The organism is Kribbella sp. NPDC054772 (assembly GCF_053611945.1).
Window position 1 is genome coordinate 420,721 of the sequence record NZ_JBSHBJ010000003.1, and the last position, 56,208, is coordinate 476,928.

At 66.6% G+C, this 56,208-nt stretch carries 44 protein-coding genes, 1 tRNA gene and 2 pseudogenes; 22 read left to right on the forward strand and 25 right to left on the reverse strand.

What is annotated here, in order from left to right:
- Nucleotides 1-112: 112 nt before the first annotated feature.
- A complete protein-coding gene (locus tag ACWGID_RS07540) occupies nt 113-3,955 on the reverse strand; it encodes a discoidin domain-containing protein (RefSeq protein ID WP_452195422.1) in 3,843 nt (1,280 codons plus the stop codon).
- A 242-nt stretch (nt 3,956-4,197) separates the two neighbouring features.
- Between ACWGID_RS07540 and ACWGID_RS07545 the strand changes: the two genes are divergently transcribed.
- Both ACWGID_RS07545 and ACWGID_RS07550 read left to right on the forward strand, forming a co-directional pair.
- Nucleotides 4,198-5,244, forward strand: a complete 1,047-nt coding sequence (locus tag ACWGID_RS07545) for an enolase C-terminal domain-like protein (RefSeq protein WP_452195423.1) — start codon at nt 4,198-4,200, stop codon at nt 5,242-5,244.
- A 187-nt stretch (nt 5,245-5,431) separates the two neighbouring features.
- Nucleotides 5,432-10,222 carry a DUF7402 domain-containing protein gene (locus ACWGID_RS07550; RefSeq protein WP_452195425.1) on the forward strand — a complete coding sequence of 1,597 codons (4,791 nt, stop codon included), beginning with the start codon at nt 5,432-5,434 and terminating at the stop codon, nt 10,220-10,222.
- Between the two features lie 188 nt (nt 10,223-10,410).
- Here the strand turns inward: ACWGID_RS07550 and ACWGID_RS07555 are convergent, their stop codons facing one another.
- The 5 genes from ACWGID_RS07555 to ACWGID_RS07575 form a co-directional block, all read right to left on the reverse strand.
- Nucleotides 10,411-10,668, reverse strand: a complete 258-nt coding sequence (locus ACWGID_RS07555; protein ID WP_452195427.1) for a hypothetical protein — start codon at nt 10,666-10,668, stop codon at nt 10,411-10,413.
- Between the two features lie 139 nt (nt 10,669-10,807).
- Entirely contained in the window at nt 10,808-12,100 is a 1,293-nt protein-coding gene (locus ACWGID_RS07560) for a Gfo/Idh/MocA family protein (protein ID WP_452195429.1), read from the reverse strand.
- Nucleotides 12,081-13,013: a carbohydrate ABC transporter permease gene (locus ACWGID_RS07565; protein ID WP_452195430.1), complete on the reverse strand. Its 933-nt coding sequence runs from the start codon at nt 13,011-13,013 to the stop codon at nt 12,081-12,083. The genes ACWGID_RS07560 and ACWGID_RS07565 overlap by 20 nt, the downstream gene beginning before the upstream one ends.
- Nucleotides 13,010-13,906: a carbohydrate ABC transporter permease gene (locus ACWGID_RS07570; protein WP_452195432.1), complete on the reverse strand. Its 897-nt coding sequence runs from the start codon at nt 13,904-13,906 to the stop codon at nt 13,010-13,012. Before ACWGID_RS07570 ends, ACWGID_RS07565 begins: the two co-directional genes overlap by 4 nt.
- A gap of 86 nt (nt 13,907-13,992) precedes the next feature.
- Nucleotides 13,993-15,294 (reverse strand): ABC transporter substrate-binding protein, encoded by a 1,302-nt coding sequence (locus ACWGID_RS07575; protein ID WP_452195434.1) that lies wholly within the window; start codon nt 15,292-15,294, stop codon nt 13,993-13,995.
- 193 nt (nt 15,295-15,487) lie between these two features.
- On the opposite strand from ACWGID_RS07575, the gene ACWGID_RS07580 reads away from it, so the two are divergent.
- Nucleotides 15,488-16,735 (forward strand): ROK family protein, encoded by a 1,248-nt coding sequence (locus ACWGID_RS07580; protein WP_452195436.1) that lies wholly within the window; start codon nt 15,488-15,490, stop codon nt 16,733-16,735.
- Between the two features lie 79 nt (nt 16,736-16,814).
- Nucleotides 16,815-17,111, forward strand: a complete 297-nt coding sequence (locus tag ACWGID_RS07585) for a hypothetical protein (RefSeq protein ID WP_452195438.1) — start codon at nt 16,815-16,817, stop codon at nt 17,109-17,111.
- A gap of 259 nt (nt 17,112-17,370) precedes the next feature.
- Here ACWGID_RS07585 and ACWGID_RS07590 read toward each other — a convergent pair.
- The 6 genes from ACWGID_RS07590 to ACWGID_RS07615 all read right to left on the reverse strand — a co-directional run bounded on the left by ACWGID_RS07590 (nt 17,371) and on the right by ACWGID_RS07615 (nt 26,576).
- Nucleotides 17,371-17,449: transfer RNA gene (locus tag ACWGID_RS07590), tRNA-OTHER, on the reverse strand.
- Nucleotides 17,450-17,689: 240 nt separating this feature from the next.
- Nucleotides 17,690-18,922 (reverse strand): DUF2399 domain-containing protein, encoded by a 1,233-nt coding sequence (locus tag ACWGID_RS07595; protein WP_452195440.1) that lies wholly within the window; start codon nt 18,920-18,922, stop codon nt 17,690-17,692.
- Nucleotides 18,922-23,094 carry a TIGR02680 family protein gene (locus ACWGID_RS07600; protein ID WP_452195441.1) on the reverse strand — a complete coding sequence of 1,391 codons (4,173 nt, stop codon included), beginning with the start codon at nt 23,092-23,094 and terminating at the stop codon, nt 18,922-18,924. Before ACWGID_RS07600 ends, ACWGID_RS07595 begins: the two co-directional genes overlap by 1 nt.
- On the reverse strand, nt 23,091-24,224 hold the full coding sequence (locus tag ACWGID_RS07605) for a DUF2398 family protein (protein ID WP_452195443.1): 1,134 nt from the start codon (nt 24,222-24,224) through the stop codon (nt 23,091-23,093). Before ACWGID_RS07605 ends, ACWGID_RS07600 begins: the two co-directional genes overlap by 4 nt.
- On the reverse strand, nt 24,221-25,753 hold the full coding sequence (locus tag ACWGID_RS07610; protein WP_452195445.1) for a DUF2397 domain-containing protein: 1,533 nt from the start codon (nt 25,751-25,753) through the stop codon (nt 24,221-24,223). The genes ACWGID_RS07605 and ACWGID_RS07610 overlap by 4 nt, the downstream gene beginning before the upstream one ends.
- A 637-nt stretch (nt 25,754-26,390) precedes the next feature.
- On the reverse strand, nt 26,391-26,576 hold the full coding sequence (locus ACWGID_RS07615) for a hypothetical protein (RefSeq protein WP_452195447.1): 186 nt from the start codon (nt 26,574-26,576) through the stop codon (nt 26,391-26,393).
- Nucleotides 26,577-26,966: 390 nt separating this feature from the next.
- Here ACWGID_RS07615 and ACWGID_RS07620 point away from each other — a divergent pair, with 390 nt between their 5' ends.
- A complete protein-coding gene (locus ACWGID_RS07620) occupies nt 26,967-28,253 on the forward strand; it encodes an ATP-binding protein (RefSeq protein ID WP_452195449.1) in 1,287 nt (428 codons plus the stop codon).
- Nucleotides 28,254-29,136: 883 nt separating this feature from the next.
- Here the strand turns inward: ACWGID_RS07620 and ACWGID_RS07625 are convergent.
- Nucleotides 29,137-29,871, reverse strand: coding sequence for an SDR family NAD(P)-dependent oxidoreductase (locus ACWGID_RS07625; RefSeq protein ID WP_452195451.1), 735 nt, complete (start codon nt 29,869-29,871; stop codon nt 29,137-29,139).
- 111 nt (nt 29,872-29,982) lie between these two features.
- Nucleotides 29,983-30,573: a TetR/AcrR family transcriptional regulator gene (locus tag ACWGID_RS07630; RefSeq protein WP_452195453.1), complete on the reverse strand. Its 591-nt coding sequence runs from the start codon at nt 30,571-30,573 to the stop codon at nt 29,983-29,985.
- A 484-nt stretch (nt 30,574-31,057) separates the two neighbouring features.
- Between ACWGID_RS07630 and ACWGID_RS07635 the strand changes: the two are divergent.
- Nucleotides 31,058-31,204, forward strand: a pseudogene (locus tag ACWGID_RS07635) (IS3 family transposase); the annotation flags it as partial.
- 66 nt (nt 31,205-31,270) lie between these two features.
- Here ACWGID_RS07635 and ACWGID_RS07640 read toward each other — a convergent pair.
- Nucleotides 31,271-32,104 (reverse strand): ZIP family metal transporter, encoded by an 834-nt coding sequence (locus ACWGID_RS07640; protein WP_452195454.1) that lies wholly within the window; start codon nt 32,102-32,104, stop codon nt 31,271-31,273.
- A 456-nt stretch (nt 32,105-32,560) separates the two neighbouring features.
- Between ACWGID_RS07640 and ACWGID_RS07645 the strand changes: the two genes are divergently transcribed.
- From ACWGID_RS07645 to ACWGID_RS07655, 3 genes and pseudogenes are all read left to right on the forward strand, one after another.
- Nucleotides 32,561-32,713, forward strand: a complete 153-nt coding sequence (locus tag ACWGID_RS07645; RefSeq protein ID WP_452195456.1) for a hypothetical protein — start codon at nt 32,561-32,563, stop codon at nt 32,711-32,713.
- 125 nt (nt 32,714-32,838) lie between these two features.
- Nucleotides 32,839-33,170 (forward strand): annotated as a pseudogene (locus ACWGID_RS07650) (hypothetical protein); the annotation flags it as partial.
- Between the two features lie 216 nt (nt 33,171-33,386).
- On the forward strand, nt 33,387-34,205 hold the full coding sequence (locus tag ACWGID_RS07655; RefSeq protein ID WP_452195457.1) for a hypothetical protein: 819 nt from the start codon (nt 33,387-33,389) through the stop codon (nt 34,203-34,205).
- Nucleotides 34,206-34,336: 131 nt separating this feature from the next.
- On the opposite strand, the gene ACWGID_RS07660 is transcribed toward ACWGID_RS07655, so the two are convergent.
- Nucleotides 34,337-34,927, reverse strand: a complete 591-nt coding sequence (locus tag ACWGID_RS07660; RefSeq protein ID WP_452195459.1) for a helix-turn-helix domain-containing protein — start codon at nt 34,925-34,927, stop codon at nt 34,337-34,339.
- A 363-nt stretch (nt 34,928-35,290) separates the two neighbouring features.
- Here ACWGID_RS07660 and ACWGID_RS07665 point away from each other — a divergent pair, with 363 nt between their 5' ends.
- Nucleotides 35,291-35,749, forward strand: coding sequence for a hypothetical protein (locus ACWGID_RS07665; RefSeq protein WP_452195461.1), 459 nt, complete (start codon nt 35,291-35,293; stop codon nt 35,747-35,749).
- Nucleotides 35,750-35,764: 15 nt separating this feature from the next.
- Nucleotides 35,765-35,914 carry a hypothetical protein gene (locus tag ACWGID_RS07670; RefSeq protein ID WP_452195462.1) on the forward strand — a complete coding sequence of 50 codons (150 nt, stop codon included), beginning with the start codon at nt 35,765-35,767 and terminating at the stop codon, nt 35,912-35,914.
- A gap of 393 nt (nt 35,915-36,307) precedes the next feature.
- On the opposite strand, the gene ACWGID_RS07675 is transcribed toward ACWGID_RS07670, so the two are convergent.
- The gene (locus tag ACWGID_RS07675; protein WP_452195464.1) at nt 36,308-37,240 is read right to left on the reverse strand and encodes an SDR family NAD(P)-dependent oxidoreductase; all 933 of its coding nucleotides are present in this window, start codon (nt 37,238-37,240) and stop codon (nt 36,308-36,310) included.
- A 103-nt stretch (nt 37,241-37,343) separates the two neighbouring features.
- Here ACWGID_RS07675 and ACWGID_RS07680 point away from each other — a divergent pair, with 103 nt between their 5' ends.
- The 5 genes from ACWGID_RS07680 (at nt 37,344) to ACWGID_RS07700 (ending at nt 41,779) form a co-directional block, all read left to right on the forward strand.
- A complete protein-coding gene (locus ACWGID_RS07680) occupies nt 37,344-38,189 on the forward strand; it encodes a helix-turn-helix transcriptional regulator (RefSeq protein WP_452195465.1) in 846 nt (281 codons plus the stop codon).
- A gap of 561 nt (nt 38,190-38,750) precedes the next feature.
- Nucleotides 38,751-39,371, forward strand: coding sequence for an NADPH-dependent F420 reductase (locus ACWGID_RS07685; RefSeq protein WP_452195467.1), 621 nt, complete (start codon nt 38,751-38,753; stop codon nt 39,369-39,371).
- A gap of 86 nt (nt 39,372-39,457) precedes the next feature.
- A complete protein-coding gene (locus tag ACWGID_RS07690; protein ID WP_452195469.1) occupies nt 39,458-40,393 on the forward strand; it encodes an SDR family oxidoreductase in 936 nt (311 codons plus the stop codon).
- Nucleotides 40,394-40,466: 73 nt separating this feature from the next.
- Nucleotides 40,467-41,135, forward strand: coding sequence for an NADPH-dependent F420 reductase (locus tag ACWGID_RS07695; RefSeq protein ID WP_452195470.1), 669 nt, complete (start codon nt 40,467-40,469; stop codon nt 41,133-41,135).
- A gap of 62 nt (nt 41,136-41,197) precedes the next feature.
- Nucleotides 41,198-41,779 carry a TetR/AcrR family transcriptional regulator gene (locus ACWGID_RS07700; protein ID WP_452195471.1) on the forward strand — a complete coding sequence of 194 codons (582 nt, stop codon included), beginning with the start codon at nt 41,198-41,200 and terminating at the stop codon, nt 41,777-41,779.
- Nucleotides 41,780-41,970: 191 nt separating this feature from the next.
- Here ACWGID_RS07700 and ACWGID_RS07705 read toward each other — a convergent pair whose 3' ends face one another.
- Nucleotides 41,971-45,273, reverse strand: coding sequence for a S8 family peptidase (locus tag ACWGID_RS07705; RefSeq protein ID WP_452195473.1), 3,303 nt, complete (start codon nt 45,271-45,273; stop codon nt 41,971-41,973).
- A gap of 83 nt (nt 45,274-45,356) precedes the next feature.
- On the opposite strand from ACWGID_RS07705, the gene ACWGID_RS07710 reads away from it, so the two are divergent.
- A complete protein-coding gene (locus ACWGID_RS07710) occupies nt 45,357-46,304 on the forward strand; it encodes a LysR family transcriptional regulator (protein ID WP_452195475.1) in 948 nt (315 codons plus the stop codon).
- Nucleotides 46,305-46,454: 150 nt separating this feature from the next.
- On the opposite strand, the gene ACWGID_RS07715 is transcribed toward ACWGID_RS07710, so the two are convergent.
- From ACWGID_RS07715 to ACWGID_RS07745, 7 genes are all read right to left on the reverse strand, one after another.
- Entirely contained in the window at nt 46,455-47,105 is a 651-nt protein-coding gene (locus tag ACWGID_RS07715; protein WP_452195477.1) for a TetR/AcrR family transcriptional regulator, read from the reverse strand.
- Between the two features lie 13 nt (nt 47,106-47,118).
- Nucleotides 47,119-47,835, reverse strand: coding sequence for an SDR family oxidoreductase (locus ACWGID_RS07720; protein ID WP_452195479.1), 717 nt, complete (start codon nt 47,833-47,835; stop codon nt 47,119-47,121).
- A 23-nt stretch (nt 47,836-47,858) separates the two neighbouring features.
- Entirely contained in the window at nt 47,859-48,665 is an 807-nt protein-coding gene (locus ACWGID_RS07725) for a hypothetical protein (RefSeq protein ID WP_452195481.1), read from the reverse strand.
- 37 nt (nt 48,666-48,702) lie between these two features.
- Entirely contained in the window at nt 48,703-49,557 is an 855-nt protein-coding gene (locus ACWGID_RS07730; RefSeq protein ID WP_452195483.1) for an alpha/beta fold hydrolase, read from the reverse strand.
- 56 nt (nt 49,558-49,613) lie between these two features.
- A complete protein-coding gene (locus ACWGID_RS07735) occupies nt 49,614-50,609 on the reverse strand; it encodes an NADP-dependent oxidoreductase (RefSeq protein ID WP_452195484.1) in 996 nt (331 codons plus the stop codon).
- A 189-nt stretch (nt 50,610-50,798) separates the two neighbouring features.
- The gene (locus tag ACWGID_RS07740) at nt 50,799-51,290 is read right to left on the reverse strand and encodes an SDR family NAD(P)-dependent oxidoreductase (protein ID WP_452195486.1); all 492 of its coding nucleotides are present in this window, start codon (nt 51,288-51,290) and stop codon (nt 50,799-50,801) included.
- Nucleotides 51,291-51,476: 186 nt separating this feature from the next.
- Nucleotides 51,477-51,875, reverse strand: coding sequence for an ATP-binding cassette domain-containing protein (locus ACWGID_RS07745; RefSeq protein ID WP_452195488.1), 399 nt, complete (start codon nt 51,873-51,875; stop codon nt 51,477-51,479).
- 159 nt (nt 51,876-52,034) lie between these two features.
- Here ACWGID_RS07745 and ACWGID_RS07750 point away from each other — a divergent pair, with 159 nt between their 5' ends.
- The 5 genes from ACWGID_RS07750 (at nt 52,035) to ACWGID_RS07770 (ending at nt 55,734) form a co-directional block, all read left to right on the forward strand.
- Entirely contained in the window at nt 52,035-52,562 is a 528-nt protein-coding gene (locus ACWGID_RS07750) for an SDR family NAD(P)-dependent oxidoreductase (RefSeq protein ID WP_452195490.1), read from the forward strand.
- A gap of 51 nt (nt 52,563-52,613) precedes the next feature.
- Complete coding sequence (locus tag ACWGID_RS07755) at nt 52,614-53,573, forward strand: enoyl-CoA hydratase/isomerase family protein (RefSeq protein WP_452195492.1); 960 nt, start codon at nt 52,614-52,616, stop codon at nt 53,571-53,573.
- Between the two features lie 68 nt (nt 53,574-53,641).
- On the forward strand, nt 53,642-54,262 hold the full coding sequence (locus ACWGID_RS07760; RefSeq protein WP_452195494.1) for a TetR/AcrR family transcriptional regulator: 621 nt from the start codon (nt 53,642-53,644) through the stop codon (nt 54,260-54,262).
- A gap of 8 nt (nt 54,263-54,270) precedes the next feature.
- Nucleotides 54,271-55,101, forward strand: coding sequence for an enoyl-CoA hydratase/isomerase family protein (locus ACWGID_RS07765; protein WP_452195496.1), 831 nt, complete (start codon nt 54,271-54,273; stop codon nt 55,099-55,101).
- Between the two features lie 153 nt (nt 55,102-55,254).
- Nucleotides 55,255-55,734, forward strand: a complete 480-nt coding sequence (locus tag ACWGID_RS07770) for a nuclear transport factor 2 family protein (RefSeq protein WP_452195497.1) — start codon at nt 55,255-55,257, stop codon at nt 55,732-55,734.
- Nucleotides 55,735-56,208: the final 474 nt, after the last annotated feature.

Consider the following 56,208-nt stretch of genomic DNA (forward strand, 5'->3'; position numbering starts at 1 on the left):
GCGGGGGGCGCTTTCCCGGGCCCACACCCCCCCCCGCTTGCCCCCCCCCCACCGCCCCTGGTGACTGGGGGGGGGGGGGGGCCCCCCCCCCCCCCCCCCCCCCGACGCAAACCTACTTACCGTTGATGGACGCCTCGAGCAGGTCGATCGCCGTACCGTTCGCGGCTCCGTCGAACGTCAGCCGGACATACTTGCCCCGCACGTTCAACGGGTACTGGTTGTAGACACCGAAGTAGGCCTTGCCGGTCGGCCCGTTGACGGTGCTGACGTCGTTCCAGGTCACGCCGTCGACGCTGGTCTGGATCGTCATCGTTTTCGGCGTGTTCAGGTATCGCTGATCCTGCGTGTTGAAGGTCAGTTGGAGATTCGACAGCTCGGACGTCGCCGGTAGTTCGAACTGGATCCAGGTGGGTGTGCCGGTCGGAGCGGACCATTTGAGGCTGTCGAAATGCGTCGCATCGATGGTCTTTCCGTCGATCAGCGTGTCCACACCGGTCTGGTCGGTGCCTGCAGTGATCTGTGCCGTCTTCGCGAGGTTTCGGTACGGCTGCAGGTCGAGGAAGACCCGGTTGGTGGTGACGGTCTTGCCATTGAGCGTGACCTCTGCCCACACGACTCCTCTGGTGAGGCTGTCGACCGGAGGTGTGACGATCTTGTTCTTCGTGAACGTGAAGCCGCCTTCCTTGATCGCGACGGGTGTGTAGTTGTTGCCGCCGGCAAGATCGACGATCCCACCGCGCCAGGTGATCCGAGCAGCGTCGAGCCCGATCGCGCCGCCCTTCGCGGAACGGCCCTCGAGCTGGTACGAGAGCCCGCCGTTCAGGCCGAACTCGCCGTACGCCTCCTTGCCGCCGACCAGCAGGGACGCGCCGATCATGTCCTCGCCGACCGAGGCCACGCCGTCCTTGACCGACACCTTCAAGGTGTCCGACTTGGTGACGCCCTCGTGAGTACCTGTGACCGTGATCGTGGTGGTGCCGTTCGAGACACCGGTCACGACTCCGGAGGGCTCCACCTTCGCGATGCCGGGAGCCGCACTCGTGTAGCGGACCGCTGAGAGGTTGGCCTTCAGGGCCGGGTACGTCATGTAACCCTTGGGGAGGATCCGCAGGACCCGTGGTGAGAGTCGTTCGCCGGTGGCGACGACGTTCGTGAGCTTGTACGTCCGCGCCGGGTTGTCGGTGACGATCTTGACGATCGTGTCGATCGGGTCCTCCTGGACTCCGGCGAGGTTGATCGTCAGGCTGTCGCCGGTCTGGCTGAACGAGGTGACCGGGATATTCCGGTTGAGCCAGATCACCGACGTCACCCGGTCCTTGACCGGGCTGATGGTGAGTGTCCGGCCGGGGATCGCGTCGAAGCCCACCTTGTTGTCCGGTCCCTTGAGGACATGGAGGTAGATGTCGTTGTCGCGCGCGGTCGCGTATCCCCACCGTGGCCCGGTCGTGCTGTTCGGGAAGGCGAACTTGTCGTAGTTGCCGCGACCGTCGTCCGGATAGCCGTAGCCCGCCAGGAAGTACGGCGTCGTACCGGTGGTGGCTTCGTGCCGCTCCGGGAGGCCGGCAGGCGCGAACCAATCGGCCAGGTTCTCCCGGACGTCGATGAACTCCTGCACGCCCTTCGGGTATCTGGTGGCGATCTCGGTGGGGGAGTCCCAGTTGGGGCCGCGACTGTCGATCACGGTCTGGTCGTTGTTGTCGACGTACCCGCGCCCCGCGTTCATGATCATCTCTTGGGCGACCTGCCGGAAGTCGTCGCGCTGGCCGTAGTACGGCGACACTTGATTCTTCGTGCGAATCATCTTCCACGGCTCCATCGGGGTCCGCTTCACCAGGTGATTCGGGGCGGCGTTGGAGTAGATGCCGGACGCCTCACCGGTACGCAGGTCGGGGTCGCCGTACTCCTCGCCCCAGGCGTTCGAGTCGATGACGATGTCGTTGCTGTGGTCGCGGACGGCGCTGTACATGACGTCGTAGTTCGCGTTGGGCATCGCCTGCGGACCGTCGAAGTACAGGTATGCCGGGTCGTAGCGACCGATCAAGTCTTCGACGTTCTGCACGAACACATCGGTCGAGTAGTGCTGCAGGCCGCCGCCCTCGGTCGCGTAGTACAACCCGAACTTCATCCCGTACCGCTTCACAGCTTGCTCGTACTGCTTCAAGCCGTCGACCACCTGACCGTTGGCGTCCTTGGGCAGGTAGAGCTGCCTGATGTGCTTCGGGTCGGCGAACTTCGACGGCCAGAAGTAGTTCTGTTGCAGTGCCTCGACCGAAACCAGGGAGTGTCCTTCGCGTTTCGCTCTCGCGGCCCAGAGATCGACCGAGTAGTTGGGGTCGACGAAGTAGTTGTACGTCGGCGTGGCGTGCGTCAGGGCGCTGACCCGGCCCTGCTCGAACCACTTGTTCGGGCGTTCCTGCACCGCGGTGGTGAACGTCTTCGTCGCCGTCGCGCCGGCGCTGTCGGTGACCTGGACGGTGAAGTCGTAGTCGCCCGTCGGCGCGGTACCGCTGATGATGCCCTTCGTGCTGTTGAGGTCGGCCTTTCCGTTGACGAGGCCGTCCGCGATCGTGCCGTCAGGGTTGAGTTCCAGTCCGTCCGGCAGCTGGCCGTCGACGATCTTCCAGCTGTAACCCGGGGCGCCCCCGCCGGCCATGAACTGGAACGCCGACGCTGCGACCCCGTGGTTCGCCGTCGACGTGGACTTGTTCCACACGTACGGCCATTCCCGGTAACCGGTCGGCATGTTGTTCCGTGGGAACGGGATCTTGAGTGGGTCGCCGGTCGACAGGCTGCCCGAGACGATCTGGAGCGTGGATGCCGGCCCGGCGACCGAGCTCGTCAGTCCGCCGACCGCGTTGCCGTTCTGATCGGCGACCCTTCCGTAGAACCCGAGGTAGGCGACGTTCTGATCCTTGGCGATCGGCACGCCGTTCGCGTTCACGTCTTCGGTGTAGGTGTGCTTGATCTGGAGCAGCAGCTTGTTCCAGCCTTGTTGCAGGTGGACCGCTTGTTTGGTGAGGTCCTTCTGTACTTCGACCGGGGTGCTCGGCGGCGTCATGCAGCGGTCGTTCACGTAGACCCGATACGACCCGCTGGCGCCGACGTCGAAGTACGCGTCCTCGGCCGCCGGGCTGTAGACGTAGGTACTCGCGTAGACGTACTTGTTCCGGGTGTCGACGCCCTTCTTGACCGCGTAGTACCCGTACAGGTCCTGGTAGTCGTCGTAGTTGCGGTTGTAGAGCCGATCGTCGAAGTACTCCCAGTTGTGGTGCTCACTCCGGGCGCCGAAGGCCGCGCCCAACTGAGGCGTGATCGGCGTCTTCCCGTCGACCGGCACCGGCCGGTTGTAGACCTCGACCTCGGAGATCCCGGTGATCGACGGGTACGGCGTACGTCCCTTGTCGATCTCGATCTTCATCCCGACCACGTCCGTGAGCCCGGGATCGGCGGAGTACATCGTCGGCGATGACGGGCTGGACGAGGTGCTGTTCAGCCGACCCGATTCGATGGAGCTTCCATCCGCGAGGGTGAACGTGAGTTGGTACCAGTTGTTCACGTGCCGGCCGTCGCCCCACTGCGCGATGCGTACTTCGTTCAGCGAGATCGGGGTGTTCCAACTGAAGTTCACCCACGGACTCGAGTCGTTCTCCGTCACCCACTGCTTGCTGGTGCTTCCGTCGACCAGATTGGACACGGGGTTCACTGTCAGCGTTGACGAAGACGCCGTGATCGACGATGCACGCTGGGCGTAGTTGACCTGCTCCGGGACCTCGCACTCGTACACCTTGTCGGCCACCGGCGCGTCGAACGGACCCGACACCAGCCACGAGTTGATGAACGGAGCGCCGCCGGTCGCCTGCTGCGCATACGCCGTCAATTTGGGCGGTACGACGAGGAATGAGGCGGCGAGTATCGCCGCGAGGGCTGCCAGCGCGGTGGTTCTTCTACGTCTCACTATCGATCTCCTAGACAGAATAGATCTGATTCTTTGTGAGGTGATTGGGGTCCCGGTCTAGCGATGGACTTCTTGATCAGCCGTCGCATCGTCGCTGCAGTAGGCGTTCGAAGTGGACTGAGTATGTCCACGGCGATGCGTTGCGTCAACCCTATGGATCTGCTCTAATGACCGAGCGCTGACCAAATAGATCAGAAGCATCCAGCGTGGCGGGTACCGCTCTTCCCGATCTGAAGGACGACATGCGAATCACAGACGTGACCCTGGACCTGGTCGACCTGCCGGCGCAGCCGCCGTTCCGGTGGCGTGCCGGGCTGCCGGGATCGGAGGGACCGGTCGTCGGCGGCATCCTGCGGATCCACACCGACGAGGGACTGACGGGCGAGGCGCGGACTCGCCGCGGGCGCATCGTCGCCGACCTCGTCGAGCGCCGGATCCGGGCGGACCTGATCGGCGGCGACCCCCTCTGGCGGGAGCTGTTGTGGCATCGCCTGTGGGAGCTGGACCGGATCGAGGAGCTTCCGATCTACGCGCTCGGCCTGGTCGATATCGCGTTGTGGGACCTCGCCGGAAAGGCGGCAGGCCTCCCGGTTCACCAGCTCCTCGGTACCTTCCGGGACGCGATCCCGGCATACGCGAGCACGGTGACGTTCGGGTCGGTGGAGGAGTATCTCGACATCGCCGACCAGTGCCTCGAGGCCGGGTACAAGGCGATCAAGCTGCATGCCTGGGGCGACGCGCGCGCCGACGCGGACCTGTGCCACAAACTGCGCGCCCATGTCGGCGACGACGTCCCGCTGATGTACGACGGCTCCGCAGGCTTCGATCTCACTGACGCCGTGTACGTCGGAAGGGCCCTGTCCGAGGTCGGATATACCTGGTACGAGGAGCCGATGCGTGAGTTCGGCGTCACCGCGTATCGCCGCCTCGCCGAGCGCGTCGACGTACCGCTGCTGGTCGCCGAGACCTCCGACGGCGCGCACATGAACGTCGCGGACTTCATCACCGCCGGTACGGCGGGCTACGTCCGGACCAGCGCACAGTACAAGGGCGGCATTACCGGCGCGATGCGGATCGCGCACCTCGCCGACAGCTTCCAGCTCCGCGCCGAGGTGCACGGATCCGACATCGTCAACGCCCACCTCTGCATGGCCATTCCGAACACCTCGTACTACGAGTCCCTCGTCCACACCAACCCGATCGTTCGCGAACCGGCCGTCGGACCGGACGGCCTGGTGCGCGCTCCTACAGAGCCCGGTATCGGCTACCAGAGGGAGGACCGATGGTGAGGGCTTCCACGGCTGGCCATCGACGGGGCCGGTCGCTGCCCGAGGCCGGTCCGCGTCGTCGAACCGGACGACGGCATCTGTATCGGCTCTGCACAACACCGTGGGGAACACGAACTTCCCGATGTGGTTCGACGACGACACCAGGTTCCGGTTCCTAGTCACGACCGATTCGAAGGTGGAGGCACCCATGAAGGGGTTACGGAGGATCCGGTACGGCGTACTCGCGGCCCTGACCGCGGTTGCGCTGGCGGCCGGTGCGAGCGTGCTCGCCCAACCGCAAGCACAGGCGGCGCAGACGGGAGGAACCGCGCCCTACCTGAACCAATGGGTGGTGTCCGGGCCCTACGCCGATTCGGACGCGATCGGCAAGGACACGTCCGGCTGGCAGTACTTCGACGACCGGATCTTCAACCGGAACTACGACGACTACAACGACCTGATGGGCTACTTCGACGTCAAGCAAGGGCAGTCGACGCTCGACAAGTGGGTGGCGGCCGCGACCTACGTCTACAGCCCCACCGCGCAGAGCGTGCAGTGGCAGGTCGGGGGATCTGGCCTCTACCGGCTGCTGGCCAACGATGCCGCGGTCGGGCAGCAGGCGCAGGTCGCGAGCCGGATCAGCAAGGACGGCACGAAGTACCCGATTCAGCTGAACCAGGGATGGAACAAGCTGGTCATCGAGATCCAGCACAAGAACCCCGGTAAGAACAAGAACTTCCTTGGCTTCTACACGCGGATCAGCGACGGCGGCGGCAACGTCGTAGCCGGCCTCACCTACTCCGTCACCGGGCCGAATACCGCGGACAACCGGCTCAGCATCGTGACCGAAGGCCTGGACGTCGACCGGAAGGCATTCGCCATGCGGAACGCGGATGTTCCGGCCAACGACTATCCGTCGAACACGCTGCCGTACGCGTACGACGAGAACCCGTATGTGGGCATGGTCGCCACGATCGACGGGAACCGGAACACATCGAGTATCGCCCCGCAAGCGGCGCCGTTCACCTTCCAAGCGGGCGGCGGAAGCCCTGGCTACACCTGGACCGTCGCGGACGGTCAGTTGCCGCCCGGTCTGACGCTGGCGTCGGACGGCCACATCGAGGGCACGGTTGCCAAGGGTGCCGATGGTGGCTCTCGCAAGGACTACACCTTCACGGTGAAGGCGACCGACGCGAACGGCGCCACGACGACGAAGCTGTACACCATCACCGTCAAGACGAACCCGGTCAACTGGTTCATCGACGGCAAGATGGCCGCGCTGTCCCACACGACCGGAACGATGCCGAACCTGTACGACCCGAACTTCAACTACGACGAGTGGGCGCAGACCGCCAAAGAGATGGGCATGACCATGCTCTCGACCGAGAGCCTGCAGAACACCATCTACTTCTGGCCCTCGCCGAACGCGAACCTGACCCCGGACAACTCCAACAAACTCTACAAGTACAACGCCCTGTACCAGTCCGCGGACGGCAGTTGGCACGTCAAAGACCGTGTCGAGCAGGCCAAGCAAGCCGCCGAGCGTTACGGCCTGAAGTTCGGCGTCTACGTTTCCTCACTGTACGAAGGCTCCCAGATCCTCGAGAGCGATATCCAGAACCTGGTGGCGCGGTACAACCCCTGGTACGTCTTCGCCGACGGCGGACCCGAGAGCTACTCGAACCCGGACGTCGCCTGGAGCTCCGCGCGGAACTACAACGACCGGGTGCTGGTCGACGCCAACCCGAACGCGCAGACCGGCGACCAGGACATCACACTGCACGAGCGCCCGTTCTGGAACAGCGAGCCGTACACCGACGGTGGCTGGATCACCGGAATCAAGCCGCAAGGCCGGAAGGTCGCCCACGAGGAGTGGAACGACCCGTACACGACCGCACTCGACGTCTGGACGCAGTACGCCAAGGGTAACGAACGCGACGACTGGGCCGAGGCGACCAAAGAACTGATCAACCAGTACGGCCACGGTTATGTGATGAACTACGACTCCTCCATCACCGTGAGCCGCGGCATGGACAACCTGAGCAGCAACCTGGACAACACCAACATCTTCTCGATGGTCCCGATCTCCTCGCAGCAACTCTCGGACATGCGCTCGTCGATTGTGAAGTGGATCGACAATGGGGGTGGGCCCGATCTGCGGGAGTCGCTGTACGGTACGACGCCGTACACCATGGACTACACACTGCAGCCCGGCTGGTACACCGACCCGCAGAAGGCGATCGCCCACGGCCAGGGTCCCGAGTGGGGTTACGCGATGTCCCGCGACCAGTACGTGTACATGCACATGGTGAGGAACCAGATCGGGGGCACTGCAAAGGTCGGCTTCACCGGGCAGACCACGATGAGCCACATCGGCCCGTTCGACTACCCGGTCCAGAAGGTCCAGTGGCTGAACCATGGCAGCTCGCTCCCGTTCACCACGGAGACGTCGAACGGCAGGTACTACGTCACGATCGACACCTCCGATGTAACGACCGATCCCATCGACACCATCATCAAGATCCAGACCGCCAGCCCGGTCCGGAAGTACAAGATGACGAGCGTCAAGCTCTTCAGCAGTCAGACCGAGCCGGACAGCCTCCAGTTGCGGGCTGAGAGCTACATGAACAACTACACCAACGTGTTCGCGCCTGCGAAGCTCAAGTACACGACCAGTAACCCGCGCGTGGCAACGGTCAGCGCGTCGACCGGCGTGGTCCGGGCTCATCGCGACGGTTCGACGGCCATCACCGTGACCGCGACGTACGACGACGGCGTCAACCGCCCGCAGGTGATGACGGACAGCTACCCGGTCGAGGTCCGGAACCGGGCGATCTCCGCGGCGCTTCCGCTGGTTGGCGTGAACCTGCTGACGGACGGCGCGCAGTTCTGGGGGCAGTTCGGCACCGACAGGGACATCCCGGTGGCGTTCAAGGGCTACACCCGCAAGGGGGGCGACGTCGACATCCTCGACGCGTCGAACGTCAAGTTCCACTACGCGACCGTGGACGGCCGTCGGGACAACTCCGCGGGCAAGATCACGGTCACGGAGATCCCGGCCGACCAGTCACCGTTCGTTGTTGCTGGCAAGGAGATGCGGTTCACCGGCAAGGTGTCGGCGCCGACGATGTACAGCTACTGGGCCGACGTCATCGTAGACGGGAAGACGTACACCTCGACGCGGAACTATCTCACGTTGCTCCCCGACGCCGACGTTGCCGCGGGCATCACGCCGAAGGTGACCGCCGACAGTGCGCACGCCAAGCTCTTGTCCGACGGGGTGATCAACGACCGGACTGGCGGGAACCTGGCCAAGTGGTCGGCGCCGGCGGGTGACGACAACGCGGCCATCACCTACGACCTCGGCAAGATGCAGGACCTGTCACGGGTGAACGTCTACTTCAACCACCACATGCCGAACGCGGACAACGTCACGTACTACAACGTGCCGAAGAAGGTGAAGATCGAGTACAGCGAGGACGGCGAGCACTGGACCGCCGGCAACGAGACGAACACCGTGTCCGGCGGCGGCCTGCCGACCGCCCGGAACACACTGGCCGTACCCGGAAGCGACACGACGCTTTACGGCTGGGAGCAGGACGGCCTTTACTACAACTACCCGGTCGATCCCACCAGGCCGAGCGTGCGTGCCCGCTATGTCCGGGTCTCGTTCCCCGGCGGCGGGCAAGGTGGCAGTCCGGTCGACGTACTGGATGTCCGGGTGTACTCACTGCGGGACCTGACCGCCCTCGGCAGCATCAAGCTTCAGCCTCAGGCCGGAACGGACGGCCGTACGGCGACGGTCGATGTCAAGGGCTCGTCCTTCCTAGGAGCACCTCTCGACCTGCGGGGCGCGGACCTGAGGGTCACCAGCGACAACCCTGCCGTCGTGGCTGTGGGCGCCGATCGGGTCCTGTCGTCCGGCACGGCCGGGAAGGCACGGGTCACTGTGGCGGCGGAGCTGGGCGGGTACCGGGCCGAGGACTACTTCTACGCAGCTGTGGATGCGTCGGGACGGATGTCCTTCCCGACGTTCCTGAAGCAGGTGAAGCTTGCGCTGAGCAACAGTTCGGTGAAGGTGAACGAGCCGACGATCGGCACGATCGGGGGAACGCTCAACACCGGCGAGAAGGCGAACCTGTCGCAGGCCAAGACCGAGTACGTCCTCAGCGACAGCCGGCTCCAAGCGGTGCCGGGCAGTAACACGATCGTGCTGAAGGATCCGATCGCCAGCGCGTTCCAGGCCACTGCGAAGGCGGTCGTGACTCTGGACGGCGTACCGGTCGAATCGAACCCGGTCGCACTCACCGCGCTCGGCGACAACATCGCGAGTACGGCAAGCGTCACCGTTTCCTCGGTCCGCGACCGGAGCGGCGTACCGGACGGCAACGATCAGGACGACCGTTACCTGGGGCCGAAGGCGACGGACGGCAGCAAGGCGACGTCCTGGGCAGCCAAGCAGACCGACCGCAGCCCGTGGATCAAGCTGCAGTTCCCGGCTCCGGTCACGATCGACCATGTGAACCTCGTAGACCGTGGCCACGAGGTCAACCAGATCGTGGCCGGCCTCCTGGAATGGGACGGCGGCAGCAAGCGGGTGACCGGCATCCAGTGGGACGGACAGCCGGACAACATCGTGAAGCTCGACGCTCCGGTGACGACCAGTTGGGTGAAGTTCACGATCGATCCCGACAACGTCTACTACAACCCGAGCGGAGCGGAATGCGGGCTGGCCGAGTTCGGTGTGTACACGGCGCCGAAGGCGAAGGCGATCGTGGACTTCAAGCCGGTTGCGGTCGATACCAAGCCCGGCGTGCTCCCGGTGCTGCCGGTACAGACCAACGCGGTCTACAGCGACGGCACTTCCACCCCGGTCGACGTGACCTGGGACCCGGTCGCCCCGGACCAGGTCGCGAAGCCAGGGTGGTTCACAGTGACCGGCACGGTCGCGGGAACGCCGGTCAAGCCGCTCGCCGTCATCAACGTCGTGGACCGCTGACGATCGCAAGGTAACACCGGGGATTGGGCGCGTGTACTGCCGGCCGCGGCAGTACACGCGCCTCGGCCCGCAGCGCGTCACGCTCAACTCCTGAGGTTCGGAGAGCTCGACCTGACGCCGACCTACCCCGATGCGGCGACTGCTCCCGCCACCGCAGACGCCTCTGTTGGCGTCCGCGGACGATCGAGCTACCCGGCCGACCCAAAGACCAGACGCTCATCGGACAGCTCTGCGAACCTCCTCGCGCGCCGAGCCTGCGCTGCGGATTCCAGCCGCACCGACGTCCGCCGATCACGTAAGCCGTGGCTGTGCGTCGCACCGATCGACAACTGGGTGGCCTTGTCGCGGCGGCCGTGGTCGACAAGGCCACCCGGCGACGCACCACCGGGGTGGATGATTGCTGCGACCAGCACCCGCCGGCGGCTGACCGGCGATCCGGCAGTCAACCTGGGTGGCCGGTCCTCGTGACGCAGCAGCCTGGCATCGGCAGCCTGAGGGCAGATGCCAGGCTCCGTCTACAGGCCGGCTGGGGGCGTCCGGTTGCGATCATTGCTCCCCCCGAATGCCCGGGGCGACAGGAGCTGGTCACGCGAGGGTAGGAGCCAGGGATACGACGCTGCCTGTGCGGCGGGCGTGCTCGGCGGCGAACACCACGCGGTGACTGGCCATGCTCTCGGCAATACTCGTGCTGAGACGATCGGGGGAGTCGTCGCGGAGCGCTGCGACGAACGTCTCGACCAGTTGCCGGTCGCCGCCGCCGTGACCCGCTGCGGCATCGAAGCCGAGTTCGTCGGTGTCGTACACGGTCGTCCGGAGCGTGCGGAAGTCATAGACGCTGATCGTCCGCCCGTCGCCGGTGATCTGTCCGGCAGTGCCGAACAGGCGGGTCCTGCGGTTGCTGCCTTCGGTGAAGGCCGCGAGGCTGAAGCTCGCGAGGCGCCCGTCGCTGAACTCGAGCTGCACAGTCTGGTGGTCGACCACGTCGTTGTCGCAGAGGTACGCGCACCGGCCCCACGGACCGGTCTCCAGAGCACGGTCGATGGCCTCCGGTGTTACCTCACCAGCCATGACCAGAGCGTTGTACTCCTCCGCGGAGCCGGGGTTGTTCAGGCCGCTGCGATAGAACCGCACCGCGGAGTACGCGCACGAGGACTCCACCGCACAGGTCACGCAGCGCTCGGACGCACCGGACGGCTGCGATTCGGGGCGGAAGTACCCAAGCGAGCCGAAGGACGTGACCCGTTGCACCGGACGTCCCATGATGTACAGCAGCCAGTCGATGTCGTGGCACGACTTCGCGAGCAGCAGGCTGTGGCTGGTGGCGGAACTCGCCCAGTTCCCGCGGACGAACGAGTGCGCGAAGTGGAGGTGGCCGATCGGCTCGAGGTGCTCGATCTGCATGACCTCGCCGATGGCGCCGGCATCGAGGAGCCTGCGCAACTGCTTCGTGTACGCCGTGTACCGCAGGACATGGCACACGGTGATGCTGACGCCGTTCGCCTTCGCTGCGTTCTCGATGTCGTCGCAGTCCTCCGGACTGGTCGCGATCGGCTTCTCCAGGAGGATGTGGTAGCCCGCCTCGGCGAAGGCTACGCTCGCGTCGCGGTGATGCTCGTCGGGCAGCGCCACGATGACCGCATCGGCGAGCCGCGGTAGCGCGGCGAGGTCGCGCCAGTCGTCGAACGTCTGCGCGTCCGGGAAGCGGCCGGCGAAGCGGTCGAGCGTCGTCGGGTTCCGGTCGGCGACCGCGACGACCTCGACGCCCGGAAGCCCGGCGGCCTCCGTCGCGTACGCATGCCCGCGCATTCCGGCGCCGACCACGGCCAGCCGAATGTCCCGCGTGCTGCCGGCAACGGTGTCATCCCTTTGCTGCACCACTGAGCAGACCTTTCACGAAGTACTTCTGCAAGAAGACGAACAGGATGACGATCGGGATCGTCGCGAGCACCATGTAGGCGAACACGGCTCCGTAGTTGGACACGTGCTCGCTGATCTGGCGGTACATGCCGACCGTGACCGTGCTTCCGCTGGCCGGTCCGAGGATGATCAGTGGAGTGATGAAGTCGTTCCACAGCCCGACCGCGAGGAAGATGACGACGCTTGCTCCTGCCGGCCGCAGCAGCGGGAACACTATCGCCCAGAACGTGCGGACGGGACCCGCGCCGTCGATTGCGGCAGCCTCCTCGATCCCCTTCGGGATGGTCCGCATGAACCCCGTGAAGACCAGCACCCCGAAGGGCAGGTTCCCCGCGACGTACACGATGATCAGGCCGAACACCGAGCCGATCAGCCCGAAGTCCCGCAGCATGTGCAGCAGCGGCAACAGGGTCGTCGCCTGAGGGATCATCAGCCCGAGTGGGATGGTGATCCACATCAGCTTCGCGAACCAGCTGGACGACCGCACCATGTAGTGCGCCATCATGGCGGCGACGACGGTGGAGACGACGGTGCCGATCAGGGTGATCTGGACGCTGTTGATCAGGCCGGTCCAGAACAGCGCGTCGGGACGCGTGAACACGTCGATGAAGTTCTGCACCGTGAGCGGTAGCACCGGAAGCCCGGGATACTTGTAGATGTCGTCCTGCGTCTTGAACGCGTTCAGCACGACCAGGTATATGGGGTAGATGAAGATCGCGGTCACGACCAGCGCGACACCTGTGCGAACCGGTCCGGCACCGCTTGTCTGCACACCGCGCCGACGATTCCTGCGGCGGCGAGCGTGGTCCGGGGTGCCTTTCGCCGTGCCCTTCGCCGTGCCTTCGACGACATCGGGCGACTCTTCGATGATCACAGGTCCACCTCCCGCTTGCGCATCAGCCGGATCGAGAACAGCGAGATCACGGCGATGATGAGGAACATCACGGCGGCTTTGGCGGCGGCGTACCCCACAGCGCCTGCGTCGAGGCCGGTGTGGACGACGTCGAACGCGAGGGTCGATGTCGTGCCGACGCCGGGTCCGCCGTTGGTCATCACCTTCACCTGGTCGTAGATCTTGAAGCCACCGATCATCGACAGCACGGTCATGATGGTGACCGAAGGCGCCAGCAGCGGCCAGGTCACTGCCCTGAACTGACGCACGGGACCGGCGCCGTCGATGGCTGCCGCTTCCAGGAGCTCCTTGGGAACGCTCTGCAGGCCCGCGAGGTACAACACCACGCACACACCGACGGACTGCCACGCGACGATCGCACCGACGCTGTAGAGAGCGAGAGAGGGATCGGACAGCCAGCCCGGTGGATGGGGCATGAAGGAGTGCAGGGCCGAGTTGATCAGGCCGTCGTCCTTCAGCATCAGCTGCCAGATCACCGCCACGACGACGGACGAGAGGATGACCGGCACGAAGAACACCGCTCGCATCGCGTTGAAGACCCATCCGCTCCGGTCGAGGAGGATCGCGATCCCGAGCCCGATCGCGTTCGGCACGACGATGCAGATGATCGTGAGGATCACGGTGTTGCCCAAGGTCTGCAGGTAGGCCGGATCGGAGAGCAGCCGCGCGTAGTTGTCGAGCCACACGAACGAGGTGGTGACCCGGTAGGTGTCTTCGTTCGTGAGGCTCGACCCGAACGCGACCAGCAGCGGCCAGAGCACGAACACCGCGTAGAGCGCGGCGCCGGGCAGCGCGAACAAGAGGAAGTGGAGCGGATCGCGCATGATCTTCCTGCGCTTCGGATGTGTGTTCATGGCGGTCCTCGCCTCTCGATGATCTCGTTCGGGACGGGACGGGACGGCTCCGGTCGGAGTCCGTCCCGTCCCGAGGCGGGCTGCGCCTACTTCTGGGCGGCGGCGTACTGGTCGTCGAGGTACTTCGCGAACTTCTCGGGCGTTGTCTTGCCCGTGAGAAGGTCGACGTTCGCCGCGATCATCTTGTCGCTGAAGCCCGGCGGGAGCGCGCCGTCGCCGGTGATGTTCCCCCACGCGGGGACGGTCGCCTTCGCGGCGACGGCCGCGTCGTAGCCGGTTGCCATCTCCTTGTAGAGCGCCCCCACGCCGGCGGGGATCGTGTAGTCCTTCACCGTCACGATCGCGCCGTCGGTCGTCACCGAGGAGTCCAGGTTCTGCTTGTCGGTCGCGAACGCCAGTGCCCATTTCTTGGCGAGATCGACGTTCTTCGAACTCGCGTTCACGTTCATGCCCGCGCCCGTCACGACCGGGTACGCCAGCTTGCCGTTGTCGCCTGGCCAGCCGAACACGCCGATGTTGGTCTGCTTCTTGCCGTCAGCCGCGGCGGTGAACCACGATCCCATCGGATACATCGCCGCCTTGCCGGCGAGGAAAGCCTGCTCGAGGTCGGCGTAGGTGCGGGTCATGCCGTCCGGGTCGGTGAAACCGTTCTTCATGAGCTTCGCGACCTTCTCCGCGGCGCCGACGAACGCCGGATCGCTGAACTTCACCTCGTCCTTCTCGCGCTTGAGGAACCAGGCCGGATCGGCGACGAGGACATCGGCCGAGACGGTGGCGTTGAGCGCGAACGACGTCGCCCAGGTGTCCTTGCCGCCACCCCCGATCTCGAACGGGGAGATGCCGGCGGCCTTCAGCTTCGTGCAGTCCTCGAGCAGCTCCGCGTAGGTCTTCGGCGGTCCGCTGATACCGGCCTTCGTGAAGAGGTCCTTGTTGTAGTAGACGAGCGGAATCGCCTGCGCGCCGGTGGGGATGCCGTAGAACTTGCCGTTGATGGTGCCCGAGCTGAAGTCGGTGATGCCGGCGGCTTCCAGCTCGTCGCGCTTGTACTCGGCGAGTTTGCCCTTCTGCGCAAGGCCATTCGCGATGCCGGCGGCAAAGATGTCGGGTGCTTGCCCGGACGCGAACAGTTGCTGTGCGTACGCCGGGGTGTTCTCGCCGACGACCTTCTTGATCTTGACGCCGGGGACTGCCTTCGACGCCCGGGCGATGGCGGCGTCCCAGTACTGCGGGGTCAGGTTCGGTGACTCCGAGACGAGGAACGTCAGCGTGACGTCGCCGCCGGAATCGGACGAGGCAGGTGCGCCGGCCGTGCAGCCGGTGAGTGCGATGGCAGCCGCGGCAAGGGTGCCCAGGACCAGGTACCGCGTTCTACGCCGTTGTGTACGCACGGATGTCTCATTTCTTGAGTGGGGTTGCGGCGTGCCCGTCGGCGCGACACATTGCGCGACGATTATCCAAAAAAGTTTAATAATGGGCGGTTGAAGTAGTCTGGCAACGGCCTGAGGTGCTGTCAACCCTTCGCTCTTTCCTCTATCCTTGGGCGATCGTGAGCGCTTGGGCGATTCAGAAATGAGATTGGTTATGTCGATCAAACGTGTCGGTGGCGGGCACGCGGGGGACCCCTCCGCGCTGCGGAAGCTGAACGTCGCCGCCGTGCTGCGGCTGCTCTACGCCGCGCAGGCGAGCGGTGCGGCCGGATCTGGCGAGGTCACCGCGGGCGACCGGTACACGGTGACCGAGATCGCGCAGACGGTAGGTATCTCGCGTCCGACCGCCGAGGACGTGGTGGACGCTCTGGTCGAGCACGGGTGGCTGGTTGCCGCGGCACCGAAGCCGGCGGCGCCCGGCCGTCGTTCGGCCGGCCGTCCCGCTCGGACGATAACGTTCGACTCCCAGGCCGGATGTGTGGTCGGGGTCGATCTCGCCCGGCATTGGGTGCGAGCGCTCGTGTCGGATCTGGCGGGACGAGTGATCGGGCGCGCGGACTATCCCGTGGCTGACGGCGCGAGCGCGGCGGAGCGCAGCGCTGGGGCACGCACCACGATCACCGAAGCGCTACGCCTTGCCGATCGGGGTCCTGCACAGATCCTCGCCGCGGCCGCTGCGACGGTCGGCATCGCGCGCGCCGACGGTCAGGTGGTGCGCTCCACCATCCCGCAGATGGAGGGGCGCAGTATCGCCGAGATGCTGGGAGCGTTCGTCCCCGTCCCGGTCCGTGTCGCGAACGACATGCGCGCTGCTGTCCTCGCCGAGTACTGGACCGGCGCAGCTGTGGGCTGCAGCAGTGCCGTGTACCTCCACGTGGGGCGACGCATCGGATCGTCGTACCTCATCGATGGGGTCTCACCGCTGGGGCATCACGGGGCCGCGGGGGAGATTCCGCCGGAGTCCGGGCGCCGGCTGGTCGATGCCTACCGCAAGCTCGTGAGCTTCACCGGGGTACGAGTCGACAAACTCCCGCGCGACGAAATGCTCGGGATCGATCCGCTGACAGTCTTCGAGTCGGCACAGCGAGGAGAGGCCGACGCCCGCAAGGCGGTCGTCGACTTCGCGGACGAGTTCGCCGAGGCCATCGAAGGCCTCGTGATCACCGTCGATCCCGAGGTGGTGGTCGTCGGCGGTGGCGTGGTCGTCGCCGGTGACATCGCGGCGGAGGCGATCCGCTCGAGACTCGCCCGCGTGTGCATGTTCGAACCGCGCGTCGTCGTCTCACCTCTGGGCGAGAGCGCGGCCGCCGTGGGAGCGGTGCGTCTCGCCCTCAACGAGTTCGAGGAGATGCTGTTCTCGAATCCCTTCACCCGTGGACGAACTGCTGAAGAGGCCGGATGATCTGTGCGCCACCCGAGGAGTTCACCAAAGCCCGCAACCGGGTCGCCAACAGGCCAAAGACGCCGGTGACGGCCGCACGGTGCGGGAGCTCACCAGCGCCCTGCGGCACGTCGGATTCGGGGTCGTCGACGAGTACGGCGAACCCGCCCAACTCGCACCCGTCAAACCCCGCGTCGTACGCAGCACCCAACCCGCCACCCCACAAGCCATCACCCCACGAGCACGTAAGGCCACCACGCGCCCGCAGACCGCAGCCGCCGCCAAGCGGCGCCGTACCGAGCTCCGGACCCGCACCGACCAGGCCGGCCGCGAGTACGCCGCGGCCGAAGCCGCTCGCCGGACTGACTGGTCCTGGTCCGGTCCCGAAACTTCTTGAGCAAGGCTTGCTCGGCGGCCGTAGTGGCGGTCTGGACATCTATGCCTCCAACCGGGATGACGGTTGGCTGCTCAACGGTGCACACCGCGGAGAACTTGGGATCTCGGGAACGATGCGAACAGATGTGATGTGACGCACAGTCACGATCAGATGAAGGTCGCAGGTTGGCGGTCCGGATTCGCCTTGACGATCGGTTCTGGCAAAAGGTCGACCTACAGACATGAAGAAGCCCAGGACACCTTGGTGACCTGGGCTGTTGTGCGCCGCCAGGGACTCGAACCCCGAACCCGCTGAATTCCAGCTGAGGCTGATCACCGTTTGCCGATGATGCGCGACGCCCCTTGCTGGTAATGGATTCATGGGTGGTGTCGTGCGCACCGGTGCTCACCGCTTACCATCTTCTCGCGCTGATTGAGGTGCGTAGGGAGGTGCGTTGAGTGCCCGTACGATGCGACTGGGGGGCCGGCGTCGAACGCGCGTAGGGTCCTCCAGATCACCCGCAGGCAGGGTGCTGCACGGCTCTGGGCGAGATCGAGCGCACCCCGCGATCGCCGTGCGTAGTACGTCGCGCGACCGCCTCAGCTTTGAGCTGACTTGGCCGCGGCGAGGTCCGTCAACAGGCCGGACAGCAGGCGTTCCTCGTGGATCTTGATTCGGAGCTCGTCGTAGCGGGCGCGGAGTCCGGGCAGTGTCGCGGCGAGATCTTGGGCTGTCGACGGCTGCTGGGGGTGGCCGCAGGCAGTTGCGTACGTCTCGGCGTCGTACCTCCAGGACTGTGCCTTGGGGGCGACGGACAGGACTTGGTCGGCGATCGTGAAGCCGGCTTGGTCGAAGTCGGCTCGGGCTTTGATGATGCAGCCGCACGTGGAGAGGCCGGCGAGGAGGTCGAGGGCGGCTCCGGAGGCGATTCCGTCGGTGCAGACCAGGGGTGGGCAGTTGCGGCCGAGTTCGTCGGCGGCGGCTTGGGCGATGGTGACGTTCTCGCAGACGAAGACGGTTGGTGTACGTCGTACGCGCCAGTCGCTTGTCAGTGCGCGAAGCGTCAGCCAGCTCGGCTCGCCGGCGGCGAGCTGCGCCGCGGAGGAATCGCCCTCGAGGGGCAAATTGAGTACCAGCACCCGGGAGGAGATCGCGTCGCACGTCACTCCGATGCTCGCCCAGGCGGCACGCCAGTCGCGGCCCGCGCGTTGGGGACGGGGAAGCTCGTGGATGATGGCGGCGAGGCGTGCGACAGCTCGGCCGATGGGTTCGTCGGCGTCGAGTTTGTGCGCATTGTTGAAGACATCCGCTGCCAGTTGCGCCAGCCAGACTCGGCGGCCGGAACGCCGGATCTGCGCAAGGACGGCGACAACCTGTTCTGCGAGGGCGAGCAGATCGCCGGTCCCCGGTCTCGGCAGGCCTCGGTCGTCCAGCCACTGGTCGATGATCGATGGATCGACTCCGGCGTCCGCCAGGATCGACGTGGCCGCTGAGCGTTCCCGCCGCGCCGCGGAGGCTGCACGCTCCCGTCCCGCACTGTCCGGCTCGATGGCCCCGCCTTGGGATGCCTCCGCGAGCTCACGCACCGACAGACCGTGCTCGCCCAGCCGCGCCGCCAGATCCTGAAGGCGGACCGGTCGTCCCGACACCTCCCATGGCGTGCCGAGGAGAAGAGCGACGTCGCGGCGTTCCGTCTCGGTCAGGACGACGGTGCCGAGAGAGCCTTCCTCGGTTTTGAAACCGCGTCGGGCCCTGACGACGATCGCGCTCAGTACGGCGGCCGGTCCGGGACGGCGTACCCAGTCGGCGAGCGCGGCAGGTAGCGGTTTCATCAATCGTCCACGTCCGCGAACAGCCCGTCCTCGACCAACAGCTCGTCCGCGGCAGGATCGGCCGTACCGACGTCGACAGCTGTCCACTCGCCACCGCACCACAGATACGGGATCGCGTCGACGCCAGGCAGTCCCTTGTGACGCGCGAGGTCGTAGACGGCGACCGCGGGTACGGTCGGGTACTTGCACCACTCGTCGTGCGCCGTGAGCATCACGTCCAGGTCGAAGCTCACCGTCAGCCCCATGAACGAGGCCTTGATCTCCTCGTCGACGCCGGTCATCGCCTCGTCCAGCCAGACGGAGCGTGGCGCGTGATCTGCTGCGGCGTTGTAGGCGACGACTGCCGCTGCGAACAACGGCTGGGAAAGGAGTACGACCTTCTCACCACCGGACTTCGCTCCGTGCTTGGCTGCATCGAACGGCATCCACTTGCTGGTCACGCCAGGTCTGTACTGCAACGAGATCCGCAGCCAGCTCCGATAGTCCAGCGCGGCAGACAGTTGCTCCCGCCAGTCCGCCGTACCGTCGGCTGACGCGTCGTCCCGGGCCTCGTCGATCTTCCGTGCGAGGAACGCCCGTACGTCGTTTTGCTTCTCGGGGGTCAAAAGGTGGTACCCCTGGGTGAGCGCCTCCACCACCTTCCCGGTGTCCTGGTCACTCGGGTCCGGATCCCACTTGAGCTGTACGGCGTTGCCATGCCGGGTCGGGTGGCTCGCGAGCTGTCTGTTGATGCTGGTGAAGGTCCGCGCGGTGTAGTCGAGCCGGTCCTTGAGGTGCTCGATGAACGTCGAGCCGAGCAGCGTAGCGAGTACGCGCTGCTGTTCGGCGTCGAAGGACTCCTCCTGCCGCCGTACCTGGTCTGCCAGCAGATCCGCGGCCGCGAATGGTTCCTGCCAGCTCGAGCTGCTGTCGGCCAGGATCATGACCCGCGGTAGAGCGCCGTCGACGTCGGACTCCATCACCCGCGCGTCACGGTTGGGGAGCAGGTCCTGCCGAAGCGCGTCGAGTGCACGGTCGCACGAACGCCAGGCTCGGTCCGGGTCGCCGGCGACGCTCAGCTCGCGCACCGCTGCTCTGGTGGATTCACGCGCAGATTCGACGGTTCGGCGTTCGGGTTCGGGCAACCCGGCAGGGCCCGCGAGGCCGGCGTCGTACGTCTCCCACCACGCCGCCATGCCGGCGTCGCGCACCTGTTCCGCGGCCTGCCGGTTCTCCTCATGCCGATTGAGGGTCTCTTCGGCTTGGGTTGCCTCGACCCGCGCGTCCGCGACCCGGGTGTTGATCTCGTCGACCAGGTTTTCGGCCTTGGTCAGCAACTCGTCGAGCTCGTCCCGGCGGGCGAGCTGCGCTCTTGCGTCGAGTCCCAACGCCTCCTCTGCGGTGCGCAGCCTGACCTCTATCTGTCTCAGCCGGTCGCGCAAACCGTTAAGTTCCTTCTGGGTTCCTTCGAGCCGCCGCTGCGCTGTGCCGACAGCTGCGTCGGCACGATTCCGCTGCTCCTGCAGGACACCTAGAACCTCGACCTTCGCGGCCAGGCTGTCCACAGCGGTGCGGTAGCCGCTCAGATGCTCGGCGAAGCTGTCCAGGTGGTGCACCGGAAACGCGTGGTCTCCGGCGTACCTGGTGAACTCCGCCCAGGCACCGTCACGATCGACTTGCTTCTTCTCGTGCTGGCGTCGGGCTCCGTCTGCCTTCTGATCGCAGTCAGCGACCCGCCGCTCGCGCTCACGGACCCGTTCAGCTGCGTTGGTGACTGGAAGCTCTGGCGGAATCCGGTCCGCCTCGGCCTGCAAGGTCGACAGCTCTGTGGCGATTGTTCCAAGCTGCTCGTCGATCGCGGTCAGAAGTACGTCGAGCTCACCCAGCCGTGCCTCGACCCGGGCGATCTCACGCTGCCGGGCGGCTTCGCGGGCCGTGGCTCCGAGATAGGACGCCGGTTGGATCGGCTCGGCGCGGCCGGCGAGCGATGCCCAGCGCCAGGTGCCGTCCGCAGCGAGCCAGGTCCGCGTCACATCTTCATCAGAGGGGGCCGTTGGCAACCAACCGATACCTGCCAGCACCTTGTTGACAGCTGATTCCGTCACGCCGCCCGTTGGTGTGGGTTCGAGGATCTGGCCGAGGTTGGAAGTGTCCGGCTCTGGACCGGCGAGCAGCACGGTGTCCGTCGGGATGCCGTCGGGGGACAGCAGACTTCCATCGGGCAGCAGCCAGGCGTCGAGCAAACCAGCCGCGGCGAGCGTTGCTTCCAGCCGGTCGAGTTGATGGGAATCGAAGTCGGCTCGAGGCTGTACGCACTTCCAGAGCGGAGCGCCTTGCTGGGTGTCGGGGCGCTCGCGTCGTTGCCAGAGCGCGGGCGGGTTCGGCGGATTTTCGACGTTCTCGAGTGCCTTCGAGAGGTCGCTGTTCAGTTTGGCCTGTTCGTCGACGAGACCGGTGCGCTGGTGCAGGAGGCTTGTCCGTCGCCCACGGATTGTCTCCCTGGCCTCGTCGAGATGCCGCCTGATGGCGGTCGCCGGTGTCACCTTGTCGCCGGAGTCGACCAGTTGGGACACCAGATCGCACCAATCCTCGGCCTCTTCGTCGGTTGCTGTGCTGATGGTGGTGCCGAGATTCCAGTCCCGGATCTGCGTGCGGAGCGCGTCCACAGCGTTGTCCAGCTCTTGTTGCGCCTCCACTAGTGCGTCGTTGGCCTCGCCAACGTCTTTCAGTCGGCTCTCCAGCAGCTCGGCGGCCTGATCGACATCGCTCTCGGCCTTGGCATGTTTGTTGCCCAAGGCTCGCAGTCTGCCGAACCGTTCGGATCGAACCGTCAGATCCGAACGCAGTCCGGCCAGGTCACGGGCGGGCAGATGGCGTCCGGCGGAGTCCTGCAGCCCGATCGGCCGGCCCAGGGCCGCGACCCCGGCGGCTGCCTCGTCGACCGCGCCCTCGGCCTTCTCGGCCTTACCGGTTGCCTCCGCCGCAACCTCCGCCTGCTCGGCCAGCTCACCCTCTTCGTCCTCCCGACGGCTGTCGACGACGGTCTGTTGCTCGTTGATCGAACCGAGGCTCGAGCGGAGTGAGCGCACCCGATCGGCTGCGCTGACCGCGTCCTGATAGGCCTGGCTGTCCTGCAGTTCGCGAAGCTCCGTCGACAGGTCCGTCCGTCGGCGCTTCGTCTTGTCGAGCTCCTCGTTCAGGTCACCTACGAGCTTCCGCGCCTCCTCGAGTGCTTGCTCGGCTGAACGTCGCGCTCTTGTCGTGTTGTCCAGCTTGGTGGTGGCCGATGTGAACGCATCCGCGCGGAGCCGCACCACCGTACGCGCCCACGGGAGCCAACCGGTGCGGGTGAACGTTGCGACCCGGGTGGCCGCCGTACGGATCTCCTCGACTGACTTCCGCAGCTTCTCGAGGTTGTCCCAGCCGTCGGCGAGCTGGGTGATCTCGGTGTTCGCCAACGGCGGCAACGCGGCCCGCAGCGTCTCGGCCAGGCTTACCGGGTTCAGCCTCTCGCCGAGCTTCGGCCGACGGAGCTGCTTGAGCAGTTCGGTGAGGTTGTCGAAGCCGTCGGGGCCGAGACCGAACAGCTCGGTGGCAAGCTTGGCCCGGTACTTCGTCGCGCTGTCGAGATACTCGATGCCGCGGATCTTGAGTAGATCCTTCCTGTCCAGCGGCCGCTGCCCGGTGACGAACCGGAAGTCCTGACCCGGGCGCAGTTCGGTGGCGAAGTGCCAGCGGGCAGGGGACGACGTACCGCTCCCGCGCCGAAGGCTCAGACCGAGTCCGCAGACGAAGTACGCCTGCTGGCCGGACTCGTCGATGCGGCCGTACTCGACCCACGCGTATCCGAGACCTGCGTCGGAGGGCGGTCGCGGATCGTCGTCGTCATCGCTGGGCAGCAGGTTGAACCGCATCGTGCGGTGTTGCGAGCCGAACGGATCGAGGACAGACGGCTGGATCTCGCCGCGCAAGAGCATGAGAGTCGTGAGTTCGAGCACCTTGGTCTTGCCGGCGCCGTTGCCACCGCGCAGCACCAGCCGCCCGTCGGCGAACCAGAACTCCGCATCGTCGTACTCCCACAGGTTGACGATTCCGACGCGCAGCGGTTGCCAGCGCTCTCGCGTTGGGCTGGGCAGGTCGCCGGACAATGCGGCACTGAGCCAACGCGCGCCGCTCTGGCCGTCGAACGTCACTCCGTACCTCCATCGTCGAGCCGCGCTGTCACTGCGACGATCGTCGGATCGCGGAACCTCGCGGCGGGTGGTGCCAAGAACCAAGATGTCTCCGCGCTGCGGACCAGATCCAGGGCGAGGAGGATCTCCAAGGTTGTCGCCTCGACCGCGCCGGGCGGCTTGAGCTCGTTCGTGAGGGCTTTGGGGAAACGCGTCCTGACATCTTCGGCGGCCGTCGTGAGGTCGCCCTCATCGAACCGCGTGCCGATGCCGTGCCGCCGGACGAGCTCGTCGAGCACCACGAGCGCGAAGAAGTCTGTTGCGCGCAGTCCCGGAAACGCAAGATCGGTCTCGTCCTCGCCGGCCGCCACGAGCGCAATGCCTTCGGCTCGCTGTTCCGCGGTCCAACCGGTCATCTCCGTACACCACGCCAGCACTCGATGGCGTTGACTGTTCAGGTAGATGCGCTCCGCCTCGGTCAGGTCGTCGTACAGCAGAACCGGGAGCTCGACCAGTCTGCGCATCAGACCGAATCGCGCACCGGATTCGCTGGGTACTCCAATCTCATTACCGAGTGCTGCTCGCAGGGACTCAGGATCAACCATGCGGAGCAGGAGTTCGCGCCGTACTTCGTACGCGCCGCCGACCGAGTTCTTGTGGTGTGCCCAGCCCTCGCGCTGCTCCTCGTCATCGCGGTTGGTCGGCCGCAGGGCGCCCGCGTCTACCAGGATGTGTACGGCCTTGATGAACAGCATCCGTTCGGCGAACCGGTCCGGATCGTACGGCTGGAGCGCCACGTCGTCGTGGGCGGCGAGTGCGCGCGCTCGATCGGACAGGTCCTGGGTGGTGGTGATGTCCTCGGCGTCCTCCGCGGCGGCCGCGGCGAGGATCGCCAGTACGAGTACTCGGCGTGGTGGCGGCCGGAAGCGGTTGGGGGCGAGCACGCTTCCGTCCAGCGGCAGGCGGAACAGCCGGGCGGCGGAGTCGGTCACCACGAGTCGGTAGCCGAGCCGGTGTGCGAACCATTCGGTCAGAGTGTTCCGGTTCGCGCGGACAAGTGGCCAGATCTCCGGGTGCGTACGCCGGTCGAGCACCGGGGAACGGAGCAATGACGTGAAGGCGGCCTGTCTCGCCGTACTGTCGCGGATCATGCCGGGTCCATCTCGAAGTGCCAGTCGAGCGTGGCGAGGCGGCCGCTCGCCGACAGGATCACCGTGGTGTCCGCGGGCTCTGGTGGTTTGCGCAGGCTGATCCGCCAGCGGCCGTCACCGGTTATTGAGACGTTCGCCGGAGATCGCCGCGCGACACCGACGTACTCCAGCAGCAGATCGAGTTCCGCTTCGCTGATCTCGCCCCACGTCGACAAGCTCGTTCCGGAACGCTGCCGCAGTGAGGCTTCGGCCGCGCTGCGAGCGGCCAGAGCCGCGAGCCGCGCACGCCGGGCAGCCTTCTTGCCCAACTCGTAGTTCGGGACCTTCGTGCGTTGTCCCACCGCGGCTCGCTGTCCGTGCTCGCGGAACCGCGCGGTGACCGGCGCGGCTGGAGCGTCGAGCCAGCTCAGGCCGTGGTCATCGGCGGACTCGGGCATCAGGAGCAGGTGCCGAGCAGAGAAGAGCCCGGTCGCGGTGTCCCAGATCTGCCAGGCGGCCTCGTCGTCCGGCGCTCGCTCGATCGCTGCCGCGAGTTGCAGCAGCTCGGCCCGGCGGGTTACCGCGCCACCGGTGTCGAGGAGGATGTTCATGTTCCGCGCCCAGGGGGCAACCAGGTTGCGGAGCTGCCGGCGGAGGCGGCGGGCCTGGCTGTGCTCGCCGCTGAACCATACCGAGAGTGCGTCCCAGGTGTGCGCCCACCGCTGCGCCTGATCCGCGACGACCTGATCGTCGACGTCGGTGTCGATGGCCGCGCGGACGCAGGCTCGCCAAACCTCGGGTGTGAGCAGCGGACGAACCTGGTGCATCTGCTCCGCGATGCCCGGGCTGTGGACGTCGACCTGCTCGCCCCACATGCCGACGTACGCGCGCAACGTGTTCCACAGCAGATCCTGCTTGGCCGGATCAGGTCCACCGGACAGGGCGTGGGCGAGCGTGCGTTGCCAGCTGCGAGCTGCCGTTGCCATCGCGAGGTGCAGCGCGGAGATCTGCTGGAACTCGGTGGCCGCCTCTGTGTAGACCTCACGCCGCACTGCACCGGCGAACGCGATCAGCCGGTCGTGGATCGCCCGCGGCGCGAGCGTCAGATCGCCGGCCGCCTCTTCGACGTCATCGGCCGAGGCCCAGAACGTGTGCAGGCTCGCCGCTCGGGGCGTGAGCTGGTATCGGTCGCGTCGCCGCAGGAAATCCTCACCGCTGCGGGCCGGCTCCTGCCAGCGGGTGATGACCTGCCACTGTTCCAGCCGCTCGAGGCGGGCATCGAGGTGCAGTATGGCGGGATCCAGCAGCCGGCCGGCAACGTCAGCGGCAACTCGCTCGGCAAGGTAGGCACGTACTCCCGCATCTACCATGTCGTACGACAAGCCCGTCAAGCTGGTGTCCTGCTCCGTGAGGAGAACCTCGACGATCGCCCGGTACTGCGCGGCGAGTGGAGACGTAAGGTACGCCGGCACCAGCTCCTGCCCGGGCAGAACAGCCGACCACGGATCGGCCCCCTCGGCGGCCTCCGGCAACTCATGACCCTCAGCCATCCCGTCGAGCATACGGTCCGCGACCACTCCACGTCACTCCAGCCAGCTTGCGGCCTCGTCCGGTCGTGTCGTCGGCGTGCGCTGAGGATGGACGACGAGTGTGGGCATCGGCTGGACGAGCGGTGGGTGCATCGATTGCTGACGAGCTAGCCGGAGGCCGGTGGGGGCCGCCGCGGTGGACGGAGGCTTCAGCGCCATACTGCAACTGGCGGAGACCTCAGTCCTTGCTCGAACCTTAGACCGGGCCAACGGGTGACAAGCGGTCGTCAGCGTCGAGCAGTTGACTCAGTTCGTGAGTCGGAGGCGCGGAGATCGTGACGAGAGGGAGGGTGGGATCGAGCTCTCGCGGGTCGTCCGGATCGGACGTCACCACGGGCAGTGGTCGAGGTGCGGGTGCAGATCGCGACACAGGCATCGACCGCGTTCGCGGTGCCGCTCCGGCCGAGCAGGGCTCCGATCTCGAGGCCAATGGAGCAGGTACGAGTCGGCCAGGAAGCGCCGACGGTCGGGTTGCCGTCCGCCCTACCGGACAATCTGCGCGATGACCGGTGTGGGGATGACGATGGAGACCTCGCGTGCACGCGGTCCGCGCAGCAGCTCCTGGATCTTCGGCGACCGTCGTTCGACGGCGGAACGGTCATCGGTGTCGTCCGGCAGGCGTACTCGAGATCATCGTCGTGCCTTCCGGCGAGACGAGCTGATCCGCGTCGAGCTCGAACCACTCGGTCTGCGCGAGAGGATCGGCCACGGGCAGACCGATGATCTGTTCGAGACCCGCTGGGTCGTGGATGCTGGTCGCCCATTGCGCCCGCTGCCATTCCACTCAGCGACCCCCACACGAATGAGGAGCTGGAACACGATCGCGGCCGCCGACTCTTCGTGATCGGTCTGCTAGTAGGCGCCCAGCCGCTTCCAATTGGCCATGCGCTCGTCGTACCCGCGGCTCCGGACCGGGCCACGTCCCCGATATCCATTGCCGCTCCTCCAGGAGGCATCGCGTCCCCCGCATCCGCTGCCGAGAGTCTCACACAGTTCGTCGGATCCGGGGCGACACCTGCCCCGGAAGTGGCGTGACTCGCGTCTTGCCTCCCCGGCACGCTGGGGCCCAGGAGCGGCAGATCTGCAGCCAGGCTGTCGGCATATTTGCAACCAGCCATCGGCAGATTTGCAGATGAGGTGGCGGCAGATTTGCAGTCAGTGGCATACTCGCAGGGTGAGCGATGATCTGGAACCCCGGGCCGAGCCCGAGTCGCCGTTGGGGCGCGTCCTGCCACGCCATGCGCGTGCGCTGATAGACGAGGCGATGGCCGATACCCGGGTTGTTCTGGTGAATGGTGCGCGGCAGAGCGGCAAGAGCACGCTCGTGCGGCTGGTCGGGGCCGCGGTGGACGCGGAGTGGTACACCTTCGATGAGACCGATATTCGTGAGGCGGCCCGCGAGGATCCCCGGGAGTTCGTGGCGGGCTCGAAGCCGATGATCATTGACGAGATCCAGCGCCTGCCGGAGCTGCTTCTTTCGATCAAGGCGCGGGTTGACGAGCGGCCGGTGCCTGGTCAGTTTCTGTTGACGGGGTCGGCGCGGGTTCTGGGTCTGCGGACGTTGCCGGATGCGCTGCCTGGGCGGATGGAGACGATCGAGTTGTGGCCGTTCGCGCAAGGTGAGATCGACGGCAGACCGGATCGGTTCATCGACGCGATCTTCACCCACGGCCCGGACCTGCGGCACGCGTCTGATCTCGAGCGTGCCGATTATGCCGATCGTGTGGTGCGGGGTGGTTTTCCGGAGGCGGTGGCGCGTGATCAGCCGCGCCGGCGGCAGAGGTTCTTCGACTCCTATGTCAGCAATCTCATCACGCGCGATGTCAGCCAGGTCGGCGAGATTGAGAAGGTCGGCGAGATGCAGAAGCTCGTCCGGTTGATCGCCGCACGTTCCGGCGGACAGTTGGTGATCAATGAGCTGGCCGGCAAGGCGGGCCTGGCGAATCACACCGTCGCGCGCTATGTGAGCCTGCTGCAGGAGATCTTCTTGATCAAGCTGATCCCTGCCTGGTCGCGCAACCTCAGCACCAGAGTCACCGGCACTCCGAAGGTCGCCATGACCGACTCGGGGATCGCGGCGAACCTAGTGGGAGCCGACACAGCCCAGTTCAAGCGGCCGGGGAGCGCGTTTGGGCCGCTGCTCGAAGGCTTTGTGTTGATGGAACTCGCCAGGCAGCAGGGCTGGAACGACACGCGTGTTGACCTGTATCACTACCGCACCCGCGACCAGGTCGAGGTCGACGCCGTCCTGGAGAACCGCCGCGGCCGGGTGGTGGGAATCGAAATCAAGGCGTCATCGACCCCACGCTCCGACGACTTCCGCGGCCTGCGGCATCTCCAGGATCGACTTGGCGATGACTTCATCGCCGGTCTGGTCCTGCACACGGGCCAGCACACTCTCCCGTTCGGGCCCAAACTGCGCGCCATGCCGATCAGCGCGCTCTGGGACTTGGAGCCCTGACTGGTGACCCGATTCGTTGCCGAGGAGCACCAGCAGCGGCGTTCCAACGCCGCGTTCGGTGTGGATCCGTGACGAGGTTGACCACCGTGGCGACCTGGGGCTCGTGCGTTCGAGGAGCCCGCTCAGGCGACCTAGTGCCTCATCAAGCGACGTTGGGGACGTCACTACGGAGATCGAGAGTCAGGACGTTCACTTTGCTCTCCGGGCCGACCCGCGAGCGCGGCTGGAGCTCACGCCGCGCGATCGACGAAGCCCGCTGGACAAGATCAGGCAGCTGATCGCGAATCGTCCGCCGTGCCAGGCTCTGCAAGCGCTCACCCCGCAGACTATCGGTCACGCCCTGACCGATTCGCCGGTCGGCCAGCTGGTCTGGCTCGCCGAGCGTTTCGCACACTGGACGCCATTGGGCTCCTCGCCTCCCGAACGTCGGCCATCTCGAGCGTCTAGGGTGGGCGCCTTCCCGGTCGTGTCGCCGATCAAGATGGCGGGTCTCAACGCCTGAACGTCGTACGCCAACTCCTCGCCCTCTGTGCTCATGCTCCCGAAGGTCTGGCTGCTGGAGAGCACTGTCGCCCTTCGTGGTCCTGATGCAGCGGCCTCGGGTCACCGCCGTCGAGAAGCTGCCGGTCGATGCGTGTCGCGACTTGACGTCCTACAGGTAGGCGGATTCCAGGCCGGTCAGGTACGAGCAGATCACAGCCATTGCCTCCGATGTCCCGCAGTGGCCGTCCCGCGGTGTCCGTTCAGAACCTGACACTCAGCGCCACCGGAATCGGGCAATGCTTCTGTCTCGGACCCGCTCCTTCCGGCTCGTTGGCGAGCAGTGCCGTTCACTCGGGCATTCCACAGCTCCTGCCGGCCGGGCGGGATGCGCCTGCACGGCTCAGATCTGGGCGGCGCCGCCGTCCACAGCAAGCTCGGAACCGTTGACGTAGCTGGACGCATCCGAGGCGAGGAAGACGGCCGCCGCGGCAATCTCTTCGGGCTCGGCCAACCGACCCAGTGGAACCGACGCCCCAGCGGTGGCGACCGTCTCAGCTGAGATCAGGTCGACCAAACCCTGTGTGTGAGTGCCGCCCGGGGAGAGCATGTTGATCCGGTACTGACGTTCCCCCGCATCGTGGGCGAACCCGCGCACCAGATTACGGAGGGCGGCCTTGGTGGCCCCGTACACGGGCAGGTACGGCTCGGGCCGCGAGGCCGCCGTCGATCCGGTGAGGATGATCGACGCCCTCGACGAAAGCAGCGGGAGCGCCTTCTGCACAGTGAACAGCGAGCCCTTGACGTTGGTGGTGAACATGGCGTCGAACTGCTCCTCGGTGATCTCGCCCAAATGCGCCACGATCCCGATCCCGGCGTTGGCGACCAGGACATCGATCCGACCCGCCTGCTCGGCGACCGTCGCATAGAGCACGTCGAGGTCCTCGAGCCTGCCCACGTCACAGCGGACCCCGGTCACCCCGGGACCGAGTTCGGCCTCGACCTCGTCGAGCTGCGCCTGGCGACGGCCGGCGACGAACACCCGGGCACCCTCGTCGAGATAAGCCCGCGCGATCGCCAGTCCGATGCCCGCGTTACCTCCGGTCACGACCGCGACTTTGTCTTCCAGAACCTTCATGGTGGCTTCCCATCTCCCTAGATTCTTGACCGATTAGTCCATATCACCCGATATGGACTAATCGGTCAAGAACTTGGTCGGTGATCTACCTCATGCCCCCTCCGGAAACGCTCAAGACTTGGGCAATAGACCATCGAGCAGGGTCTCGGCCATGATCAACAGGGCAGCCGGATCCTGGCCGACCCGACCGAGGACGATCAGTCCGAGTTGACCCGCCAGCACCGCATGGGCGGCGCCGTCCGGGTCGACATGGGGCGCGATGTCTCCCTCGCGCTGCGCTCGCTGTATCGCGTCCACCAGCACAGAAGTGGTCGCGGCGTAGCTGCGCCGAGCCTCAGCCGCCACCTCGGAGGTGCTCACGGAGAGCTCCATCGCTGTATTGGCGAGCAAGCAACCCCGACGGGCCTGTTCGCCGCCAGGATCGCTGACGGGTCCGGTCACGAAACCGCGAATCACATCGATAGCGTGGTCGGCCTGCTCCAGCCACGTGCGCAGCATCCGATCGTTGGCCTCGTCGTACTCCCGCAGCACGCGCAGGAACAAGGTCCGCTTGTCCCCGAACGCCCCGTACAGACTTCCTTTGCCCAGCCCGCTGGCTGCCAGGAGGTCTTCGAGTGATGTGCCCGCGTACCCGTTGTCCCAGAACGCCGCCTGCACGGCCGCCAGGACGCGCTGTTCATCGAACTGACGTGGACGCGACACACACTCAGAGTACCTATACTGGACTGACCGGTCCATGATTGCCAGTCGTAGGACCTCAGAAGCGGAATGGGTTGTCCTGCTGCTGGAGTACGACACGGCAGCCACGCCGTTTTGGCAAGAATGGAGGTAGCGCCATGCCCCACAGTAAGCGTGCGGACGCTCGACGCAGCTGCGCTCGCGTCCTCGCCGTTGCAGAGGACGAGGTTGCCGCGCACGTCGCTGACCGTCCTCTCGCGCCGATTGGGGTGCGTAAAAAGGTGTAAACAATTCTGGTGCCGGCCTCGATAGAGCGGCCCAAGTAGTCTCGCCACCTGGAGTGAGACTGCTCGGGCAGTCTCGGGTCTCGATCGCCTCCTGGCCACAGGGCGATGCGGATCGCGGCCGTCCATGAGGAGTGCACAACTGGGTTGCATGGAGCCACGACGCCAGCGAGGCCGGAGGCGCTGCGGGAGCCGATGAGGCGCCTGGGTTTCGGCATTAGCCCTGGAATACCCGCGAACAGCTCCGGATCGCGATCGTGGGCTGGATCGAACGGACCTACCACCGCCGCAGGCGACAAGCCGCACTCGGCCGATTGACCCCCGTCGAATACGAAGCAATCATGACCACGCTGGCCAGTCAGATCGCGTGACCGAAACTGTCACCTACTCGTGCAGCAGACCCAAGTCACTTCGGGAGTAGCAGGCTGGTCGCTGTTCTACGCGCCGGCTGCCGTCACAACCGCGTCCGTCGCGAAACCAGCCAGCAGGCCGCACAGGACGCACCAGGTGGTGAGCTCCTTGAATCCGGCCTTGCGAGCCACGGCGAGCAGCTCGATCACGACGTACAGGATCGAGCCCGCGGCCAGGCCGAGGAACGCCACTGACACCGTCTCATTGACAAACCGCTGCCCGACCAGTGTTCCGACGAACGTCGGACCGCCGCCGAGCAGCCCTAGCAATGCGAGCGCCGACCAGGATGGCCGCACGCCTGCGGCGGCCAGCGGCGCGACGATGCCGAATCCCTCGGTGGCGTTGTGCAGCCCGAAGCCGATGATCAAGAGCACGGCCAGTGACATCTCACCCGCGGCAGCCGAGTTGCCGATCGCCAGCCCTTCTGCGAAGTTGTGCAAACCGATACCGGTCGCGATCATCACCGCAAGGCCCCCGGCCGCGGACGATGTCATCCGCGGGGCCAGCGCGGGATCGGTCTTCGCGGCGGCTCCCGGCCCGAGGCTGGCTCGGACCGTACGGCGGCGGGCGATCCAGCGGTCGTAGTACACCAGCCCGAGCAGCCCGACAGCCAGGCCCGCGCTGAGCACCACGCCGTTGCCCAGCGTCGCCCCCCAGCGCTTGTCGGCCAGCGATCCGTCGATCGGCTCCCATGCGTGCTGGAGGATGTCCCAGAACAGGAAGATCAGGACGCCGACAGCGACCGCGTTCAGACCTGCCCTCAGCCGGGGCGCGGGACTACGCAACCGCCCGATCGGCAGGCCGAGATAGATGGTGAATCCGGCAATAGCGCCGAGCAGGGCGATCTGCGGGCTGGACATTGCGCACTCCGATGGGTGACAGGAAAGAAGCGTGCGAAGCATAAATGAGGCAAGCCTGACCTAACAAGGGCCCCGACCCTGGTTCTTGGACACGTTTCGAGCTTCGCGGTGCCTGCCACGCCGGTGACCTCGGCTCCGACAGCCTTGGCCAGTTGCACGGCGTAGCTGCCGACCCCTCCGGACGCCCCGAGGATCAGCACCTTCTGCCCGGGCTGGACCTGGCCGGCGTCGCACAGGGCCTGGATGGCGGTAGCTGCTGAGATCGGAACGACGGCAGCCTGCTCGAACGACAGCCCGGCCGGTTTGTGGGCAGGTTTGTCTTGTAGCACCGCCGCGTACTCAGCGAACGAACCCGGGACATGCCGTAGACCTCATCCCCGACCGCGAACCTCGTCACCGCCGAACCAACGGCGGCCCATCAACGGCCCAGACACCATCCCCGAGGTCGCTGAGCAGATGATGGCGCAGTACGCCGCCGACGACTACCCACACCTCGTCGAGTTCTCCGTCGAGCACATCATGCAACCCGGCTACGACTTCGGCGGAGAGTTCGAGTTCGGGCTCGGCATCGTCCTCGACGGTCTCGCGAGCTCGCTCACCAGCGGTTAGTTGCACCCTCAGCCGAATCAGTCGGCTCTCGACGCGCAACTCCCCGGGGGCGAGCGATTCTGGCACAAAGAGCGGCGCCGAGGGTGCGCTAGTGCTGTCTACATCGTGGCCGACAACTACGGCACCACAAAACCCCCGCGATCAAGGCCTGGCTGCCCAAACACCCCCGCTTCCACATGCACTTGACCCCGACCGGCTCGTCGTGGCTGAACCAGGTCGAACGCTGGTCGCCTACCTCACCGATCAGAAGATCCGCCGCGGAGCCCACAAGAGCGTCCAGGCACTGGAAGCCGACATCCGCGCCTGGGTGAAATCCTGGAACGACGACCCGAAACCGTTCATCTGGAAGAAGACCGCCGAGGAAATCCTGGACTCCCTCAGCCGCTACCTCCAACGCATCACCGGGCAAACCGCCCGCGATCAACTTATGTCACGGATTTCAGAAGCAGGACACTAGCCGAGCTCAACGCAGAACCGACGAAGAGCGCACACTTCGAATATGTACTCCTTTCCAGTCAAACGGGAGGAATTGCATCAAATGCAACACTGCGCAGGGTAAGCGGAACCTTCTCTGCGCTGTCGCGCGTGGACCGGTCAGAACGTGGGAACGTGTCGGCGCGAAGACCGGGCCGCTCGTCGCGCCGGCTGGGCGTATCCGGCGTACCGTCAAGGAATGGAGTGGTTGTTGTTCGCGGCGATCGGCGGCGGTATCGCGCTCGCCGCCCGACGGGTGTGGGATCGTCGCGCGGCACGCCGTGAGGATGTTGTCGATCTGCGCCAGATCAAGAAGGTCGCCGACGAGGACATCACGCTGCTCGGGGAGGAGTTGTCGCGGCTCGGTGTGGACGTGTCGGGCCACGAGCTCGACGCCGCGACCCGACGCGATTATCAGTCCGCGCTCGATGCTTACGACTCCGCCCAGCTGACCGTCAAGAGCCTGCGGTCCGCCGAGGCGATCAGCATGATCACCGACACGTTGGCGACCGGCCGCTATGCCGTGACCTGTGTTCGCGCCCGGGTCGCGGGCGTTGCCGTCCCCGTGCGGCGAGTGCCTTGCTTCTTCAATCCTCAGCACGGTCCGTCGACCAGCGACGTTATGTGGACCCGGCCCCGGCACGGCACCCGCACAGTTCCGGCCTGTGCTCAGGACGCCGCCCGCGTCGGTGCGGGTGAGCAGCCCGAGATCCGCTATGTGCAGCTCGGCTCGCGTCGGGTGCCGTACTGGGAAGCCGGCCGGGCCTTCGCCCCGTACGGTCAGGGCTACTTCGCCAGCGGCGGGGATGGCGCGAGTTTCATTCCGCTGTCCGGCTTTGATGGCCAGTCGGGCGGCCATGGCGCCTGGGGCGACAGCTGGGGCGGGGGCCACGGAGGCGGCGGCCACGACGGCGGCGGCGGACACGGGCAGGGTGGACACGGCGCGGGCGGTCACGAGGGCGGCGGGCACGGCTCGGATGGTGGCGGTCATGGTGGCGGGCACGGCGGCGGCCACTGACCTCGAGGTGCGCGGCGAGATTGGTCCCGTGACGTCCGGACACTTCGAATTCGAGCCCGTTACCAATCCCCGCTGCGCGATCCCGGCGACAAGGTCTTCGACCAGGTCCTCTTCATGCGCCCCGACCTTCGCTACGCATGCGGAGTCGTTCCTCGGACATTCATCCGTTCGCCGGGGCGGCTGAAGATGCTGAGGATCTCGGCGGGCTCGCTGCCGGTGCTGCCGAACCAGTGCGGCTTGTCGGTGCTGAACTCGGCGACCTCGCCGGGACCGAGCACCCAGTCCTCGTCGCCGAAGACGAGCCGCAGGTGGCCGGACAGCACGTAGATCCATTCGTGGCCGTCGTGCGCCCTCAGCTCCGGGGTGATTTTGTTGGTCGGAATGACGATCTTCCACGCCTGCGTGCCATCTGGCTGCTGCGTCAGCGGGATCACCATCCGGCCCTTGACGCGACTGGGCTTGAGCCGGATGCGTGGATCGCCTTGCACCGGCGCGGCGACGAGGTCGTCGAGCGGCACCCGATACACATGCGACAACGCCAGCAGCAGTTCCAGGGTCGGCCGCCGCTGTCCGGTCTCGAGCCGCGACATCGTGCTCTTCGAGATCCCCGTAGCCGTCGCAACAGCCGTGAGCGTCATTCGGCGCTGCGCGCGCACTCGCTTGAGCCGTCCTCCGACCCCTTCGAGCACTGCGGCAATCTCCGCCGCTGAGGCGTCTTCCACCAGCTCATCTGACGCTCATTTCCCACAAACCGCAACCTTCGTGGCCGAACGCCCCACCTGCCGCCAGCCTTGGTACATGACCACAACAGTGTCGGACTCCAAGCCCGTCCCGACGTCGCGGCCGGCTGTACTTGGACCGCCGACCAAGCACCAGTTGGCCCTGATGATTTGGCTGGCCGTGTTCCCGACCCTCACCGCTCAACCTCGCCCTCGGCGACTGGCTCGGCACGCTGACGCCGGTCGAGCGGACGTTCGTCCTCGCGACCATCGCCGTACCGATCGTGATCTACGGGCTGACGCCGCAGTTGCACCGGCTGCGCCGACGCCTTCTGACCCGCAACCACTAGAAAAGGACTGCACGCCATGAGCGCACACACCACCACTACCGTCCGCGACGAACGAACATCCAGCCCGCGCCACGATCGGGAGCTGACCACCCGTCGGCTGAATGTCATGCGGTTCGGGTACGCATTCATGGGGGTGGGGCTGGTGCTGGTCAAGTGGCCGGTTGTGGTTCAGGACGCTCGATCGCTCCCGGTGATGGAAGGCGTTGTTGCCTGCCTGCTGACAGCCATGTCGTTACTGGCATTCCTCGGGCTCAGATACCCGGTGCGGATGCTGCCGATCCTGCTGTTCGAGGTGGCTTGGAAGGTCATCTGGGTCGGCGCCGTCGCGATTCCCCGCCTGGTTTCCAACAACCTGAACGCCGAAGCGCGCGACGTGCTTTTCAACTGCTCCTTCGCCGTCGTCGTCCTGGCCGTCATCCCTTGGCGCTACACATGGCGCCGCTACGTCCGGACCCCTGGAGATACCTGGCGCTAAGGTCCAATCAGCAGCATGGAGGCGGGACTGATTCTCGGGCGCGGGGTCGACGCGCAGGAACTCCACCACGTGACCCGGCTCAGCAACTGCTACGCGATGAGGTTCGTCCCGATCCGCCCGGACCTGATGCCGTCCTACCTCGAGCTCCGATCGCCCCAGGAGTGAGGGAATACCGCACACTTCAAATAGGTACTCGTTGCCAGTCCATCGGTTTTGCCCGCACCGCGACACCTCGGTCACTGTGCGGCGTGTCGTGACGGTGGTGTGGCCGCCGTTCGGCCCTCGGAGGCCGTGGAGCGGGGATGCCTCTGGCTCGTCGCCGAACTGAGCCCCCCGCGGTGCGGATCCCGGCTGACCTGGCCGGGCCAGTCGAGGTTGCGCTCGCCCGCTCGGCCGACCAGATCCCGCCACCTACCGCGCTGCCGGGCGGAGCACGCTACGAGGTGAAGTGGGGCGGGTACCTTCACTGAACAAGTCAAGGAGCCCGTATGCGGCTGCGTGCTTACCGGAGCGGGAGAACAGGTCATCGCCGCTGCGACGTTTGCCTGGGGGCGGTGCCTACTTACGGGATGCGTCTGCGCGTTCCAACAGTTCGGCGGTCGCCTCCCACAGGCGTCGCTCGCGGTGGGGGTCGTGGGCGACCGGCTGTACTTCGGTCAGCTTGGTCTTCAGCACGAATGCGCCGTCGCGCAGGTCTGCCCATTTGTCGTCAAGGGCCACCGCGGCCAACAGCGGCCCTGAGCGCCGCGGCGTCGACACGCCCGGAATCCGGCCCAGGGCGCGGCTGATCGCCTGCAGCGCTTTCGGGGCGCCGCGGCCGAGTGCGGTGCCGGGCATCCAGCCCGGTTCGAACACCGACACATTGATGCCTGCGCCGGCTCGGCGCTGCAGCTCGTGGGCGTAGTACAGGATCGCCAGCTTGGCGTTGGAGTAGGCGACACCGGAGGCGGCCATGCCTGGGGCGTGCTCACCGGTGGCCGGGCGGGCGAGCTCGACGGGGTCGGCCCATTTGGCCTCAGCCACGCCCAGTAGCTTGCGCCAGAAGTTGGCGTGATAGGTGTTCGAGCCGAGCAGTACGACCCTTGCCGGGGCGGTGAAGGAGTCGAGCAGGTCGCCGATGAGCTGGGCGTGGGCGAGGTAGTTGACGGCGAAAGTTGTCTCGTAGCCGTCGCGCGAGGCGTGTCGGGTGTCGGGCGACATGGTGCCGGCGTTGGCGACCAGCGCACGCAGCGGCCGGACGGCGGCCGCTGCGAGTAGGCCGCGCACGGCGGCACGGACGTCGGTCAGACTGGCGAGGTCGCAGCCGATCTCGTGGACGTGTGCTCCGAGGGTACGAGCCTCGTCGGCGACCGCCGTCAGGTCGTGCCCGGCGCGGCCGACCAGCAGCAGGTCGGGTCGCTGCCCGTCCGGGCGGCCGGCCATGGCCAGCGCGGCGTGGCGGCCCAGGTTGCGGGTCGGGCCGGTGATTAGAACGGTTCCGGGTTCGGTCATAACCGCAGCCTGCGAGAGATGGCGGGCGGCAACCAGTCGTCGGGATTTCGTAGGACTGCCAGGGCCAGGACAACCCAGTGCGGGCTCGCGCACACTGGAGCCTGTGGAAGCGTGGGAGTTCGGCCGGACGGTACGCCGCTGGCGCGACCGGGTGGCACCGGAGGCCGTCGGCGTGCCGGCGGGCCGGCGACGGCGGGCCATCGGGTTGCGCCGCGAGGAGCTGGCCGCGCTCGCCGGCATCTCGGCTGACTACCTGACCCGCCTGGAGCAGGGACGCGCGACCGCGCCGTCAGCCCAGGTCGTGGAGTCACTGGCCCGGGCATTGCGCCTGGCCGACACCGAACGCGACCTGCTCTACCGGCTCGCGGGGCACGCCGCACCCGGCCCGGACATCGTGCCGTCCCGGGTCACCTCGAGCGTGCAACGGCTGCTCGACCGGCTTTCACACACCCCGGTGGTCGTCTACGACGCCAGCTGGACACTCGTTCTCGCCAACGCGCCCTACGACGCGCTCATGGGCGATACGACCACCTGGCGCGGGCTGGACCGCAACGCCGTCTGGCGCAACGTCACCCGCCTGCCCTCACGGGTCGTGCATACCCCACAGGAGCAAACCGAGCACGAGGCCCGGCTCGTGGCCGACCTGCGCCAGTCCGCCGCACGCTACCCAGCCGACCGTGCGCTGCGGCGCCTGATCACCGACCTGACCGCCGGCAGCCCGCGCTTCGCCGAGCTCTGGGACGCCGAAGCGCCGCCGCCCCCGGCAGACCCGTCCCGACGCAAGACCATCGACCACCCAGCGGTCGGCCCGATCACCCTCGACTGTGACACCCTGCTCGTCACCATGGACGACCTGCGCATCACCGTTTACACCGCCGAGCCCGGCACTGAAGACTCCCGCCGCCTCGACCTCGCCGTCGTCCTGGGCACTCAGTCGCTACAGCTCTGAGCGCCAATGCTCGGATCCACTGGGGCTTGGCCCCGCAATCGCAACGACATCAGCGACCGCTTCCCTGACGTCGTCACCGCCGCTACGCAGCAGCTGGCCGCCGGCATCGTTATGGATGAACGGCGAGTTCGTCGTCCTCGGCGCCGATGGTCGCCTGAGCTTCGATGCCATCCAGCGGCGCCTCGTGACCAGCCCGGCGAGAGCTCGCAACCGGGCCGCTCAGGTGCCAGCCGTCTATGCGGCCTTCGACCTCGTTCGTGGGTGCCGCCGATGTAGCTGACGCCTGTCACCGCAGATCTTGACGAGGCACGCGAATGGTTCGAGATCTTGCCCGAGGCGATCCGCCTGAGCGTTGGTGCAGGCCACTCCGGCCGGCTTGCCGGGCTTGCAAAGCGGAGCACTGCCCCGTATAAATGGACTAGTGCTCCGGTTAGCCCGCTCAATTGTTCGATTCTGAGCTGCTGATCGACGGCGCCTGATCAAACGGCCGGACATGAGGCCGGGGGCCGTTCTGCCTCGGCCGCGGAAACTTCGATTCGAACCAGGGAAAGAGAGTCAGCCATGAGCAGCATCAGCATCATCGGTGTCGGGACCTACGCCCGCGCCATCGGCACCCGTGCGGTCGAGGGCGGCAACGCCGTCGAGGTCATCGGCCGCGACGCGACCAAGGCCAAGGAGCTGGCTGCCGCGCTCGGCGGCAGGGCTACGACGGGGACATTCGGCACGGCCCCTGCCGGCGACATCGTGATCCTGGCGGTGCCGTACGCCAGCGCCGTGGCAGTCGTCGCCCAGTACGGGGATGCACTGGCCGGCAAGGTCGTCATCGACATCTCCAACACCTTCGCCGCCGACGCCACTGGGCTGGTCACCCCTCCGGGCAGTTCAGGAGCGCAGGAGATCGCCAGGGCATTGCCGGAGAGCGCGCACGTTGTGAAGGCGTTCAACACCGTCTTCGGCCACGTTCTGGCCCTGGGCCGCCCGCTGGATGTGCTCTTTGCCGGCGACGACGATCGGGCCAAGGCGAGCGTGTCGGCCTTCATTGAGAGCCTCGGCTTGCGGCCGCGGGACGTCGGCGGCCTGGAGATGGCGCACTGGCTCGAAGGGGCCGGCCTGCTGATCATGGGGCTGGCCGGCCACGGCGCGGGGTTCAACATCGCCCTCGGCGTCGACGTTCTCGACTGAGCGCATCTGAATCTTGTCGCGTCGCATCAACTGAGCCGATCTACGGCGCACGAAGAGCAATCCACCGGCTTTCATCAGGAGTAGTAATGCGCGTTTTTGTTACTGGCGGGACCGGCCATTCCGGTTCGTACATCATTCCCGAGCTCATCGCCGCCGGGCACGAGGTCACTGGCCTGGCCCGGTCGGACACGGCCGCGGCTGCGCTGTCCGCTGCCGGCGCCAAGGTGCGCCGCGGCGACCTCGAGGATCTCGACGGTCTCATGGAGGCGGCGGCGGATTCCGACGGCGTCATTCACGTCGCGCATCGGCAAGACCTGCTTCCGTTCGGCGGGATGGACGCGGTGTCCGCGGCGGAACTCCCGGTGATGCTCGCGTACGGCGAGGCGCTCGCGGGCACCGGAAAGCCGCTGGTCGCGGCGGGGAGCATTGGCTCGTCCGGGCAGCTGGGCCGGCCGGCCACCGAGAACGACCCCGCCCTACCCGTCGGCGATGAGCACAAGGGAACCCTGCGGGTTCGCAACGTCGTGGAAACCGCCGTCCTCGATCTCGCCGAGCGCGGAGTACGGTCGTCGGTCGTACGGATTGCCAATATCGCGCACGGAACGACCGATCGTGCCGGCTTCCTCCCCACCCTGATCGCGCTCGCGAAGGAGAAGGGCTTCGCCGGTTACCCGGGCGACGGCGCGAACCTGTGGAACGCCGTGCATGTCCGCGATCTCGCCTCCCTGTTCCGCCTGGCGCTGGAGAAGGGCCCGGCCGGCAAACACTGGCACGCGGTTCAGGACGAGGGCATTCCGTTCCGCGAGATCGCCGAGGCGATCGGCAGCCGCCTGGGCCTGCCCGCCGTAAGCATTCCCCTGGACGAACTGATGCTGCCGGGATACTTCGGGTTCCTCGCGAATGTTGTCACGCAGAGCTACCCGTCGTCCAACCTCATCACCCGCCGCGTCCTCGGGTGGGAACCCGTCGAGCCCGGCCTGGTCGCCGACCTGGACAACGGACACTACTTCCCCGGCAGCTGACGGCAGGGGAGCCGGATCGCAACGCGCCCGGCGCACGACAAATAGCGCGACTCTTCAACAATGAAGGTTGAATATGACGACTGTGGGATTCATCGGCAGTGGACAGCTCGGCAGTGCCGTCGCGCGGCTTGCCATCGAGGCCGGACACCATGTCCTGCTCAGCAACTCGCGCGGTCCCGAAACGCTCGAGGACACGGTCGCAGAGCTGGGGCCGCGGGCGTCCGCGGCGACGAGTACGGAGGCCGCGGCGGCCGGCGACCTCGTCGTGGTCACGGTGCCGGTCAAGGCGTTCCCCGACGTACCCGCCGCGCCACTGGCCGGGAAGACGGTCATCGACACCTGCAACTACGGCACCGAGCGTGACGGGCACATCCCCGAACTCGACAGCTTGTCGCTGACCTCGAGCGAACTGCTGCAGCGCTACATCCCGGGCGCGATGGTCGTGAAGGCGTTCAACAACATCTTCTTCAAGCACCTGCTGTCACTGGGCCGCGCGGAGGGGGCGGGCGACCGCTCGTACCTGCCGATTGCGGGGGACTCGGCGCGGGCGAAGTCTGCGGTGACCGAGTTCATCGACTCCATCGGTTACGGCGTGGTGGACGCGGGGTCGCTGGCCGATGGGTGGCGGCAGGCGACGGGCACGCCGGTGTGGGCGACTCCGTACGGGCCGACCTCGGACGAAAAGGGCCAACCGGCCGGCGAGGACGCCATCCGCGCGGCACTGGCCACCGCGACGCAGTAACCGCAAGCGGTCAGGCCACCGAATTCACGGGTCACCGCCCCATCTACCAAGCAAGGAGACATATGCGAGCCGACGCCAGGAAGAACTACGACCGCCTGCTCGCGGTGGGGCACGACGTCGTGACCGAGCAAGGCGCTGAGGCGTCGCTGCGCGACGTCGCCCGCAGAGCAGGCGTCGGGCTCGGCACGCTGTACCGTCACTTCCCGACACGAGAGGCGCTCCTCGAAGCCTTGCTCCGCACCACTGTCGACGAACTGACGGCACAAGCAGCCGACCGCGAAACGTCGAGCACACCCGAGGACGCCCTCATTTCCTGGCTCCGCGACAGCGTCGCGCTCACCCACAAGTATCGGGGTGTCGCGCCGCTGCTGTCGGCAGCCATCGAGGACACGGAGTCCGCACTCAATGCGTCGTGCGTCGCTCTGCACGATGCAGGCACGCGGGCCCTCGAACGCGCTCACGAGGCGGGCAAGGCGCGGGACGACATCGACGGCACCGACCTGTTCGCGCTGGTCGCGGCACTTGCGTGGCTCCACGATCAGCCCTCGTTCGCGCACCGCGCCGATCACCTCCTCGGTGTCATCTCGGGTGCGGTCCTGACCGGCCAAGCGAGCAATGGCGTCAGTCCAATGGGCTCATCATGACCCCAGGGCAACTCGAACGGACCAGCCGAGGCCGGGACAATTTCGGTTGCGGCCGGTTCGCCACGCCTCGGTTGCTTGTACCGCCGAACCTCCACGGATCTGAGCTGAGATAAGCGCGTCAGCCCTGGGCGCCTCGCGGCGAAGGTGTGGTCGCCTTCACCGCGAGGAACCGTGTGTTGTGGGATGGGGGTCTAACGCAGGTTGTAGGCGCGGATCACTGTGTAGTCGGTCGTGCCGCCGTCGGCGCGTTCCGCGGTGGCGTGGAAGGACACCGAGCCCTTCGCGGGGTGGCGCAGGGATGCGAGCCAGGTGTCGGTGCCGGTCCGGATCAGCGTGACGGGTTGCCAGGTGGCGCCCTCGTCGTACGAGACCGAGACGGTGATCTTGCGGGTTGCCGATGGGGTCGACCCCGGCTGAGTCTTCAGGCTGATCGGCACCAGGTACGGCGTACCTCCTCGCATACTGTTGGCGAGGTCAACGGTTGGGGTGAAGGCGAACGACGACAGCGGCAGGTACGTCCACTTGTCGGTCCCGACCTGGGAGGACTTGAACGTCCACGAGCCGCTGACCTTCGTCGACGCGTTGAACCCGGTCGGCCGGTTGACCTCGTACTCCAGCCTGTACGGCGTTTCCTCGGGCGGCACCGGTCCGCTGGCGTCGTAGAAGTATGTCGGGATCTCGGCCAGTTTCACGCCGTTCTGGTAGAACCCGACGCGCCCGCTGTCGAGCAACGAGTATCCCGTGTGACCGGAGTCGTCACCGAACGGCGGCACGTTGAGCAAGATCGTGTTGCCTACCCGGGCGACGTACGTGCGCGCGTTGAACTTCGGTCCGGCCGGTCCACGCTGCCAGTCGACCGTGTAGTGACGACCTGGCTGCCAGGTGGCGCCGTCGTACCAGAACTGGGTCTGGCTACCGCCGCTGATGTCCCAGCGGTGGTTCCAGGTCACGTCTTTCGCGGTGTAGTAGACGGTCCGGATGCCCGGTACGTCGTACTGGATCGCCGCCGAGATCGCACCGCCACCCTCTGCCGGGAAGCCCCAGTTGTGGATGAAGCCCGTTTGCTTGACGGGCCAGACGCTGTGGTTGCGGGTGGTCACCGTTGCCAGCTCGCTCTGGCGGACGGTGTGCTGGTAATTCGTGAGGAAGTGTCCACGGACGAAGTCGACGATGTCGTACTCGTACGGCGAGTTGTAGAACGTCCCGTCCGCTGTCGGCTCGGCCCAGCGGCTCGTGACGTCCGTGACCAGGGTGCCTTCGTCCGCCGTGACCTCGTCGCCCAGGTCCGCTGTGAACAGTTTGCTGAAGTCAGGGCCGGTGATGCGCGCGTCGATCGCGCCGCCGCGTGGCAGCACGCGATACGCACCGACCGAGGCCAATTTGGTCCGGGCGGAGGCCTTCGGCACCGTCACCGAAACGGGCGTGCCCTTGCGGGCGTCGAGTTCGACCACACCGTCATCGGAGTGACCGACAGTGAGGTTCGGCTGCACCAGCAGGGTGGAGCTGCCGTCCGGACTGACCACCGACGCCTGCACGTGGTACCGGCCCGGCCGCAGCTTGGCGGTGACCGTCCCGGATGCGTTGTACGGGAACTTGAAGACGTCGAGGTCGAGCCCGGTCGCCCAGATCGCGTAGTCGCTCGACGGTGCGCCGGTCCGGTCGGTCACCTTGAAGGTGACGGTCTGTTCCTCGTGCCCCTTGCTGATCGTCAACGGCACCCGCACCGACAACCCGTCGGCGTTGGTTGCGGTCAGCGCTCCCGAGAACGTGCCGGTTGCCGACGGCACCCGCGTGTCACCGGTCAGTACGGCGTCCGCCGTACCGCCGGCCGGTACGACGAGCTGTGCCGGACTGACTGTGAACAATCCAGCCGGAGCGGGAGCGTTGTCCGGACCGGTCCCCGTGGTCGACAGGTCGAGCGTCACCGGAGAGGTGCCGTCGTTGCGGTAGGTCACTGTCTTGGTGACAGGGGTGTCGTCGTCGGCCGGCCACGGCTGCGAGCCGAGTGCGAGGCTGGAAACGCTCGGCAGGACGGCCTGCCGGACCGCACGGGCGACGTCGACCCGGCCGGCGCCTTGCTCGAAGACGGTCAATGAAGGGTTCGGCTTGGCTGCGGCAGTCAGCGCCGTCTTCAGTTGGGTAGCAGTCCACTGTGGATGCTGCTGCTCGAGCAGGGCTGCCGCGCCGGCCACATGCGGCGTGGCCATCGACGTGCCATTGAGTTGGGTGTACCCGGGAGCGTACTGCGGATAGTCGGAGCCCTTCGCAAGCGCGGCGACGATGCCGACGCCGGGTGCGGTGATGTCCGGCTTGATCGCGCCGTCGTCTCGCGGGCCGCGGTTCGAGAAGTCCGCGAGGTTGTCCTGCTTGTCGACCGCTCCGACCGCCAGTGCCGCGTCGGCGGTGGCCGGCGACGACACGCCGCCGGTGGCGCCGTTGTTGCCTGCGGCAATGACGAAGAGGGCGCCGGTCTGTGCGGTCAGCCGGTTGACGGCTTCCTCGAGGACGTCGATGCCGGGCGAGTCGGTGCCGCCGAGGCTCATGTTGATGACCTTGGCCTTGGATGCGGCCCACGCCATGCCGGCCAGGATCGCCGACTCGGCGCAGCTCCTGGTGCTGCAGACCTTCCCGATCAGCAGCTTCGCGCCGGGCGCGACACCCTTGTACTTGCCGCCCGACTCCGCGCCGCTGCCCACGACGGTGGAGGCGACGTGGGTGCCATGGCCGACGTTGTCCTCGGTGTCGGCGGCGTCGCTGAAGTTCTGTTCCTCGAGGATCTTGCCGGCGAGGTCGGGGTGGGTGTCGTCGATGCCGGTGTCCAGAACGGCGACGGTCACACCGGTTCCGTCGTACCCGGCGGCCCACGCGGCCGGTGCGCCGATCTGCGGGACGCTCTGGTCGAGCGACACTTCACGCTTGCCGTCGAGCCACACCCGGGCGATGCCTGGAGCGGTGGTGCGCTTCGTCGCGCTGCCGGCGGTGACGTCGGTCCAGAAGTCGCGGGCCTTGGCCTTGCCGACCTTGATCGCGGCGGCGCGGAGAGCGGGCAGGCTCTCGGTGACGCGAGCTGCCCGCAGCTTCGGCGGAGTGGTCGCGCCGTACGAGACGATCGTCGGCAGCTCGGCGACGTGGGCGTCGTCGTACCCGGCCTGGACCAGTCCGGTGACGTCGAACAGCCGCCGGTCGACCTGGTTGCTCGAGACGAGGCGGAGGGCGTCGTTCGGTACGACGTACTGGTGGCCGTCCTGCTGGTACTGGGTGAAGCCGAGCTGGTCGCGGCCGGGGGCGGGATCGAGCGAGATCCTGTTGCCGTCGACGAAGACCCGGTCACCGGTCAGCAGTGTGACCCAGCTCCCGGTCGGAATCTGATTCTGGGACTTGGGCTTCCCGACGGTCCAACCGACGGGCTGCGGTTGGCCGGTGGCGGTCAGGGGAAGTGCCAGGAGGGCGGTGCTCAGCGCGAGACCGATCAGGCGCCGGGACAGTCGAGACATAAGTTTCCTTCCTGATATGTCAGGAAAAGTCTGAGATTCGGACACCCCTCCCGGGTACTCCGATCTGGCCATAACATCGCGTTATGGATCTGGAGATCCGTCACCTGCGACTCGTCGCCGCGATCGCCGAGACGGGCAGTATCAGCCGCGCCTCGGTGCGGCTCGGCCAGAGTCAGCCGGCTGTGACCGGACAGTTACAGCGGATCGAACGCCTGCTGGGCGGACCGCTGTTCCTCCGCGACGGAAGCGGTGCCCGGCCGACGGCGCTGGGCACGATGGTGACGTCACATGCGCAGAGCATGATCACCCTGCATGACGACCTGCTCCGGGACGTACGCCGGCGCGAGGCCGACGCAGACCTCACCAGCCTGCGCCTCGGTGCGACGGCCGGACCGCTGGCGGCCGCACTTAAGACCGTGACGCGGCAGCTGCTTCCGGATACGGAGGTCTCGCTGCACCTCTGCGACTCCGACGAGGAACTGCTCGAACTGCTCGCCGAGGCCCGGCTGGAAGTCGGGCTCACCGTCGACTACCCAGGGTACGAGCTCGGGCTGCCGGACGGGTTGAGCGAAACTGTGCTGCACGTCGAGCCGGTGTTCGTCGTGCTGTCGAAGGACCACGCGCTCGCGGTCGAGTCCGAGATCCCGCTCGCCGCCCTGGCCGCCGAGCACTGGCTGCCCGGCGATGGGAAGGATAAGCGGATGCGCGCGATGTTCCGTGAGGCCTGCCGCCGGGCCGGCTTCACACCGCGCCGCATCCAGCGAACCAACGCCAGTGTCGTGTTCTCGCTGATCAGCCAGGGCCACGGCGTCTCACTGTGCCGAGCTGTCACGGTCGAGCGGGAGAACGCCGTCGTACGCCCACTCGCCGGCGACCCCATGTGGGCTCGCGAACGCCTCGTCTGGGCAACCGCCGCCCCGGTCGCCGATCACGTGCCGTCAATACGGGATGCGCTCCTGGCCGCCTACCAGCAGCAGGCCGACTCGATATCGGCGTACAAGGCGTGGCGCACCAACCGCAGGCTCCCCTAGTCGCCGAGCATCGCCGGACTGGGTGTCATTGGGAACGTTCGGTGGATGGTCGGGGAGTTGTACGCCGTCGTACAGGTCGGGGAGGTCGGTGCGACCGGCGGCGTCGAGTCGGTGAGGTTGAGGCGGGCCGTCGGTGCCGGCGTCCGGGATTCAGGCCGGCAGCAGGACCTGGACCTGGTCTTTGATCTCCTTCACGATGTCGGCGATGGGGTTGGCGAGGTTGATGGTCGCGGCCATGCTGACGAACATGATCGCGGAGACGATGTGGGCGAGTGTCGCGGCGTCGTCTGCGCTGATGCGTTGGTCTCGTCGTAGTACGTCGCTGATCGCTTTCTCGGTCTGGACGGTCAGTCCGAGTGCGTCGCGATGGTGGGGTTCGGCGGGGTCGCCGAAGACGATCTCTCGCAAGTAGGTGCGCCCGTTGTCGATCTGTTTTCGGTTGCATTCGACGACGGGGCGGATGATCGCCATCACCGCGTCGAGCATGTCGGGAATGTCCTCGGCAGCCGTCTTTCCTTGGGCGAGCGCTTCTGCGTACGTCGAGTTCTGCACGAGCAGCAGGAGTTCGCCCTTGGTCTTGGCGTAGAGGAAGAGCGTGCCGGCTCCGATGTCGGCCTTGTCTGCGATCTCCTGGGTAGTGACCTCGTCGACGCCGCGCTCGGCAAACAAATCCCGGGCTGCGGCGGTGATGCGCTCGAGCTTCTCTTGCTTGTTCCGCTCGCGACGTCCGACTCGGTGGGAGGCCAATGGCATGGCTGCCGTCCTTTTCTGCTGTGTGGGCTCGAAGGCGCCGGCGTTCATTCTTCCACGGCGACTAGGGAGCCGTCGTGGTGGTGACCTCCGGATAGAGCGCCTCGACAGGACCGCTCAGACCGGCCTTGACGTGGGCGGTCAGCGCGTCGCCGATGACCTCGTACGCACCGGCCGCGACGGCGTCGTACACCAGGGTCACGAGTTCGGCAGGTTGCAGCTTGGGCCCGTCCGCGTGGGCAGCCATGCGGGTCTCGACGTACCCCATGTGCACGCCCGTCACGTGGACGCCATGGGGAGCGAGCTCGAGCCGTAGCGAGTTGGTGGCCGACCAGAGCGCGGCCTTGCTGGCGCTGTAGGCGCCGCCGAACCCGTACCAGCTCGCAACTGAATGCACGTCCACGAGAACGGACTGCGGCTTGGCTGTGAGGACGGGCGCGAACGCGCGGGCGAGGAAGACGGGTCCGAAGAAGTTGGTCTCCATGTTCGCCCGGATGTCGGTCTCGGTCACCTCCAGCAGGCTTGCGCTCGGCGGGAGGGCGCCCGCGTTGTTGATGAGCGCCGTCACGTCCGGCGCCGCGGCCACGGCGGCGGCGATGGACTCGGCGTCGGTGATGTCGAGGGTGAAAGGGACGATGCGCTCGTCGTCCCAGGTCTGCGGAGTGCGGGCGGTGGCGTAGACCTTCGCCGCGCCGCGCGCGAGAGCTTGGTGGACGAATTCGGTTCCGATGCCGCCATTGGCCCCGGTGACCAGGACGACTGCTCCGTTGAGGGAAGGCATGTTCAGGTTCTTTCTGTTGGGAGCTATTGCTCGTAATGCGGCAGGATCGTGCCGTTCTTGACGTACGTGAGGGCGGCGTCGACGTCGTACGCGTGGATCGCGGAGGCGAGCAGCGCCAGCTGGTTGGACAGTTCCTCGATCACGGGGCCGGTGAAGAAGGCATCGCGTGCTCCGACGTCGGTGAACCCGACGATGAGCGAGGCGTGGAACTGCTGGTCGTGGGGGTTGTCGTGGGCAACGTTCGGCGTGTCCCAGAGCTTCTCGATCCAGGGCAGGAACGTCTGCGTACGAAGCTCCTTGAGCACTCCGGTGCCGGCGAGCGCGGGAACGAGCTGCTCCTTGATGAGCTTCCGGAACTCGCCGGCGCCGACCCCGTCTCTGCGCCGGAGGTAGACCATGGCACGGGCACCGACAGTCTCTCCTGGGCCCGCGACGTCATACCAGCGCGACGAGTTCGGCGTACCGGTGTAGAGGAGCGTGCGGCGGAACACGTTGATCTCGTCCTTGTAGGCCAGCTGCGTCTGCTTGCGCCCGAGCAGGGGGGAGAGCGCGGAGTGGAAGGTGACTTCCGCGACGCCGTCGATCTTGCGGTCGGCGGGGATCGAGGTCTCGACCCCGTCGGTGACCGGCCACCGGCCGGGGTTGTCCTCGGCCAGGTGGATCTGCCGGTACTCCTCCAAACCGGGCGTGGCAGAGATGATCTTCGAGTGCGGGCCCTTCCAATAGTCCATGCCGGTCTGGCGAGGCTGGTCGGTACGCACCCAGAGTGGGATGGACGAGGACAGGTGCTTGTGCACACGTAGTTGCGCGGCGGACGGTGACGTACTCATGATGTTGCCCTTCTTCTCCTGGTTCGGTCGTGGGCGGTCATCGGGAGAGGAACTCGACCGCGACCGGGGCGAACTTGTCGTGGTACTGGAAGATGCCGCCGTGGCCGGAGTCGGGGTAGATGACGAGCTCGGAGCCTTTGATGCGGCGGTGCAGGTCTTCGGAGAGGATCGAGGGCACCATGCGGTCGTTGTCGCCGTTGGCGATCAGAGTGGGCTGGGTGATCGTCGAGAGGTCGGCGGAGGCGGAGCGCCCCCACTTCTTGATCGCCTTGAGCTGCGTCTGGAACCCCCTCAGCGCCATCGGCGCGTCGCGGTTCGTGGTGCGCTCCTCGAGGCGCTTCACGAACGCGCGGGCGGCCGGCTTACCTGTGGCGTTGCGGTTGAAGAACAGGAACTCCTTCGGGTCCGACCGGGTCAGGGTCGCCCGCAGGATGTCGTAGTACGTCGTGCCCGCGACCTTGTCGATGTCCTTGCCGCCCGCGGGGCCGGTGCCGGTGAGGACGAGCTTGCGGACCAAGCCCGGGTGCTTCACGACGAGGGCCTGGGCGACCATGCCGCCGAGGGAGAACGAGAAGATGTCGATCTTGTCGAACCCGAGTGCGGTGATGAAGGCGTAGGCGTCGTCGGCCATCGCCTCGACGCTGTCGGGAACGCGGCCGGTGGAGGCGCCGACGCCGCGCTGGTCGAAGGCGATGACGTGGTGCTCTGCGGCGATGGGGTCGATGATCCGGGGGTCCCAGTTGTCGAGGGTCGCGGCGAGGTGGACGAAGAAGACGACGGGGATCCCGCCCTTCGGCCCCAGCTCGCGATACGCGAACGTGACGCCGTTGGCGTCGATGGTGCGGGCAGGCGAGTCTTTGTAGGCGGTGATGACGTTGTCGTTCGTGTTCATGACGTTCTCCTGGTTCGTCTGGGTTGTTGCGGGTTGTTGCGGGTTGTTAGGGGTTGTTATGGCCGGCTGATGACGGCTTTGCCGCGGATGCCGCCCTTGTCGAGCGACTGCACTGCCTGCACGGTCTGATCGAAGTCGAACACCCGCCCGACGACGGGACGCAGTACGCCGCTGTCGACGAGCGCGCCGATCTGGCGAAGCTGGTCACCGCTGGCGCGCATGAAGAGGAACTCGTACGTCACGCCGAGCCGCCGGGCCTGACGGCGGATGCGGCTGCTGAGGGCGGACATGACCAGCCGGAGCACCGGGTTCGCGCCGAGTTCGCGGCCGAACGCCGGATCTGGCGGGCCGGCGATCCCGATCGCCTTGCCACCGGGGCGCAGTACCCGGAGCGATTTCTCGAGGTTCTTCCCGCCGAGGCTGTCCAGCACCAGGTCGTAGCCTTCGACGAGCTGTTCGAAGTCCTGGCTGCGGTAGTCGATGACGAAGTCCGCCCCGAGCTCACGCACGAAGTCGGCGTTGCCGGCACTGACCGTGGTGGCGACCGTGGCGCCGAGGTACTTGGCGAGTTGGATCGCGATCGTTCCGACGCCGCCGGCGCCGGCGTGGATGAGGACCCGTTGCCCGCGCTGCAGGTTGCCGCGCTCGACCAGTGCCTGCCACGCGGTCAAGGCCACCAGCGGCAGCGAGGCTGCTTCCTCGATGCTGATCGATACGGGCTTGAGCGCGAGGTCGGCCTCGGCGACCGCGATGCGCTCCGCGAACGTTCCGATCCGGTCCTTGTCGGGCCGGCCGTACACCTCGTCGCCGGGCCGGAATCCGTGCACCTTCGCGCCGACGCCGATCACCGTTCCGGCGACGTCGTTCCCGAGGATCTGAGGCAGCTTGTACGGCAGGATCTGCTTGAACTCGCCCGTCCGGATCTTCTCGTCGAGCAGGTTCAGCCCGGCGGCCTCGACCTGTACGAGCACGTCGTGCTCCCTGACCACAGGCTCGGGCACATCCGCTTGCTGCAGCGGCTCCTTGTACTGCGTGACGACGAACGCTCGCATGACGACTTTCCTTCGTTTCGATGGTTGATGCCCAACCAATTATCTGAGTTGACTCAATAATGAGCGCACTCAGTCAATCTGTCAAGGAGCCTCGAAGATGCGACCGGCCATGGAGGCGCAATGCCGGCTGCGAACACTCGGCAGCAGAGCGGCGCCCGCCGCTGCGGCGCTTTCCGCGTGAACCGCGGTCTAGAGGGAAGCGCCGCCGCAGATTGTCAGGTGTTGGCCGGTGATCATGGCGCCGCTGTCGGAGAGAAGGTACTGGGCGAGCGCCGCGACTTCGTCGGGTTGGATGAGGCGGCCCAGGGGCGGGACGACGGGTGGGGTGGCAGCCCGAGCCGAGTCGGTGAGCATCGCGGTGTCGGTGGGGCCGGGCTCGATGACGTTGACCGTGATGTGGCGGGGTGCGAGCTCGGCGGCCCACGAGCGGGCGAGGGCGCGGAGCGCTGCCTTGGTGGCGGCGTACTGACTTTTGCCGGCCACTCCGGTTGCCGTCCGGCTGCCGATGAGCACAATGCGGCCGCCGTCGGTGAGACGATCGACCAGGTGGTTACCCTCGGCAGGCTTCGGTCCGATCCGCAGCATCGACCGCATCGGCCCGTACGAACGGACACCACCAGGAGGGTACGTCGCAGCCGCGACCGCCCGAGCCGCGTCGTCGGCCGTGTCGACGAGTGGCACGATGATTCCGGCGGCACCGGCGTCGTTCGGCCGCGCGCTTCTCCCTGGTACGGCGGGATCGTTCGCCGCGGACCGCGATCGGTTCGGCGACGATGTGCTGGGCGTCGAGGTGTGGATCGAGGGAGCTGCACGGGTCCTGGAACACGACCTGGATCCGGTGCCGCAACGGCCGCAACCGGCGTTCGGTCAGCGTCGTCGTTTCAGGCGCTGCTCAGGCCGGCTGAGGTGGACTTGACGGAGCAGTGCTAGCGCTCGATCGCGGGCGTCGGCCTTGCCACAGTGGTGCCGCAGCCGGATCGCTTCGATCATCTGCCGGCCGACTGTGGCGATGGGGTTCAGCGCGGTCATCGGATCCTGGGGGACCAGCACCACCGCGCGCCCGCGGAGGGCGCTGATGTGTTTGCGGGTCCCGATCACGTCCTTGCCGGCGAGCTCGGCCTGTCCCGCCACTACGGCGAGATCGTCCGCAAGCAGCCGTAGCAGTGCCATCGCCGTCGTCGACTTACCGGAGCTGGACTCGCCGATGATCGTGACAGTCTTGCCGGCGTCGATATCGAAGGTGACGCCGTCGACCGCGCGGATCACGCCACCCGCAGTCCCGCAGCGTCCTGCGCAGTCTGCGCAATTCCTCCTGCCGCTCTCACTGAGAGTATGATCGTAATTTAATCCCTGGATGGTCTTGCCCCGGGGCCACCAGCGAACCTATTGTCGTATGAACGTAATCTAAAACTTCAGGAGCTCACGATGACGGCGACTCAGCAGGTCGCGCTGGTAACAGGCGCGTCCTCAGGCATCGGAGAGGCGACAGCGATCGCGCTGGCCGCCGCAGGTTTCCGGGCGATCGGAACCGGCCGCAGCACCGCGCCTCAACAACGCCCGTTCATGACCGTCTACGTCTCGACCGAGCAAGCGGCCGAGGGCTACTCGCAGTCGCTGGATCACGAGGTCCGCGAGTACGGCGTCCGGGTTCTGCTCGTCGAGCCGGGCTCGATCAAAACCCCGTTCGGGGACCACAGCGTCGTGGCCGACACCCCCATGCCGCTCTACGCGGCGGGACGGCGCAACTACGACGAGCTGCTGGAGAAGAACCTCAGCAGCGGCGACGATCCCGCCGTCGTCGCCAAAGTGATCGTTGGGGCGGCAACCGACCGGAACCCGAAACTGCGGCACACCGCCGGTAGAACCGCCCGGACCATCAACGCGGTGTACCGCGTCGCCCCGGCCCGGATCTTCGACCGCGTCATCCGCAGATTCAACCGGATGCCGAGCTGATCGCCCACCTTCGATCTGTCCGCGACATCAACAGCTACGGAGAGACAAATCATGATGTCCGAAGTCACAACAGGACTGGAAACAGAAGAACACGGCACCACCTTGATCGTCCGCATCAATGGCGGTGAGCATGCGCTGCTGGATCCGGGCATGGCGGCTCAACTCGGCAGACTCGTCGACAGGGCTGACAAGGATCCCGGCATCCACGCCGTCGTGTTCACGGGAACCCATCCCGATCGATTCTTGAGCCACGCGGACATCACCTGGCTCCAGGAGGGCGGCGTCGGATTTCCACCCATCAATACCCGGATCGCGGGGATCGTCTTCCGCATAGCGACCGCCATCAACAAGATGCCGGGCATCAGGTCACTCGCAGCCAAGACCAAGCTGAAGACCCTCCTGCAACTCGACGGCCTGCACGCGACGTTCCTGAAGATGAACGCGAGCGGCACCATCTTCATCGCGGCACTCAACGGCTCGGCGCTGGCCATCGGCGCGGAATTCGCCTGGGCCTGTGATGTGCGGATCATGGCAGACGGAGACTTTGTCATCGGCCTGACCGAAGTACTGCTCGCGCTCACCCCCGGCGGCGGGGGTTCCCAGCGCCTGACTCGCTTGATCGGCTCCCGGCAATCGCTGGCCGCGATCCTCGAGGGCAGGCCGTTCACCCCTGCGGAAGCCCTCGCTCTCGGCGCTGTCGACGAAGTCGTACCGCAGAACCGGGTGCTCGAGCGCGCGATCGAGCGAGCCGAGTACCTGAGCCTGCGGTCGAAGAAGTCGCTCGGAGCGATCAAGCGGTCGGTGTACTTCGGCGCCTCGAAGCCGCTGCCGGCCGGGCTGCGGGTCGAGCACGCGGAGTTCCTCGTGAGAGATCAGGACCAAGAAGCCCAGAAGCGGATGCTCGAGTACGTCGTCGCAACGGACGCGACGGGCGATCTGCCCTTGCTTGATGCCAAGACGTACGCCCGCGCGCTGCGCGAGGGCCGCATCGGCGGTGGTTCCAACGAATAGAACGAACTGCTGATAACAACAAGGCAGTCGAGGGCTACTCCGTACGCCTCGCTGAACTGGAGAAACACATGGTGCGGTACACGAAGGAACACAAGCAGGAAACCCGGCAGCGGATCGTCGTGACGGCCGGTCGGCGGTTCAAGCGGGACGGTATCGACGGATCCGGGGTCGCGACGTTGATGAAGGATGCGGGTCTGACCAATGGCGCCTTCTACGCGCACTTCGCGTCCAAGGACGACCTGGTTGACACCGCGATCGCCGACCAGTTGCACACACTGCATACGAACATCGTCGAGCAGGCCGAGCCCGGCCCGGCCGGTCTCGAACAGATCGTGCGCTGGTACCTGTCGCCCGGCCACCGCGACGACCACGACGAGGGCTGTCCTAACGCGGCCCTGCTTGACGAGATCGCGCGCAGCGGTGACACGACCAGGCAGGCCTACACCGACGGGGTGCTGGTGGTCATCGACGGCCTCGCGGCCCGCATGACACCCGGAGACCCGCTGTCGTCGCGGGTGAAGGCACTCAGCCTGCTGGGCCTGCTGGCCGGGACCCTGCAACTGTCCCGCGCCCTGACCGACCGGCAACTCTCCGACGAGCTCCTGGAACAGGGCATCCGCAACGCCTTGGCCCTGGTGAACGCCGAACAGCACACCTCAGACGTCAACCAAGCGACTAAGACGAAATGAGCCTTCCGATGAACCAGTCCAGCACGATCCGCTTCGAGCGCACGACACCCCGAACCGCCAAGATCACGTTCGCGAATCCTCCGGTGAATCTGGTGATTCCCGAGACCGTGGTGACGTTGCACGAGATCGTCCGCGAACTCGACAACGACCCCGACATCCAGGTCGTCGTCTTCTCCAGCGACGTACCCGACTTCTTCTTCAACCACTTCGACGGCGCCGAGGCCGGCAACCTGCCTGTGCCCGAGCACGAAGGTGACGCGCCGGTGTGGACCGATCTGGTCCTGCGGTTGAGCAAGGCCGCGTATGTCAGCATCGCCTCCATCCGGGGTCGCACCCGTGGCGCCGGCAACGAACTGGCCCTCGCCTGCGACCTGCGGTACGTCAGTCGGGAGAAGGCGTTCTTCGGCCAGCCCGAGGTCGGTGTCGGCATCGTGCCCGGCGGCGGTGGGGCCGAGCGACTCCCGCGGTCCATCGGCCGCGACCGGGCGCTCGAGGCGATCCTCGGCAGTGCGGACTACGACCCCGACCTGGCCGAGCGCTGGGGATGGGTCACGCGAGCTCTGCCGGACTCGGAACTCGACGCCTTCGTCGACGCAACAGTCACTCGCCTGGCCTCCTTCGACCGCCAGGCGTTGGCGACCGCCAAGGCGATGGTCGGCCGGGCCACCCTGCCTCCGGACGCCGACCTGATCGCCTCGTACGGCGAGTTCGTGGACTCCCTGACGGGCCCGGGACTCCTGCCGCGGGCGATGGCCCTCCGCGCGCTGACCGCCGACAAGGGCCTGGACGTCGAATACCAGCTGGGTGAGTACGTCGGCGAGGTCAACCAGAATCTCTGATCGCTGATCGGTCGGTGGTTCAGGGCAAGCGGCTTCTGGAGGTGTTCCAGCGCCCACTGGCGGGCAGCAGAGGTTCCGTGCGCGGTGAGATATTGGACGGGGTACTCGATGTACTGAGCCTGCCCTCCGTCGCGCCATGGCGGGGCGACAACCATGCGTGCAACGTGGTTGGCGACCCGCGCAACGACCGCCGGCGGCAACGACATGTTCGCCACCCTCAGCGAGCCGCGGACCGAGACGCTGGGGCAGCGCTGGTTCACCGCGTACAACTGGAAGGTTGTCATCGCGTTCGTGGACCAGTTGTTGGTCCGCAAGGACCTAGCCGCGATCGACGCCTGCGTCGGCGCCGAGTACCACGAACACAACCGGAGTATCCCCGACGGCGTGGGCGGTCTGAAGGCCGACCTGGGCTTCTACTTCGAGAAGTTCCCGCAGTTGAGCGTGACATCGAAGCGAGTCATCGCCGAAGGTGACCTGGTTGCCGTGCACAGCCACTACGTCGACAGCCCGGGCAAGCGCGGCCGAGCCGTTGTCGATCTCTTCCGGGTCCGCGACGCCAAGATCGTCGAGCACTGGACCGCCGAACAAGACGTACCCGAGACCGCCGCCCCCAACAACAACACCATGTTCTGATACCGGCCTGGGCCGCCGGGAATGCCTCGAGCAGGCCGTGTCGCGGCCGGCGACCGCTAGGACCGTGAGGGGAGAGAACTGTGTGCGATCCGTACCGACTATCAGTGAGGGCCCCCGCCAGAACGCCACCTCACATCAACCCTCTCCGTCGAGACGGGTCAATCCCACTACATCTACCGGTATGCGTTCGATCCCTCGCGGCACCTGTTCGCCTTCGATGCACAGGTGGCCGGTCCGCCGGCCAGGCCGTGGAACGGCGCAGCCCCGACGGCCTGATGCGCCGTCAGGGGCCTTGCGTTGTTGGGGTATCGACGCGTTCGCTGTGGGGCGATGTGCAGTGATGTTACGCGGGCGTATCAAACCGTGGTTCGCCCCCTTCGTGGGGGGGGGGGGTTTGGGGGTGTTGGGAGGAGGGGGATGGGGGGGTGGGGGTGTGTGGGGGGGGTGTTGGGGGGGGGTCTGGTGTTGGGTGGT

What these genes read in the sequence shown, in the direction of transcription:
- ACWGID_RS07750 (WP_452195490.1), top strand. Translation starts at nt 52,035, where the DNA reads ATGACGGCGACTCAGCAGGTCGCGCTGGTAACAGGCGCGTCCTCAGGC.
- ACWGID_RS07725 (WP_452195481.1), bottom strand. Translation starts at nt 48,665, where the DNA reads ATGAGTACGTCACCGTCCGCCGCGCAACTACGTGTGCACAAGCACCTG.
- ACWGID_RS07710 (WP_452195475.1), top strand. Translation starts at nt 45,357, where the DNA reads ATGGATCTGGAGATCCGTCACCTGCGACTCGTCGCCGCGATCGCCGAG.
- ACWGID_RS07675 (WP_452195464.1), bottom strand. Translation starts at nt 37,240, where the DNA reads ATGACCGAACCCGGAACCGTTCTAATCACCGGCCCGACCCGCAACCTG.
- ACWGID_RS07720 (WP_452195479.1), bottom strand. Translation starts at nt 47,835, where the DNA reads ATGCCTTCCCTCAACGGAGCAGTCGTCCTGGTCACCGGGGCCAATGGC.
- ACWGID_RS07770 (WP_452195497.1), top strand. Translation starts at nt 55,255, where the DNA reads ATGCGTGCAACGTGGTTGGCGACCCGCGCAACGACCGCCGGCGGCAAC.
- ACWGID_RS07690 (WP_452195469.1), top strand. Translation starts at nt 39,458, where the DNA reads ATGCGCGTTTTTGTTACTGGCGGGACCGGCCATTCCGGTTCGTACATC.
- ACWGID_RS07605 (WP_452195443.1), bottom strand. Translation starts at nt 24,224, where the DNA reads ATGATCCGCGACAGTACGGCGAGACAGGCCGCCTTCACGTCATTGCTC.
- ACWGID_RS07610 (WP_452195445.1), bottom strand. Translation starts at nt 25,753, where the DNA reads ATGGCTGAGGGTCATGAGTTGCCGGAGGCCGCCGAGGGGGCCGATCCG.
- ACWGID_RS07760 (WP_452195494.1), top strand. Translation starts at nt 53,642, where the DNA reads ATGGTGCGGTACACGAAGGAACACAAGCAGGAAACCCGGCAGCGGATC.
- ACWGID_RS07580 (WP_452195436.1), top strand. Translation starts at nt 15,488, where the DNA reads ATGTCGATCAAACGTGTCGGTGGCGGGCACGCGGGGGACCCCTCCGCG.
- ACWGID_RS07655 (WP_452195457.1), top strand. Translation starts at nt 33,387, where the DNA reads ATGGAGTGGTTGTTGTTCGCGGCGATCGGCGGCGGTATCGCGCTCGCC.
- ACWGID_RS07545 (WP_452195423.1), top strand. Translation starts at nt 4,198, where the DNA reads ATGCGAATCACAGACGTGACCCTGGACCTGGTCGACCTGCCGGCGCAG.
- ACWGID_RS07550 (WP_452195425.1), top strand. Translation starts at nt 5,432, where the DNA reads ATGAAGGGGTTACGGAGGATCCGGTACGGCGTACTCGCGGCCCTGACC.
- ACWGID_RS07665 (WP_452195461.1), top strand. Translation starts at nt 35,291, where the DNA reads ATGAGCGCACACACCACCACTACCGTCCGCGACGAACGAACATCCAGC.
- ACWGID_RS07735 (WP_452195484.1), bottom strand. Translation starts at nt 50,609, where the DNA reads ATGCGAGCGTTCGTCGTCACGCAGTACAAGGAGCCGCTGCAGCAAGCG.
- ACWGID_RS07595 (WP_452195440.1), bottom strand. Translation starts at nt 18,922, where the DNA reads ATGAAACCGCTACCTGCCGCGCTCGCCGACTGGGTACGCCGTCCCGGA.
- ACWGID_RS07755 (WP_452195492.1), top strand. Translation starts at nt 52,614, where the DNA reads ATGATGTCCGAAGTCACAACAGGACTGGAAACAGAAGAACACGGCACC.
- ACWGID_RS07700 (WP_452195471.1), top strand. Translation starts at nt 41,198, where the DNA reads ATGCGAGCCGACGCCAGGAAGAACTACGACCGCCTGCTCGCGGTGGGG.
- ACWGID_RS07695 (WP_452195470.1), top strand. Translation starts at nt 40,467, where the DNA reads ATGACGACTGTGGGATTCATCGGCAGTGGACAGCTCGGCAGTGCCGTC.
- ACWGID_RS07765 (WP_452195496.1), top strand. Translation starts at nt 54,271, where the DNA reads ATGAACCAGTCCAGCACGATCCGCTTCGAGCGCACGACACCCCGAACC.
- ACWGID_RS07625 (WP_452195451.1), bottom strand. Translation starts at nt 29,871, where the DNA reads ATGAAGGTTCTGGAAGACAAAGTCGCGGTCGTGACCGGAGGTAACGCG.
- ACWGID_RS07640 (WP_452195454.1), bottom strand. Translation starts at nt 32,104, where the DNA reads ATGTCCAGCCCGCAGATCGCCCTGCTCGGCGCTATTGCCGGATTCACC.
- ACWGID_RS07645 (WP_452195456.1), top strand. Translation starts at nt 32,561, where the DNA reads ATGATGGCGCAGTACGCCGCCGACGACTACCCACACCTCGTCGAGTTC.
- ACWGID_RS07730 (WP_452195483.1), bottom strand. Translation starts at nt 49,557, where the DNA reads ATGAACACGAACGACAACGTCATCACCGCCTACAAAGACTCGCCTGCC.
- ACWGID_RS07685 (WP_452195467.1), top strand. Translation starts at nt 38,751, where the DNA reads ATGAGCAGCATCAGCATCATCGGTGTCGGGACCTACGCCCGCGCCATC.
- ACWGID_RS07715 (WP_452195477.1), bottom strand. Translation starts at nt 47,105, where the DNA reads ATGAACGCCGGCGCCTTCGAGCCCACACAGCAGAAAAGGACGGCAGCC.
- ACWGID_RS07670 (WP_452195462.1), top strand. Translation starts at nt 35,765, where the DNA reads ATGGAGGCGGGACTGATTCTCGGGCGCGGGGTCGACGCGCAGGAACTC.
- ACWGID_RS07570 (WP_452195432.1), bottom strand. Translation starts at nt 13,906, where the DNA reads ATGAACACACATCCGAAGCGCAGGAAGATCATGCGCGATCCGCTCCAC.
- ACWGID_RS07705 (WP_452195473.1), bottom strand. Translation starts at nt 45,273, where the DNA reads ATGTCTCGACTGTCCCGGCGCCTGATCGGTCTCGCGCTGAGCACCGCC.